Source organism: Chitinophaga flava (assembly GCF_003308995.1).
In the GTDB taxonomy this organism is placed as follows: Bacteria; Bacteroidota; Bacteroidia; order Chitinophagales; family Chitinophagaceae; genus Chitinophaga; species Chitinophaga flava.
Genome location: NZ_QFFJ01000001.1, coordinates 2,825,904 through 2,883,574, shown reverse-complemented (window position 1 = coordinate 2,883,574; position 57,671 = coordinate 2,825,904). Strand labels below are relative to the sequence as shown.

At 45.9% G+C, this 57,671-nt stretch carries 46 protein-coding genes (2 of these 46 cut by a window edge); 25 read left to right on the top strand and 21 right to left on the bottom strand.

Annotated features, from left to right (window positions below; translation table 11 throughout):
• The 4 genes from DF182_RS11520 to rsgA form a co-directional block, all read left to right on the top strand.
• On the top strand, positions 1-582 hold the 3' portion of the coding sequence (locus DF182_RS11520; protein WP_245957411.1) for a DUF58 domain-containing protein. 291 nt of this gene lie to the left of the window's left edge; 582 of the gene's 873 nt are visible here — the last part of the coding sequence; its start codon lies beyond the left edge, outside the window; it ends in the stop codon at positions 580-582.
• 70 nt (positions 583-652) lie between these two features.
• Entirely contained in the window at positions 653-1,618 is a 966-nt protein-coding gene (locus DF182_RS11515; protein WP_113615765.1) for a hypothetical protein, read from the top strand.
• Between the two features lie 27 nt (positions 1,619-1,645).
• A complete protein-coding gene (locus DF182_RS11510) occupies positions 1,646-2,656 on the top strand; it encodes a vWA domain-containing protein (RefSeq protein ID WP_211327097.1) in 1,011 nt (336 codons plus the stop codon).
• Positions 2,657-2,801: 145 nt separating this feature from the next.
• Positions 2,802-3,737 (top strand): ribosome small subunit-dependent GTPase A, encoded by a 936-nt coding sequence (gene rsgA / locus DF182_RS11505; protein WP_113615764.1) that lies wholly within the window; start codon positions 2,802-2,804, stop codon positions 3,735-3,737.
• Here the strand turns inward: rsgA and DF182_RS32310 are convergent, their stop codons facing one another.
• From DF182_RS32310 to DF182_RS11500, 3 genes are read right to left on the bottom strand one after another with little or no spacing between them, the layout of a single operon-like run.
• A complete protein-coding gene (locus DF182_RS32310) occupies positions 3,738-3,878 on the bottom strand; it encodes a hypothetical protein (protein WP_153260002.1) in 141 nt (46 codons plus the stop codon).
• A gap of 12 nt (positions 3,879-3,890) precedes the next feature.
• Positions 3,891-4,040, bottom strand: a complete 150-nt coding sequence (locus tag DF182_RS32305) for a hypothetical protein (RefSeq protein WP_153260001.1) — start codon at positions 4,038-4,040, stop codon at positions 3,891-3,893.
• A gap of 42 nt (positions 4,041-4,082) precedes the next feature.
• Entirely contained in the window at positions 4,083-4,613 is a 531-nt protein-coding gene (locus DF182_RS11500) for a gamma carbonic anhydrase family protein (RefSeq protein ID WP_113615763.1), read from the bottom strand.
• Positions 4,614-4,698: 85 nt separating this feature from the next.
• Between DF182_RS11500 and DF182_RS11495 the strand changes: the two genes are divergently transcribed.
• On the top strand, positions 4,699-5,880 hold the full coding sequence (locus DF182_RS11495; RefSeq protein ID WP_113616855.1) for an aspartate aminotransferase family protein: 1,182 nt from the start codon (positions 4,699-4,701) through the stop codon (positions 5,878-5,880).
• A gap of 37 nt (positions 5,881-5,917) precedes the next feature.
• On the opposite strand, the gene DF182_RS11490 is transcribed toward DF182_RS11495, so the two are convergent.
• The 6 genes from DF182_RS11490 to DF182_RS11460 all read right to left on the bottom strand — a co-directional run bounded on the left by DF182_RS11490 (position 5,918) and on the right by DF182_RS11460 (position 15,152).
• Positions 5,918-6,385, bottom strand: a complete 468-nt coding sequence (locus DF182_RS11490; RefSeq protein WP_147243416.1) for a hypothetical protein — start codon at positions 6,383-6,385, stop codon at positions 5,918-5,920.
• Between the two features lie 569 nt (positions 6,386-6,954).
• Positions 6,955-7,572 carry a hypothetical protein gene (locus DF182_RS11485; RefSeq protein ID WP_147243415.1) on the bottom strand — a complete coding sequence of 206 codons (618 nt, stop codon included), beginning with the start codon at positions 7,570-7,572 and terminating at the stop codon, positions 6,955-6,957.
• A 7-nt stretch (positions 7,573-7,579) separates the two neighbouring features.
• The gene (locus DF182_RS32580) at positions 7,580-11,299 is read right to left on the bottom strand and encodes an RHS repeat-associated core domain-containing protein (RefSeq protein WP_211327096.1); all 3,720 of its coding nucleotides are present in this window, start codon (positions 11,297-11,299) and stop codon (positions 7,580-7,582) included.
• A gap of 187 nt (positions 11,300-11,486) precedes the next feature.
• Positions 11,487-11,930, bottom strand: coding sequence for a hypothetical protein (locus tag DF182_RS11475; RefSeq protein ID WP_113615760.1), 444 nt, complete (start codon positions 11,928-11,930; stop codon positions 11,487-11,489).
• A gap of 319 nt (positions 11,931-12,249) precedes the next feature.
• Positions 12,250-12,645 carry a hypothetical protein gene (locus DF182_RS11465; RefSeq protein WP_113615758.1) on the bottom strand — a complete coding sequence of 132 codons (396 nt, stop codon included), beginning with the start codon at positions 12,643-12,645 and terminating at the stop codon, positions 12,250-12,252.
• Entirely contained in the window at positions 12,645-15,152 is a 2,508-nt protein-coding gene (locus DF182_RS11460; RefSeq protein ID WP_113615757.1) for a DUF5686 family protein, read from the bottom strand. The genes DF182_RS11465 and DF182_RS11460 overlap by 1 nt, the downstream gene beginning before the upstream one ends.
• A gap of 134 nt (positions 15,153-15,286) precedes the next feature.
• On the opposite strand from DF182_RS11460, the gene DF182_RS11455 reads away from it, so the two are divergent.
• Genes DF182_RS11455 through DF182_RS11435 form a run of 5 tightly spaced genes read left to right on the top strand, consistent with a single transcriptional unit; the run spans position 15,287 to position 18,713 of the window.
• Complete coding sequence (locus DF182_RS11455) at positions 15,287-15,937, top strand: hypothetical protein (RefSeq protein ID WP_113615756.1); 651 nt, start codon at positions 15,287-15,289, stop codon at positions 15,935-15,937.
• 1 nt (position 15,938) lies between these two features.
• Entirely contained in the window at positions 15,939-16,235 is a 297-nt protein-coding gene (locus DF182_RS11450; protein ID WP_113615755.1) for a winged helix-turn-helix domain-containing protein, read from the top strand.
• Positions 16,236-16,287: 52 nt separating this feature from the next.
• Complete coding sequence (gene creD, locus DF182_RS11445) at positions 16,288-17,616, top strand: cell envelope integrity protein CreD (protein ID WP_113615754.1); 1,329 nt, start codon at positions 16,288-16,290, stop codon at positions 17,614-17,616.
• 5 nt (positions 17,617-17,621) lie between these two features.
• Complete coding sequence (locus DF182_RS11440; protein WP_113615753.1) at positions 17,622-17,984, top strand: diacylglycerol kinase family protein; 363 nt, start codon at positions 17,622-17,624, stop codon at positions 17,982-17,984.
• Between the two features lie 48 nt (positions 17,985-18,032).
• On the top strand, positions 18,033-18,713 hold the full coding sequence (locus tag DF182_RS11435) for a DUF1361 domain-containing protein (protein WP_113615752.1): 681 nt from the start codon (positions 18,033-18,035) through the stop codon (positions 18,711-18,713).
• Positions 18,714-18,839: 126 nt separating this feature from the next.
• Here DF182_RS11435 and DF182_RS11430 read toward each other — a convergent pair whose 3' ends face one another.
• Positions 18,840-22,241, bottom strand: a complete 3,402-nt coding sequence (locus DF182_RS11430; protein WP_245957410.1) for a hypothetical protein — start codon at positions 22,239-22,241, stop codon at positions 18,840-18,842.
• Positions 22,242-22,298: 57 nt separating this feature from the next.
• Between DF182_RS11430 and DF182_RS11425 the strand changes: the two genes are divergently transcribed.
• Positions 22,299-22,940: an MBL fold metallo-hydrolase gene (locus tag DF182_RS11425; RefSeq protein ID WP_113615751.1), complete on the top strand. Its 642-nt coding sequence runs from the start codon at positions 22,299-22,301 to the stop codon at positions 22,938-22,940.
• Between the two features lie 47 nt (positions 22,941-22,987).
• Here DF182_RS11425 and DF182_RS11420 read toward each other — a convergent pair whose 3' ends face one another.
• From DF182_RS11420 to DF182_RS11410, 3 genes are all read right to left on the bottom strand, one after another.
• Positions 22,988-24,523: an oligosaccharide flippase family protein gene (locus tag DF182_RS11420; protein ID WP_113615750.1), complete on the bottom strand. Its 1,536-nt coding sequence runs from the start codon at positions 24,521-24,523 to the stop codon at positions 22,988-22,990.
• A 42-nt stretch (positions 24,524-24,565) separates the two neighbouring features.
• Positions 24,566-24,964, bottom strand: coding sequence for an alternative ribosome rescue aminoacyl-tRNA hydrolase ArfB (gene arfB, locus DF182_RS11415; protein ID WP_113615749.1), 399 nt, complete (start codon positions 24,962-24,964; stop codon positions 24,566-24,568).
• Between the two features lie 107 nt (positions 24,965-25,071).
• Positions 25,072-25,527, bottom strand: coding sequence for a hypothetical protein (locus DF182_RS11410; RefSeq protein WP_113615748.1), 456 nt, complete (start codon positions 25,525-25,527; stop codon positions 25,072-25,074).
• A gap of 92 nt (positions 25,528-25,619) precedes the next feature.
• Here DF182_RS11410 and dtd point away from each other — a divergent pair, with 92 nt between their 5' ends.
• From dtd to DF182_RS11385, 5 genes are all read left to right on the top strand, one after another.
• On the top strand, positions 25,620-26,072 hold the full coding sequence (gene dtd / locus DF182_RS11405; protein WP_113615747.1) for a D-aminoacyl-tRNA deacylase: 453 nt from the start codon (positions 25,620-25,622) through the stop codon (positions 26,070-26,072).
• Positions 26,073-26,125: 53 nt separating this feature from the next.
• Positions 26,126-26,452, top strand: a complete 327-nt coding sequence (locus DF182_RS11400) for a nucleotide pyrophosphohydrolase (protein ID WP_113615746.1) — start codon at positions 26,126-26,128, stop codon at positions 26,450-26,452.
• A gap of 36 nt (positions 26,453-26,488) precedes the next feature.
• Complete coding sequence (locus DF182_RS11395) at positions 26,489-27,445, top strand: YihY/virulence factor BrkB family protein (protein WP_113615745.1); 957 nt, start codon at positions 26,489-26,491, stop codon at positions 27,443-27,445.
• A gap of 81 nt (positions 27,446-27,526) precedes the next feature.
• On the top strand, positions 27,527-28,954 hold the full coding sequence (locus DF182_RS11390) for a glycine--tRNA ligase (RefSeq protein ID WP_113615744.1): 1,428 nt from the start codon (positions 27,527-27,529) through the stop codon (positions 28,952-28,954).
• Positions 28,955-29,010: 56 nt separating this feature from the next.
• On the top strand, positions 29,011-29,610 hold the full coding sequence (locus DF182_RS11385) for a hypothetical protein (RefSeq protein WP_147243413.1): 600 nt from the start codon (positions 29,011-29,013) through the stop codon (positions 29,608-29,610).
• Between the two features lie 5 nt (positions 29,611-29,615).
• Here DF182_RS11385 and DF182_RS11380 read toward each other — a convergent pair whose 3' ends face one another.
• The gene (locus DF182_RS11380) at positions 29,616-30,338 is read right to left on the bottom strand and encodes a ferredoxin--NADP reductase (RefSeq protein WP_113615742.1); all 723 of its coding nucleotides are present in this window, start codon (positions 30,336-30,338) and stop codon (positions 29,616-29,618) included.
• A gap of 153 nt (positions 30,339-30,491) precedes the next feature.
• Here DF182_RS11380 and mfd point away from each other — a divergent pair, with 153 nt between their 5' ends.
• Both mfd and DF182_RS11370 read left to right on the top strand, forming a co-directional pair.
• A complete protein-coding gene (mfd, locus tag DF182_RS11375; protein ID WP_113615741.1) occupies positions 30,492-33,863 on the top strand; it encodes a transcription-repair coupling factor in 3,372 nt (1,123 codons plus the stop codon).
• A gap of 184 nt (positions 33,864-34,047) precedes the next feature.
• Entirely contained in the window at positions 34,048-34,761 is a 714-nt protein-coding gene (locus DF182_RS11370; RefSeq protein WP_113615740.1) for an SIMPL domain-containing protein, read from the top strand.
• A 70-nt stretch (positions 34,762-34,831) separates the two neighbouring features.
• On the opposite strand, the gene DF182_RS11365 is transcribed toward DF182_RS11370, so the two are convergent.
• Positions 34,832-38,059 (bottom strand): TonB-dependent receptor, encoded by a 3,228-nt coding sequence (locus DF182_RS11365; RefSeq protein ID WP_113615739.1) that lies wholly within the window; start codon positions 38,057-38,059, stop codon positions 34,832-34,834.
• Positions 38,060-38,408: 349 nt separating this feature from the next.
• The gene (locus tag DF182_RS11360) at positions 38,409-38,867 is read right to left on the bottom strand and encodes a hypothetical protein (protein ID WP_113615738.1); all 459 of its coding nucleotides are present in this window, start codon (positions 38,865-38,867) and stop codon (positions 38,409-38,411) included.
• Positions 38,868-39,156: 289 nt separating this feature from the next.
• Here DF182_RS11360 and DF182_RS11355 point away from each other — a divergent pair, with 289 nt between their 5' ends.
• A complete protein-coding gene (locus DF182_RS11355) occupies positions 39,157-40,482 on the top strand; it encodes an ATP-binding protein (protein WP_113615737.1) in 1,326 nt (441 codons plus the stop codon).
• Positions 40,483-40,487: 5 nt separating this feature from the next.
• Positions 40,488-41,705: a tetratricopeptide repeat protein gene (locus DF182_RS11350; RefSeq protein ID WP_113615736.1), complete on the top strand. Its 1,218-nt coding sequence runs from the start codon at positions 40,488-40,490 to the stop codon at positions 41,703-41,705.
• A 158-nt stretch (positions 41,706-41,863) separates the two neighbouring features.
• On the opposite strand, the gene gyrB is transcribed toward DF182_RS11350, so the two are convergent.
• Together gyrB and DF182_RS11340 are read right to left on the bottom strand one after the other, a co-directional pair.
• Positions 41,864-43,843 carry a DNA topoisomerase (ATP-hydrolyzing) subunit B gene (gene gyrB / locus DF182_RS11345; RefSeq protein WP_113615735.1) on the bottom strand — a complete coding sequence of 660 codons (1,980 nt, stop codon included), beginning with the start codon at positions 43,841-43,843 and terminating at the stop codon, positions 41,864-41,866.
• A 118-nt stretch (positions 43,844-43,961) separates the two neighbouring features.
• Positions 43,962-45,644 carry an AsmA family protein gene (locus tag DF182_RS11340; RefSeq protein WP_113615734.1) on the bottom strand — a complete coding sequence of 561 codons (1,683 nt, stop codon included), beginning with the start codon at positions 45,642-45,644 and terminating at the stop codon, positions 43,962-43,964.
• 165 nt (positions 45,645-45,809) lie between these two features.
• Between DF182_RS11340 and DF182_RS11335 the strand changes: the two genes are divergently transcribed.
• Positions 45,810-46,733: a helix-turn-helix domain-containing protein gene (locus DF182_RS11335; RefSeq protein ID WP_113615733.1), complete on the top strand. Its 924-nt coding sequence runs from the start codon at positions 45,810-45,812 to the stop codon at positions 46,731-46,733.
• 674 nt (positions 46,734-47,407) lie between these two features.
• Here DF182_RS11335 and DF182_RS11330 read toward each other — a convergent pair.
• Positions 47,408-47,872 carry a PepSY-like domain-containing protein gene (locus DF182_RS11330; RefSeq protein WP_113615732.1) on the bottom strand — a complete coding sequence of 155 codons (465 nt, stop codon included), beginning with the start codon at positions 47,870-47,872 and terminating at the stop codon, positions 47,408-47,410.
• A 260-nt stretch (positions 47,873-48,132) separates the two neighbouring features.
• On the opposite strand from DF182_RS11330, the gene ileS reads away from it, so the two are divergent.
• Both ileS and DF182_RS11320 read left to right on the top strand, forming a co-directional pair.
• Positions 48,133-51,459 (top strand): isoleucine--tRNA ligase, encoded by a 3,327-nt coding sequence (gene ileS, locus DF182_RS11325; protein WP_113615731.1) that lies wholly within the window; start codon positions 48,133-48,135, stop codon positions 51,457-51,459.
• 6 nt (positions 51,460-51,465) lie between these two features.
• Positions 51,466-52,503 carry a TraR/DksA C4-type zinc finger protein gene (locus DF182_RS11320; RefSeq protein WP_113615730.1) on the top strand — a complete coding sequence of 346 codons (1,038 nt, stop codon included), beginning with the start codon at positions 51,466-51,468 and terminating at the stop codon, positions 52,501-52,503.
• Positions 52,504-52,572: 69 nt separating this feature from the next.
• Here the strand turns inward: DF182_RS11320 and DF182_RS11315 are convergent, their stop codons facing one another.
• Together DF182_RS11315 and DF182_RS11310 are read right to left on the bottom strand one after the other, a co-directional pair.
• Complete coding sequence (locus DF182_RS11315; RefSeq protein WP_113615729.1) at positions 52,573-54,087, bottom strand: glycosyltransferase; 1,515 nt, start codon at positions 54,085-54,087, stop codon at positions 52,573-52,575.
• A gap of 238 nt (positions 54,088-54,325) precedes the next feature.
• Entirely contained in the window at positions 54,326-56,158 is a 1,833-nt protein-coding gene (locus tag DF182_RS11310; protein WP_113615728.1) for an ABC transporter ATP-binding protein, read from the bottom strand.
• Between the two features lie 210 nt (positions 56,159-56,368).
• On the opposite strand from DF182_RS11310, the gene rbfA reads away from it, so the two are divergent.
• Positions 56,369-56,749, top strand: coding sequence for a 30S ribosome-binding factor RbfA (rbfA, locus tag DF182_RS11305; protein ID WP_113615727.1), 381 nt, complete (start codon positions 56,369-56,371; stop codon positions 56,747-56,749).
• Positions 56,750-56,754: 5 nt separating this feature from the next.
• A protein-coding gene (locus tag DF182_RS11300) for an FtsX-like permease family protein (RefSeq protein ID WP_113615726.1) crosses the window boundary here: on the top strand, positions 56,755-57,671 show its 5' portion. The gene runs 307 nt beyond the window's last position; 917 of the gene's 1,224 nt are visible here — the first part of the coding sequence; the start codon lies at positions 56,755-56,757; its stop codon lies beyond the right edge, outside the window.

Here is a 57,671-nt window from a genome sequence, read left to right as displayed (position 1 = left end):
CGGGACAAACGGGAGCTGATCACAGAACTATGTGCTGTGCTGGCTTTTTCCGCCATCAAAAACAATGATAAGGTAGGCGTTATTTTCTTCAGCGACGGCATGGAGAGATATATACCTCCGAAAAAAGGTAAATCACATATCCTGTTCATTATCCGTGAGCTACTATCGTTCACGCCTAAACGAAAAGGTACCAATATCAAGGAAACACTGCGTTTTTTCAATAACGCAACCAAAAAACGCAGTATCGTGTTTCTGCTGAGCGACTTCCTGTCCGGCAACTACCAGGATGCCCTGAACATTGCTGCCAAAAGGCATGATGTGGTAGGGATACAGGTATATGACCAGCGTGACAGGGAACTGCCGCCGGTAGGGCTTATCCAGGTAGCAGATGCCGAAACAGGCGCCACACAATGGATAGACACCGCCGACCGCCGGGTTAGACAGTACTATGAGTACCAGTTTGCACAGCACGCACAATATTGCAAAAATGCCTTTATGAAAAGTGGTGCTGAGCTGATGAGTATCCGTACAGATGAAGACTACGTAAAAGCGTTGCAAACATTTTTCCTGAACAGGGCATAAGTTAATAAGGAGAGCAATTTCAGACATGTATAAACAGCAAGTTATAAGGCGTATATTTTTATGTTTCTTTATGGGATTGTTGTATCCGTTAAGCCTGCTGGCGCAAAACACCCTGGAGGTGACAGCGAAGGCGGATACGGGCAGCATCCGGATAGGAGAACAGATAAAGTTGCACCTGAGCGCCACCGTACCGGCGGCGACTTTCAGCAAATCCGACTTCAAGCTGCTGTTTCCCGTAGTGCCGGACTCCCTGGACCACTTCGAGGTGGTGTCCCGTACTTCTCTGGACACCGTGTCCCGGCAGGACATGAAAGTGTTGCAGCAAACCCTTACCCTTACCAGCTTCGACTCCGGACATTGGGAATTTCCCCCTTTAAAATTTGAAGTGTATGGCGCTACTGCTGCCAACAGCGTAGATACCTTGTTCAGCCAGCCGCTGAGCTTTGATGTCAATACCGTGGCGGTAGATACTACCAAAGCCTTTAAACCGATCAAGACGGTGCAAGCAGTGCCCTGGAATATCTGGGACTATTGGCTGTATATCGTGATCGGAGCTGCCGTAGTGTTGATAGCACTGGGGCTGTGGCTGTACTTCCGCAAACGTCCGGAAAAGAAAGTGGTAGAAACACTGCCGCTGGTGACACCTTATGAGCTGGCTACACAACAGCTGAAAACCCTTAAGGATGAAAAGCTGTGGCAGCAGGGTGATATAAAACAATACTATACCAGGCTGACAGATATTTTGCGTAGCTATTTCGAACACCAGTTTGGTATCGCTGCGCTGGAACAGACCAGCGAGGAGCTGTTAAATAACATCAAACCTGTCACCAAGCTGAATCAGCAGCGCGATAAATTGCGCTCCCTGCTGGCGATAGCGGACCTTGCCAAGTTTGCCAAACTGCAGCCTACTGACGATGAGCATGAGGACTGTATGCGCAAAACCGAAGAAATACTGGAGTGGACACGGCCCAAAGAAGAGCCGGTAACCACAACCGCAGTACAAGGTGAAAAACCGCAGGCACAAAAGGAGCTGTAATTAGTAATTTGTAACCGTATTTAAGTAATGGATTTTTCAGCGTGGAAAAATATTGAATTTGCCCATCCGGTTTTCTTCTGGCTCTTACTGCTGATACCGGTGATGATATACTGGCGCACTGTCCGGCGGCAAAAGGCGCAGGGCGTGATGATGGTATCATCCGTGGAAGGCCTTAAAGGGCTGCCGGTATCCTGGAAAGTGCGTTTCCGGCCGGTATTGCTGGCCCTGCGGGTATTGGCATATGCAGCACTGGTGACAGCGCTGGCGCGGCCGCAGACCTCCAATACATCCGAGAATATTGATAGTGAAGGGATTGATATTGTAATGGCTGTGGACATCTCCGGCAGTATGCTGGCAGAAGACCTGCAGCCCAACAGGATGGAGGCCGCCAAAAAAGTGGCCATGGACTTCGTTGACAAACGTATCAGTGATCGTATCGGTCTGGTGGTGTTTTCCGGAGAAAGTTTTACGCAGTGTCCTATTACCACAGATCATACCGTATTGAAGAACCAGATCATACAGGTGAAAAGCGGTATGTTGCAGGATGGTACTGCCATCGGTATGGGATTGGCCACTTCAGTGGACCGTCTGCGTAACAGTCATGCTAAAAGCAAGGTGATCATCCTGCTGACAGATGGTGTTAATAACACCGGTCTTGTAGATCCGCTGACGGCCCTGGAAATAGCCAAAGCATTCAAAATCCGTGTATATACCATCGGGGTGGGCACTATCGGTAAAGCCCCCTTCCCCATGCCTATGGCGGATGGCAGTGTACAGATGGTGATGCAGGACGTACAGATTGATGAGCCGCTGATGAAAAAAATCTCCAAAGAAACAGGTGGTAAGTATTTCCGTGCTACCAATACATCAGATCTGAAAAGCATCTATAGTGAAATTGACCAGCTGGAGAAAACAAAAGTAGAGATCACTTCCTACAAACGTTATGCAGAGCATTTCTTCCCACTGGCAATGCTGGCCCTGGCCTGCATCCTGTTGGAAATTGTCCTGCGTTATTCTGTATTCAGAAGTTTACCATAAGACTTTTATATTACAAGTATATTACAAGCCACAAAGGCGCTAAGGCATCTTCCGGATCCCTGGCGCCTTTGCTGTTTTGGTGTCCTGGTTCCGCTTGGCCGCTTTGTGTGAAAAAATTACCTTTGGGGAACAATAAAATTTTCTATTGCAAGCAACAGTATATAAATCGACAGGCAGCTGGTATGTGGTGAAAACTGCCACAGGAGAAACATTTCAGGCCAGGATGAAAGGGATATTCAAAAAAAATGATGATATCACTTCCACCAATCCTATTGCGGTAGGCGATATTGTGGAGATTGAGCCCGATGACAGCGATGCCAATGCGAAAAACGCCATGATCACTGCGATCGGGGAACGGCGCAACTATATCGTGCGCAGCTCTCCCCATGGGCGTAATAAAAAACATATCGTGGCCGCCAATCTGGACCAGGCCATGCTGATCTGCACTATTAAAGAGCCACGTACCTCTCTGGGGTTCATTGACCGTTTTCTGGTAACGGCCGCAGCCTATCATATTCCGGCCATCCTGGTGTTCAACAAAAAAGACATCTACAAGGCGAGGGAAATGGAGCTGTTTGAGGCTATTGAGGCTTTATACACCGAAATAGGCTATCAGGTGAAGCTGATATCTGCTACCGGCAAAGAGGGTATTGAAGAGATTCAGGCCATCCTGAAAGACAAAACCACTTTGATGTCGGGTCACTCCGGCGTGGGTAAGTCATCGCTGATCAATGACCTGATGCCCGGGCTGGACCTGCGCACCACTGCTGTCAGCGGCTGGAGCGGTAAAGGGCTGCATACCACTACGTTTGCGGAAATGTACGACCTGCCGGGAGGTGGTTGTCTGATAGATACCCCCGGAGTACGTGAATTCGGTATTGCGGAGATTGAGAAGACGGAGCTGTCTCACTATTTCCTGGAGATGGTGCCCTTTCTACCGCAGTGTCAGTTCAACAACTGTCTGCATCTCAACGAGCCCGGGTGCGCTGTAAAAGCAGCCGTAGAAGCCGGAGACATTGACCCTGAGCGATATGTGAGCTATGCTACCATCCTGGAGAGCATCCAGGAAGAACAATACTGATTACTTTTTCGGTTTGTTGAGTTCATCGAGGACTTTTTCTGCGCCCCAGTTGCGGCGGGGCAGCGGGCAGCCTTTTTTACGGGTACGGCAGGCGGTAAGAGTCATGATGGCCAGCAGGGCAAGGACGATTATTCTACGCATAACAAGGTTTTATTAGAATAAACGCATTTGTTTGCCAGCTTTGCGGTTGGAACGCTGTAAATCTTTTTTATTGTAACCGGTGGCGGGACACCCGTATTTCTGCGAAGAGCAGCCTGGCAGTAGGATAGCTGCCAAAAGGAGCAGGCAAATAAACGTTTTCATAGAGGGATATTTGCCTGCAATATAATATTTTTACCTAAAGTGTTATTTTTTCTCCTCCCCTTCTGAGTACCAGGAAGCGTACATGTTGTAGTTGTTGGAGATACGATTGATTTCTCCCTTGATCAGTGCCATATCAATGTCTTTCACTTTTTTGGCAGGAACGCCTGCCCAGATAGTACCGGGTTCTACATGGGTACCTGCGAGGATCACAGCACCGGCAGCGATGATGCTGTTGCTGCTGATATGGGCGTTGTCCATTATGATAGCACCCATGCCGATCAGTACATCGTTATCTATCGTACAGCCGTGCAGGATGGCGTTATGACCGACAGATACATTGTTTCCCACAATGGTTTTGGACTTCTCATAGGTACAGTGGATCACGGCGCCATCCTGTATATTAACATTCTCCCCCAGCCGGATGCTGTTCACATCACCACGAACAACAGCATTGAACCATATGGTACAACCTTTACCCATTACTACATCGCCTACGATAGTGGCATTGGGCGCGATAAAGCAGCCTTCAGCAATCTGTGGTGTAAATCCTCTTACTGGTATAATATGAGACATAACTGATTGTTTTAATGCTTATGTTACAAAGATAACAATTACTAATTAGCGGTTGTTTTCTACCTTCGCAGAGAATGTAAGAGATATGAACAACAGGCAACTTTTTTTGCAGCACGTAGCGCAAACATCAGATGCACCGCTGGCCCTGGAGATCGTGAAAGCGGAAGGCATGTACATGTGGGATGTCAACGGGAAGAAATTTCTGGACCTGATTGCAGGCATCAGCGTATGTAACGTGGGACATTGTCATCCTGCCGTGGTGAAAGCCATCCAGGACCAGGCACAACAATATATGCACCTGCTGGTATATGGAGAGTTTGTACAATCGCCCCAGGTAGCTTATGCCCAGGCACTAACAAAACATCTTCCTGAAAACCTCGACTGCGTATACTTCACCAACTCCGGCGCGGAAGCCGTAGAAGGTGCTATGAAACTGGCCAAACGTTTCACCGGCAGAACAGAGATCGCAGCCTTCAATCGCAGCTATCACGGTTCCACACAGGGCGCCCTCAGCATCCTTGGTGATGAATACTGGCGTAATGCCTATCGCCCGCTGCTTCCCGGCATACAACACCTGGAATACAATAACTACGCCTCTCTGGAACTCATCACTACCAATACTGCAGCTGTATTCGCAGAAAGTGTACAGGCAGAAGGTGGTGTGATAGTGCCCCAACTGGAATGGCTACACGCACTTCGTGCTAAATGTAACGCTACCGGCACCCTGCTGGTACTGGACGAAATACAGTGCGGTCTTGGTAGAAACGGTACGCTCTGGGCTTTTGAACAACTGGGTATTACTCCTGATATTTTATTGCTGGGCAAAGCTCTCGGTGGTGGCATGCCACTCGGTGCTTTTATCTCTTCCCACAACATCATGTGGAGCCTTACCAACAGCCCGGTACTCGGACATATCACTACCTTTGGCGGTCACCCTGTAAACTGCGCTGCCGGTCTCGCTGGTTTCAACGCATTACTGGAAGCAGACCTGATCAAAGATGTGAAAAGAAAAGGTGAGCTTTTCCATCAGCACCTGCAGCATCCGGCCATCAAAGCGGTGCGTTCTCTCGGGTTGATGATGGCGGTAGAACTGGAGAATTTTGCAGTCAACAAAAAAACAATTGATTACTGTATTGAAAATGGGGTGTTAACCGACTGGTTCCTTTTTGCACCGGAATGTATGCGGATAGCACCACCACTGATTATTACAGATGAAGAGATCATACATGCGTGTAAGGTGATCTGTGAAGGATTGGATAAATTATAAAAAAAAGCGGCAGAGAGATCTGCCGCTTTTTATCTTATCAGCTTTTGATTTTTGAAGCCGACTTCTCTCGTTCAATTCGTTTTTTCTTTAGCTCTTCAGGCGTATAGAAAATGACTTTACTGATTTTAGTGGCATCATCAGAAAAGAAGAAGATGTCAGCCTGATATTGTTCAGGGAATTGAAGTTCCTTATTGTAATAGCAGTAGCTATAACGTGTACCTTCCTTCTCTTTTACAGGAATAATACCCGGATCTGCTTTTTTTATGGCGATAGCAATTTGCTTGGTGGCCTCTTTCAGCTTGTCTTTAAACGTTTTGTTTACGATGGTTTTGTGCCCATCTATCATAGAGATGGCGTTGTCCTGCATATCCTGTTCCAGGAAATACATGAATTGAATAGCGGTTGTTTTTTGTTCCGGAGTCCCGATTTGTTGGGATTGGGCTTGAGTTACAGCCCACAGACAGGTGAAAAACAAAGTTGTAAAAAGTCTTAACTTTTTTTGCATAGGTCTAAGGAAATAATGTTGTCTCTTTTAATGATGGTTACTGCTCAAGTAGCAGTTTTGTAACAGCGGTGCAATGATAAATAATAAAATGGCAATAATCAATCGGGTTTGGGATTACTTTCACTAAACTGGCTAAGAGAATAGCGTCTTTCATTACCGTCTTCTGTGTATTTATTAAAATTAGAAAATCGAGGTCGTGAAACCCCGATTTTTATGTTACACAGTTCGTGAAATAGTGTCGAATACTACCCAGATATGCTGATACTGTTGCTTATATGCTTTGTTAAAGCCAGGCATTTTCCTTTTTCTTCCGGGTTGGTGAATTTGCATATTACATCAACTACAGCGAGCCCTTGGGTAGTAAAAAAGACTCTTCTCTCAACAATATATCCAGATAATGTCCGGACGATTGGTGTTTCATATACTATGGATAACATCTCTTTGCCTTCACATTTTACCATTCCTTTATCCAGGATGATTATACTTGGATCGAAATGCAGTAGTTCCTTGATATAATTAGTTCCTCTTCCGGTTCGGCGTTCACGCGGCGGTAAGTATGAACGGCGATATTATCTCTTTCGTTTTAACTCCTCATCATTAATGATTGGAAATGAAATCAATCTCCCAACATCTGTAAGTGGAATAGATAGGCTATAATCAATTTCCACTCGATTGCCTTTTTTAAAAGTCAAAACGGGATATAGCAATACACCATATTTCCTTAGCTCAATTGGGATAGTATCCTCAAACATACTTTTCTTAATAATAGTATCAAGAATGTATTTATCGTTTAGCTCTATTTTTAAAGAAGATTCAAAGTTGTGCGTTACAAATTCTTTAATCCCGTAGACCTCAATATACTTTTCTGGTAAGGTTAGGGAGCTATCATGCGTACAATAATATTGGAAATCTACTTTCACTTTACTATCTCTAAAAATAAATGTTGTATCAATTTTTATAGAGTCGTTATATCTTTGTAAGTATGAATTATAAATATTACTAAGTTCCAATGAATCCTCATCGAACCCACTATTAATTTTACCTTTAAGTTTATTTAACTCCGGATTATCCTTTTGGGGATTGATGATTTCCTGACCTCCTTTTTTACTATTTACATTCTTGCAACCAACATAAAGATGCGCTGAAATTAAAATACTAATAAGTAGTGTAATGTAATATTTCATCATTTTTAATTTAATGACTATAAATCTTTTTCTCATAGACATCCTGAGCCGCGGACCTCCACATGTTATATACATTATTGAATCCCTGTGCTTTAGCATCAGCAGCCATTTTTAAATACCTTCCCATTTCTTGTCTTGCTTCAACCTTAGAATTAAGTTTGGAGAAGTTGGATAAGGGGTTGCCACTTTGTGGTGAAATAGAAACAGGATCGGGCTTTGTGTCCCATTTATAATATCCAAATACTCCATTACCCAGTTTCCCTTCACCAATAGTTACCGTTTGCTCATTAGGACCAACTCCACTTGAAGATTGGATCATAGTAAAACTTATTATATTCCCATCTTTATCTTTATTGACAGTAACTACCAATCCCGTATGATAAGGATATCCTTTATCAAAATGAAAAGTTACAATATTGCCGGAAGTAACATCTTTTTGCCCCAATTGTTGGGTGTTATTCTCAATGTTAAGTACACCTGATGACTCACTTCCATTATTGGGATCTGCTTCTCCTCCTGCCACAACGGAGTTCGAAACTAAACCAGAACAGTCACAAGTACCACCGGGCCCATGTTTGGCCCCCATCTCATATTGATTACCGGATTTTTTTTTCTCCACATATTCCTTCGCACGATCAATAGCATTCTTCCTTTGTGTAGAATCTCTACCATCTGGATCAATCAAATTTACAGGGTCGTTGTATACATATGCATATGGTGTGTAATTAAAATGATTCTTTTCAATTAAAGGGTCCATAACATGCCATCTTCCTATCTGTTGGTCATACATTCTTGCTCCATAGTCATACCATTCAAGTCCACTTCCATCTCCAAACTCTTTCGTCTGTAACTCCTTCCCATTATATTTCAATCTATTCTCCGAATAGTTAGTGCTCTTCAACGCATTCGAACTGATCCCTGCCATCGTCAACCCAAACGGATAATAATGCGTCTCCTCCAGTACTGACCCTGTTGTATGGGTTACCACCACATTATCAAAGAACACGTCCTGCGGACTTTCATTACTGGTATAAACATAAAGGAACCCGCTTTGAGTGATCGGCATTTTATCCTGGGCTAATGTCTGCAACTGGTCTGGTTCTGCTTTGACCTGTTTCACACCACTGTTTGTTTCTACTAATTTAAACTGATCATCGAACAGTACAAAATTAAGATAGGCTTTGGGTTTGTCTGTCTTGTTCTGATCAGGATTTTTTTCTTTTAGTTTACGGTAATCATTATTAAAGAAATTGCTATTGAAAGGTGTCTGGCTGGCCAGTGCATCGCCACCATGATTACCAGCGTCAGCTGGTGTGCCTCCAAAAGCGTGTATAAGATCAGCCAGCATGTTTTCAGCCGGTAACTCGGGAGATTTTCGTTCTTGTGGGCCGGTGGATTTATAGAATGCCTGGGCGCCGATCTGAATGGTGTCTCCGGCCATTACCCGCAATACTAATGATGGACCTATTTTTTTGCCTCCATTTTTAGCATTGAGTTTGGCAACGAATTCATTCTTCCCGGCATTTTGATCCGTAGGGTAACCTACTGGCTTGCTGGCCCTGGTATCGTCGATATTGCTGAAAAGAGTTATTTCTTTGGCAGCAGCTGCTGTTTCCATGGTAGCAACATAGGTATTGACATCATTGACATGAGTCAGTACCAGCCTGGTATTACCAAGGTGGTCCTTTACAAAATAGTCAAAGACATATGCAGGGGCCTGACCTGCTTTATAGGCAAGGCGGATGCGGCCTTCTTCCTGTGGTGCGAATTGAAGTGTATCATTCTGATACACAAAACCACCGATGTAGTCTGTAATGGTGGTTTTAGGAGAGGGGCCTGTTATATCCACTACTTGCTTCCGGATTTTATTGCCAGTAGCATCATATTGGTAGCTAATTGATCCTTTGTTGTCTATCTGGATCAGGGAAGGCAGATTCAGATGATTATAAGTAATCGAACTGATGGATTTGTTCAGGTCTTTGATAAGATTACCGTTGGGGTCATAATCATAATCGTCGCCTGTATTAGTACCATTTTTGAAATCTCCCAATAAATCGTTGACAGTACTACTGTCGCTAACAGCAGATAATTTATTACTATTATCACGATAGTCATATTTTAAACGGTCCAGTTCTACCGGAGCTGTTCCTGACATGCCATATTGTTTCATGCTCCGGATGTTCCCGTTGGCGTCATAGGTAACCCAATCGGTGGAGAAGTTCATTACACTTTTTTCCCAGCTGCTTCCAGGGTTGTCCTGTTGCGTGAAGTTAGCTCCTGTAAGACGATTGGCCTGGTCATACTGATATCCGTAGGCACGAGGCTTTTTATCGTTCCATCCTTTCCAGCGGATACCGGCGATGTTACCGTTGAACTGCGGATCTTTAAAGCCCTGATCATAATTCAGTTCCTGCCCGAAATGTGAAGGACTGTTGTTGGTATTATTGAGATAGTCTTTGTTGATACTTTTTAACCAGCCTCTTATATTGTATTCATAAGATAACAGCTCTATCGGATCAGAACCGGCTTTTATCCCTAATGATTTGCTCCTCAATTGCCCCAGTTCATCATACTCATTGCTGGCAACGGTTTGCTCTTTTGAGATATCATTATTGACTCTTTTCCTTACTGTAATAACACGCCCGGCAGCATCATATTCTGTCATCGTTAGCACAGTAATTTGTGGAGTGAGTCCACTGCGTGGATTTTTATGATTGAGGTAATTGGAAAGCAACTTACCGCTGAAATCGTACATGTTAGTGGCAATATCCTGTCCTCCAGATGCGTTATCGCTGATAAGTTGTACTACTCTGCCTTTGTTGTTGTAATAAGTGGTGGTAGTAAGCCATTGATCGGTGTCCAGTACCCGCACTTTCGTACCGGTAACTAAACCTGTCGTCATATTGCTGACAGCAAATGGTTCTGAGTAGGGATTATTGCCGGCATTCAGTTTCTGTGCTTCAGTTGTTATCGGGTCCTGTTTGCCTGGGAAGCTGTAACCATCGTAGAATGTAAAAGTCAGCGGTGTTAATGAAGCGGCAGGTATGCCCGGTAAAGGATTGCTGATATTGAGATTCAGGTTATCGCCTTGAAGGGTAGGATCAATGAATGCGTCTACATTTCCATTTTCCCCGGAATCAAATCCTGGTTCAAGGTTCACGCTTTTTCTCGCCTTGTAAATATTTCGATCGTGTACAGCTACTACCAGGTCTTCAATGGCAGGGAACTGGTACGGTAATGAGCCATTGGTGCCTGTTGCAGTGTTCATAGCAGTCTGGAGGTCCTGCCGGGAAGTTGCGGAACGATAGATAGCAGTTTCTATGGGACGGTTAAGTACATCGTAAAAGGTAACGAGCCATTTTTCCTGACCAGGTTTCCTCATATTGCCATCACGGGTGAAAACGAGTCTGTCCCTTATATCATATACCATCTCCACAGCCGCTGCTCCCGGTATCTTTTTAATGATCATCCGGTTGCGTTGATCATAGGTATATTGAAAACAAAGTTCATCTGCTAACGCAGCTACATTGCCACCCGCATTGATTTTTTCCACTGCCAGCGGGGGCAGAACAAAACGAAGATTATTGAGATCATCATATACATAATAGGTGGATAACCAGCCAGTATGGCCTTTCCCCGGATTAGTGGAGGCTTGTACCCTTTTCAATACGACACGACCATCTTTGTCTTTAAATTCAGCAACCTGGTTGGTGGCTTCATCGGTTATCAAATTTTTGTATAGCTGAACAGGAGGAAATCGGCATGCTACACTGTCAAAATGGAAAGGTATCGCGGTATAGGAACAGGATAACAAATATTTCGAACAGCTACATGATAAATGTACGTATTAATCCTGATAATAAAACTGTTACCTAAAACTGCAGTTTGTAGCTTCGAAACCGTTGCCATGCAATCTTTCACTTAAACATTGTATGCCGGTTCACAAACATTATGTTGTCGCTTTCAAAGCTAACATTAACACCTGACGTGCTTATATTTTTCTCATGATCATAAATTTCTAATATTCTCTTGTCCGAGTCAAGCAATATATCATATCCTGTTTTTGTTGTAACAGGTACATAACCGTAAAACTCGGCATAGCCTTCTTTTATCTTGTATGGGAATACTGCTGAATGTATAGAGTCGGTAAACGCATTAGTATTTGTTTTTTCAACTTTTATTCTAATAATCCCATAGGCATGATTACCCGATACATTTAAAGAAACTATCTTTCCCGAAAACCTTATGTGGTTCTTGAATAACGAGTTGTATTTATCATCATTCCGGATGATTGACCTGCACCAGGCACAAAAAAATATGATAAAGATGGTCGTTAATATAATTAGTTTTCGTGTGCTCATCTAGGTTAGTTAGATATTTTTCCTCTGTCCCCATTCTGGCTTCTTTTTCATGCATTCGTAGAGGAAGGTATACTTCAAATAGATTAAAAATCCGGAGAATAATTCATTGTCTGCGTTGCTATTATTGCTTCTGACTTTCGAATTGAATGCTAAGATATATTCCGGGTTATCAAAGGAGGGGTATTTCCATGCTGGAGTTTTGGGATTCAGGATACTATCTGCAGCGCGGGCTATATTGCGCCACCGGATGGAATCGTTACAGCAGACCACCAAAGCCACATCAACAGATAGAAGTAAATATATAAAAAATTGAATTGTATCAGGCGTTCAGCCGGCTTAATTCCAGTAAAACCTGTTTAGAGAATATCTCCAGGGAATCTCCTTCAAGAAAAGATAAATAGAAATAATATTCACCTGCTGTGGTCATCTCGTGCAGATTGTTGTTCATTTCAAAACGTCCACGATAGAAGAGATCCATATCATTGCCTTTCCCCGGTTTGGTAGGGTTGAAGTTGCAGTAACCTAATCGGGCGTCGTGAAAGGAAATGATGAGTTTATAGTCATCGTTGATGAATCTTAATTCCAGTTTTTTCTCTGCCAGGCTATAAGTGATGCGGATGCATTCAAAATCATTGTGCAGATCGTAATACTGATCTCCTATTTCGCCGGAAAGCAGCGTTTCAAACAGGTCGATATGTGTTACATCTTTGATCATCAGAACTGCAGTTTAAAGCTTCCAAACACACCAAACTTCTTATTAGCTGGTTCTTCAGGCAGCACATCCGGAGCTACGCGCCAGATAAAGTCTACCCGTAGGAATTTGAAAATGTTTTCGATGCCGGTGCCAACTTCAAGGTAGGGATTACCTGCCAGGGTACGGAAAGGATAGCCGTTGTTGAGGTTCAGCTGTTTATTAGCATTGGAGAGGGAGCCAACGATACCTTTTGCGGTCCAGAACTGGCGCCATTTCAGCTTTTTGATCAGCGGGATATAACCGAAGATACCATTGCCGATGGTGTGTTCGACGTTGAAACCTACATATTGATCGCTGATGAACTCGAAGCGGTTCATCATGTTGAATGCGTATTTGTTGTAGTAGTAGATTTCGTTGCCGGGATGTACTTCGAGGGAAGTATAAGGTACGGTGCCGAAGATCTTACCACCGAAGACGTTGTAGTAGAGTGAGCCGAAGGGCGGTAGCTTAACGTAATCGGATACACTGAGTGATACCCGTTGATATTGCTGGCCACTGTTGGCGATGCCCGGAATGCCTACGGCGTATTTCATTTCGGTGATGGGATATTTACTTCCTAAGCTGATGCGGTAGTAGTTGCCTTCGAGGAACTGCTCATGGAAGGCCCAGCGTAATTTTAACTCCACTTCTGTTGTGGTGAGCGGATCACGGTTATTGGGTTCTTTGGGATAGAAGGCGGCGGTTGGCAATGGTTCATAAGGTCTGGCCTGTTTGTGCAACAGGGTGATCTGATGGGAGAAACCGCTGTAATATTCCTTGAAGAATTCCAGTCTTTGTTCCTGAATCATCAGGAACTTCTGCGGGATACCGTTTTTCCGTATGGCGAGGGTGAAGATGTTATCGGTGCCTACTTCATCGTAGTAGTGGGAACCGTTGTCAAGATCTTTCGTATAGGCGCCATAGAGATACATGCGCGGATGTCTTTTCAGCAGCCATAACGCAGACATCTTTCCTTTGTAAACGTTATCACCGAAACCGTAGGCCAGGTAACCGTAGAGGTATATATCCTTATTGAATTTAGGCGTAGTACCGAGGTCGAGTCGGAGGCGGAATCCTTCCAGCCTGTTTTGAGAGAAGAGGTAATAGTAAGGTCCCCATTCAATTGGTCCCAGTGGCTTGTAGCCGGTGGCCAGAAAACGGATGGTGTTGGAATACTTCTGGAACAGCGGCATACGTTGCAGGGTATCGATCATCTTGTAGATGCCGACCTCGTTTTTGCTCAGGTTCTCGGGGCGGTTGTCGTCCCAGAATGATTCTTTGCGTATGCGGGCACTATCAAGCACTACTACAGCTTCCGGATATTTTCTGTTGCTGAAGATGTTGGTAGCGGCAGTATCATTGGTGATGACGTTATCGTAGGTGGTGCTTTTGCGTCCGATGAAGTCGAAGGTTTTGCCTGGCTTGGGACTGGGCGCCCAGAAGTCGGCTACAAATTTATCCTTGTAAAGGAACCAGGTGCTGTCGTGCAGCTGTCTGAATTCCTGTACCATGCTAACACGGTGTACAAAGTTGATGTTGGCATCTTTGGGAACAGACAGCGTCGCTTTCATGACGGCATAGGTGGTGTCATGTACCCAGATATCACCGATAAAAGTGTTTTCTCCTTTGCGTTTAGGAGAGAAATTCAGTTTGATGAACCGTTGACTGCTGATGTATTGTGTGTCAGCGATTTTATAATCGTAGTAGAAGGCGCCGTTGTGATGTATAGGGCTTACAAACTGTTTGTCGAATACCGGAATGAAATTATCATAGATATTGACATTCTGATACATGCCGCCGAGAAACTTGGTAACGCTTTCATTGTCTATGCCGGAAGTACGGGCAGCTTTAATGATTTCCTTTGTTTTGCGGGGGCTCGACTGGTAGTAGAAGTCTGACAGGGATTCTGTCAGGAATATGGGTAGAAAAGGTTTGTCTTCCGAAGTACTGTCGATGTTATTGAGAATAAAAGCAAACGGTTTGGTAAACCTGTTTCTGGACAGTTTTTCCTTGTTAAGGTTTTTCATGTCCAGTTCAAGTTTGTTGTATACTTCGTATTTATAGTTATCCAGCCGGTTATAATTGTTCTCCGGTTTATGGCGGACGATCTGTTTGAGGAGGATCAGTGCCCAGTTAACGTTAGCTTTGATTTCGTATGTTTTGAGAGACAGATCGGAGCGGGTAAGGTCGAAGTTGACAGTTTGTTCTTTCAGGCTGCGGTTAACGGGCATTTTAAGAATGGTATATCCCATTACCCTTACCAGTAGCGAATCTGCAGGGATAACATTTAACTCGAATACATATTTTCCTTCAGCGTTACAAACCATACCGGTCTGTGTATGGTCAAACTGAAGAGTAGCGAAGGGAATGATTTCCTGGGAATGCGCATCTCTCACTGTTCCACTGATCTTATATTGCTGCGCCTTCAATGCTGTACAACAAACACTTACGCCTATTAGGACTGCTATAATTCTTTTCCAACCGAACATATCAACAACAATATTAAAATATTTAGCGCGAATCTGTATATCTGCTTTCCTGTAGGTAACGCAGTTATAACAAAAAATTATATTTTGATATGAATGAATTTTTTATAACTTTGTAGTGCAAAGTACTTTTTAGTATGACAGACCAACAACACCTGCAAACATTAACAGACATCAAGCGTATTATGGAGCGTAGCAGCCGCTTTATTTCTCTCAGTGGACTGAGTGGGGTATCTGCCGGCATCTGCGCACTGGTAGGGGCCTGGCTGGCGCGTACATGGCTGACAGCCTATTATGATCGCTGGGATGCTTCCGGCATTTATGATATGGCGGATTTTGCGGAGCTGAAGCTCAGGTTGATTGCGCTGGCACTGGCTGTAATGGTGGCGGCGGTAGGCGGTGGAATATTTTTCACCTGGCGCCGGGCGAGGCGGAATAATCTGCCGGTATGGGATGTTACCAGCCGGAAGGTGCTGATGAATGTTTGTATTCCGTTGGCGGCTGGTGGCGCTTTTGCAGCCGGTTTGCTGTACAACCATTTCGAAACACTGGTGGCTCCCACCTGTCTTGTCTTCTATGGTCTGGCATTGATCAACGGTAGTAAGTACACTTTGCCGGATGTACGTTACCTTGGTCTTCTGGAAACCATTCTGGGTATCGCCAATCTTTTCTTTTTGCGCAAAGGGCTTTATTTTTGGGCCGTAGGATTTGGTGTACTGCATATAGTCTACGGGATATTGATGTGGTGGAAATACGAAAGAAAAGAAAGGGAAGCATTCAACATATAGCATGAATCCGATCGGAAACTTAAATAAGATTTTTGAAAGCCGGATACGCCTCGGCGTGATGAGCGTATTGATGGTGAATGATGAGGTCAATTTTAATGACCTTAAACAGATGCTGGAAGTAACAGACGGTAATCTGGCCTCTCACCTCAATACGCTGGAAGAAAACGGCTATATCAAGGTATATAAGGGGTTTATAGGTCGTAAGACCAATACCACCTATAGTATTACCGCTACCGGAGAAAAAGCCTTTAAAGGACATCTGGCAGCCCTCGAACATATGATCAAATTCACGAAATAATTTTTTTTGTCCTTTCACTTTGAAATACAAAGTACTTTTAAAAAAATAAACCATGGAAATTCCCGCTAACAACGACACCCCGTCTTTTTTTGCCCGTTATGCTTACGCCCTGAAAGCACTGTTCATCGTGATCATGGTCCTCGTACTGCTGATACCTGCAAGCATGATCCAGAACCTGATCTTCGAACGGCAAGACCGGCAAACATCGGCCACTGAAGAAGTCAGCCACCGCTGGGGATACGAACAACAAATTACCGGCCCTTTACTGGCCATTCCCTATACCGTGGCATCTTCCGGCGCCATATCCTATGTATATCTGTTGCCGGAACAATTAAAAGTCAATGGTGAATTGTTACCCCAAAAACTCAGAAGAGGCATCTTCAACGTAGCCGTTTATGATGCCAAACTACAGCTGAGCGGTACCTTCAGCCCCACTGCCCTCCTCAAATCAGGCATTCCGCCATCTGCCCTGAAATGGGACCAGGCAGCCATCATCCTGGGTATCAACGACCTGCGTGGCATAGGCAACCAGGTAAACATGACATGGAACGGTAAAACCTTTCCATTCAGCCCCGGCGTGGTCAACACAGACCTGTTCAAAAGTGGCATTCAATCACCGGTATCGCTGACTCCCGGCGATACCGGCGCCCTCGCCGGCTCCTTCGTAATGGAACTGAGTGTAAAAGGCTCCGGCAAAATCAGCTTCTCCCCTATCGGTAAAACCACGACCGTCAACATCAGCTCCGCCTGGCCCGACCCCAGCTTCGACGGCGCTTTCCCGCCCAAAGACCGCCGTGTAGACGCTAAAGGTTTCAGCGCCCTCTGGGTGGTGCAGGACCTGAACCGCCAGTTTCCCCAAAGCTGGACAGGCAACAGGTACAATATCCACAGCGATGATTTTGGTATCAAACTCTTTATGCCGGCAGAAAGTTATCAACAGTCCAGCCGCGCTGTTAAATATGCCATCCTGGTGATCGGCCTTACCTTCATCATCTTTTATTTCATCGAGCTCTCTCAACGCCGCGCCATTCATCCATTACAGTATGCCCTCATCGGCCTGGCCCTTTGTATTTTCTATACTTTGCTGATATCCATTTCAGAACAGCTTAACTTTACACTCGCCTATCTGATTTCCAGTGGGCTCACCATCGGCCTGATAGCCCTGTATACAGCCAGCGCCTATAAAAGCAGTCGTATTGCTGCAGGCATCGGAGCTACCTTGCTGGTCCTGTACGGCTTCATTTATGTGATCATCAGCGCGGAAGACCAGGCTCTCCTGATGGGTAGCATCGGTCTCTTCCTCGTGCTGGCTGTCATTATGTACTTCAGCAGGAATATCCGGTGGGATAAACTGTCTCAAAAATCATCAACAGCAGCATAGATATTATGAAAAATTCTTATTTCAGCAGACGGATAGCCAGTTTCGGATATGCATTCAATGGGATAGCCGCCTTCCTGTGCAGTGAACCCCATGCCCGCATACATGCGGTGGCCACCATCGTAGTAACTGCGGCCGGCTGCTGGTATAAGTTGACAAGGATGGAATGGATCTTGCTGATCATCGCCATCGCGATGGTATGGGTCACAGAAATGCTGAATACCGTCATCGAAAAAATAATGGACCACCTGTCGCCCGACTACCACCTCAAAGTGAAGTGGATCAAGGATGTGGCGGCAGGTGCCGTGCTGGTGGCCGCTATCGCTGCTGCTGCCATCGGAGCCCTGATATTTATTCCGCATATTCTGTAAAAACAGCTATTCGTCCCGTACCATTAACACATTAAAAACAAATGAAACATGCGTTTGAAAAGTGCCATCCGTTTGATGCAACAGCGAATTGCCCGTAACCAGCAGGTATACACCCTGTATTTCTCTATCCTCTTCAGCTTGGCATTACTCTGTTTTCGTATATACCATTCCGGTAGTTACCTGCGTATCTCGCTGATATGGAATCTGTTCCTGGCTTATATTCCTTTTGCCATCACCCGGTGGATGGAAAAACATCCGGCAGAAGTCAGCAACCGCTATGCCTGGTACGGATATTTTGCAGTGTGGCTGCTGTTCATCCCCAATTCACCTTATATTCTGACAGACCTGTTTCATCTCTTTGATGGTGGCGTGCCGCTTTGGTTCGACCTCTTTGTTATCTTTTCCTTTGCCTGGAACGGCATGATGCTGGGCTATATCTCTATCCGCAGTATGGAGCAGTTGTGGCAGGCAAGGCACACCCGTTGGCCGGCATGGCTGTTTACTTTCCCGGTGATGTTCCTCTGTGGTATGGGCGTATATATCGGCCGCTACCTGCGTTACAACAGCTGGGACGTGGTAAAAGACCCGCTGACGCTCCTGTGCGACATCCGCGATATTATATTGCATCCCGTGGAAAACCGCACCGCCTGGGCCTTCACCATCTGTATGGGTGTTTTCCTAAGTCTGATGTATCCCCTGGTAAAAAAACAAAGTGGTGAATCTGCTTAATATATCTTCCTAAAAACAAAAATCCCGTTTGATCATCATCAAACGGGATTTTTTTATATAAATCGCTTCAATCTTCTCTTTAATCTTCTTCCATCAGGAGCATCAGCCCCATCACATCCATCACCGTTAGAAATCCACTCCCATACCAAAGTACCAGATCGGGCTGCCGCGGAAGAATGCAACCATCGGCCAGCCGGCGTCTACACGAAGGAAGTATCCGGCGATGGTAGTACGTGAACCGAAACCATAACCACCGATGAATGGTCCGAGGAAGCCTTCTTTGATACGGGTGGTCACCAGGCCGTTGTTATCATTGTAGTTGGTGTAATTGGCATCTTTAAAGCTCAGCTTCTCATTCCAGGCAGTACCGATATCCATAAAGGTGGTCACCTGGAAGTTACGCAGGAATGCGGAGTTGATAGGTTTGTTGATGAACGTGGCGAATACCGGTAACCTTAATTCGGTGTTCAGCAACATCACGTTGTTACCATTTTTCGCATTCTGTTTGTAACCGCGCAGGTTTTCTGCCAGTGTCTGGAAGGCGTAGTTGGTATTGGGATTAACCGGTGTATTGGTGTTGATCTGCGGATTCAGCCAGTTGTCGATACCACCCAGGTAGTACAACAGCTTACGGGTACCCCAGGAGAGGTCAGCTGAGAAACGGGTTGCCCAGATGAAGTTGCGGTAAATCTTCTCATAATGCCTTACATCGATACCCATGTTGTAGGTAAAGCGACCGTTAGCGGCCGGTGAGTTAGGATTGAAGATCTCGTTCAGTCCGCCGTTGGTCAGTTGGGAATTCAGCTCTCCATATATTTTGTAACGGGTACCATTCCATATGTTGATAGCTGGGTTGATGGTATTGTCGTACACATATTCCAGGCGACCGATCGCGTAGTTTTCGCTGTAGTTTTTGCTCAGCAGGGAAGGTTTTTCCACAGCCTGGGTAATGAGCTTATCAGTACGAAGACCAACAGACAGACGGATGCTCCTTACCTGGTCAAACGGATAACGTACTTCCGCCTGATACAGGTTGGTGATGAACTTAGCCGGTGCACGGAACTGGCCCAGCTCCGGATCGCTCACGACCACATCGCTGTTCTTATCTACCTTACGATAATAGGTGAACTTATAATCGAAGCGTTTCTTCAGGTACGAAGTCGTGAAGAAATATTCAGAGCCCTGCAGCGATGATGGAATACGGAAACCACCGCTGAATTTCAGATCTTCAAACAGATCGCTGACGCCTATACGAATTAATCCGTTTACCGGATCTGTCAGGCGGATAGGACCGGAAGGAGGACCGGTAAATGGCTGGTATTTATTGATTAATACAGAGTTGTCCAGCTGCAGGATCAGGTAATCAGAAGCAAACTTGAACTTGTAAGGGAACAGTTTAGACTTTTTCAGTACCGGTTCTTCTTTTTTCTTTTCGAACAGTCCTGGCACGGTAGGTACGGAAACCACATGGTTGGTGGTGTCAACCGGTTCGTTACCAAATTCGTTCTGGAAGAAGTTGGGATGTGAGGTGGTATCTTTGGCCGGGGCTGTATAGGTAGGCAGTCCCAGGCGCAGACTATCTGCATGCATTTCTGCTTTGCGGTAATTAGTTGGTCGGGCCGTTACATTCCTTTTCTTCAGTACGTTGGTATCTACCTTCAGCTTCATCAGCCTTTTGATATCACCATAACCAACTACTTCAGATACTTCTCCCTGTTCGCCGGTAATACGTGATTCCTGGATACCGTATGGATAATTGGATATCGGGAAAGTGTAGGTGGAATCGTTGGTGATGGCTACAGCCTGGATGGAATCAGGGGCTGTGGCGCCATAACTGGCGAGGGCAGAGTCCAGTTCTTCCTTGTCCGGATTGTGCAGTATTTCAGAGCCTACGAAAAACAGGGAGTCCACACCGGCGGCCTGTGATCTGAAGAAACCGGCATAACGGTTACGGATACCGTTGGCGTCAGATACAAAGGTGAAGTGATGGGTGTTGTACTGCATAGGCAGACGTGCATCGCCATACTTCAGGTCGGTGAGCTGAGTGATTTGTTTTTCGCTGCTTTTGTTCCAGTTGTCCACCATAAAGATGTTGTACGGTCTGCTGGGCAGGGAGGTGTCGCTACCTCTGCCTTTAGGACCGGGTCTGTTGGACGCGTAGATGATGCCGCTTTTGCCCGGGAAGGCTGCAAAAGACGGATCGAGGTCATCGTACACGTCGTTGGTGATCTGGTCTGTTTTGGAATTGCTGATGTTATAGGTAAAGATGTCGGTATGACCATTTTTGATGGCAGACAGCAGCAGGGTATTCTCCATTACAGGCATGTATTTGAAATCCACTACCCTGTCGAACTGCGGCAGATCCTGACGTATAGTCGTTTTAGTTACCAGGTCATAGATCATCAGTTTGGTTTTGCCTTCATGTTCGTATATCACTGCGATGCGGTTGCCTTTGGTGTTCCAGGCCATCAGCGGATAGTTGGGATCTACCTGGTTGGCCAGCTGCATAACACCGCTGCGCAGCAACACTTTAGGTTTGTTCCATCCCAGCTGTATCTGTACGCGGTAGACGCCTTTTTTGAACTCTACCACGGCATATGAGTTGTTTTTAGGATTGGGGTTGAAGCGGTAGTAGTCGGATTTGCCGATTTCCTGTGCTACAATCACACGACCTTTGGCAGATGTTTTTCTGCGGCGGTTGTCTTCTGCAAAACGTTTCTGATAAAAAACGAAGAAGTCCTGAGTAGCTTTTTTGGGTGTCTGGTTGAGCACCTGTTCAAAACCTTTCTTCAGTCCGCGGTTGATGCGGGTGATATACATGAGGTAAGGTACTGCGTCCTTGCCATATTTGCTTTCCACATAGTACCAGAAGGCTTGTCCGGCCAGCAGTGGCTTGTCGTAGGCCAGCTGGTTGAAGTTGGAGTATTTTCCGGACAACAGGATTGCTTTCAGCTCTTCATCCAGTTTGGCGCTCCAGTTTTCGGCTGCATAAGCAATGAAGCCGTCGGTAAACCATTTTGGGAAATCTATCAGGGCGGCGTTACCGGCAAATTCTCCGATATCTTCACCGAAGAGGAGTGTTTCCAGTAATATACGGGCTATCCCCTGGCGTATCTGGCGGCGAAGGTTATCGTGATTGCCATCAAAATACACAATCATCTTATTACCTACCAGCTTAGTGACGCCTCCGGTATTCTGCCAGTCGATGCCAATACCGATATTGGACTGTTTCATCTCACCGAAGCTGTTGTACACCACGATATTGATACGCTGGCGGGGATTGGATTCCATAAACTGCTCTATGGAAGGCAGTTCCTTTTCGGCTATCTGAACAACATATTTCCCCAGTTCCAGCCCACCCTGGCTGAAATAGGTGTTAAAGTGCCGGCTTTGGTAATACCTCCACTTGAAATTTTTAAACTGAACACGATTTTGGCCGAATTCTACTGTATTTGTCTGGGCTTTTGTAACTATCGTTCCAAGTAATAGGGTACCTAGGACTAATAACCGGGTAATAAATCTGTTCATACAGAAAGTATTGATAATATTGTGATCAGTTTAAAATTAGCTAAAAATCAGGTAACAATGATCGAAATCCAACAATTCACCTTTGGTCCTCTTCAGGAAAACACCTACCTGCTTATTAACGGAAAAAGGGAATGTATAATTATAGACCCGGGTTGTTATTTTCAGGACGAAAGAAAAGAATTATTACAATATATACAAACGGAGCGCTTAAATGTTACGAGATTGCTGAATACACACTGCCACTTTGATCATATATTCGGCAACAAGCTGGTAGCGGATACGTTTGGGGTAAAGCCTGAAATACACAAAGACGATCAGGTAGTGCTGGACAACTCTCAGGCAGTGGGAGCGATGTACAATATCCCATTTGAGCCCTCTCCCATGCCGGGTCGTTACCTGGTAGAAGGAGAAAAGATCCCGTTTGGCGGCCACGAGCTGGAAGTACTGCTGACGCCTGGTCACTCTCCTGGCAGCGTGTCTTTTTATTGTCCTACCCAGCAGTTTGTGATCGGAGGCGATGTGCTCTTTTATCAAAGCATCGGCCGCACTGACCTGCCGGGAGGCAATCATGCTACCCTGCTGCGCAGCATACGGGAAAAGCTCTTCGTATTGCCGGATGAGGTAAGGGTATTCCCCGGGCACGGTCCCGCCACTACGATCGGCTTCGAAAAGAAATATAACCCTTTTTTACAAGAGTAGCGCCATCATGATCAGGTTATATGTTCGCATATAACCTGATCACTGCATTACCGGATATATTTTCCGATAAACGGCATCCTGGCAAATTCTTTCTTCTCCATCCGGAAGATAAACCACGTATAGGCGCCAAAGAAAGCGGTGGCTACCAGCAGCGACAGCGGCTTCAGTGCATAAATGTCGCGTGGGGAAAGTACTTTGGCATTCAGCCAGCTATATACGTAATAGGTGAGCACTGCCACAACAATGTAGGTGACCAGTTTGGGAAGATGATATGGGATGGGATAATATTTTTGTCCGAGTACATAACAGATCACCATCTGGATAAAATAACATACCATGGTAGCCAGTGCGGCGCCATAGTAGCCCATTACCGGTATCCACCAGTAGTTGAACAGGAAAGCCAGTACAGCCGTGATCAGTGTGATCACTGCGCCCGTTTTGGTCCTGTCCGTCAGTTTGAACCAGATGGTCAGGTTATAATAGATGCCCAGGAACATATTGGCCAGCAGTAACACCGGTACTATGCGCATACCCTGATAATAGAAGGAAGTACGCAGGAATGCTTTCCAGACATTAAGATAAAGGCTTACAAAGAGGAACATGAGGCATAACATCACTACAAACAGCTTCATGATACGGGCATATATCCGTTGCGGGTTTTCGCTTTCAGCCTGTTTGAAGAAAAAGGGCTCTGCTCCTAACCGGAACGCCTGTATGAACATGGTGATCAGAATGGCCAGTTTATAGTTGGCACTATACAGGGCGATAATTTCCTTTTTGGCCTCCATATTGTTGCCGGGCAGGAACTGAGGCAGAAACCAGGCCCGGTCAAAGGTTTCATTGACCATGCCGGCCATGCCCACAATGATCAGGGGCAGGGCGTAATGAAGCATCTGCTTCCAGAGGCCCAGATCAAATTTCCATTCTATTTTTCGGATCTGTGGCAGGAACAGCACCAGTGTGAGGGCGCTGCCCAGCATATTGCTCAGATAGATATAACCGGTCATGTCACTTCCACTGTGCGGGTTGGGTACCCACTGATACCCGGCTGCAGCCAGCTTGGGACAGATGACCAGGAAAAAGATGTTAAAGAAGATGGTGGTCAGTATACCGGCCAGCCTGATGGCGGCGTATCGCACCGGCCTGCCCTCCAGCCGCAGCTGGGCAAAGGGAATGGCCGTCAGCGCATCAAAAGCCATCAGTAATACCACATAGGTATAAAAGGCCGGATGCCCGGTAAGTCCCGCCAGCTCTCCTGTATAGGAGTTAATTACCGTCCCCTTCAGCAACAACAGCAACACGGTGATAGACAACGTCGATATCAGCAGTGAAATGGTGGACGTACCCAGCACATGCGCCTGGTTCTCCTTTTTGGCAAACCGGAAAAAGGCCGTCTCCATGCCGTAGGTGAGCACAATATTGGCAAAAGGAATATAGGCATATACGTTAGACATCTCCCCAAAGGAGGCCTTTGTTAAAATGCTGAGGTAAAAAGGAGTAAGGAAATAATTGAGCAGTTTGCTCATTATGTTACTCAAACCGTAATAAACCGTCTGTCCTGCCAGTTTCTTGATACTGCTCAAACCCTGAAAATTTTATGCAAATTACGAATTAGTGCCGCGCTGTCACTCAAAATTTCCTCTACGCTGCTGTTTTTTCTCCGATAGGCGCTTCTTAAACTGGATCCGTTTTTCAATGACGGCTTTGGAAGGCTTGGTGGCTACTCTTTTCTTTCGTGGTATCAATGCTTTGTTAATTAAGTCATTGATTTTGAAGATAACCTCATGTTTGTTGCCCAGCTGGGTACGTGCTGTCTGTGATTTTACCAGCAGCATTCCTTCTGAATTGATACGGTTGGCCAGTTTCTCGCGCAGTGCCTGCTTCTGTTCAGGGGTTAACAGGGCGGAGGCTTCTATGTTGAAATAAGCTTCCACCATGGTTTCCACCTTGTTCACATTTTGCCCGCCCGAACCGCCGCTGCGGGCCGTACGGAATGTGAGCTCAGGTGTAACGTCAATGTTCATTGTATGATTGTTTTTTATAATGCAAATTTACGCAAATAGGGGGGCAATTTATTAAATCTCTCTGAAATCCGCCCGGGAATGGTGTTGCGCTTTTGCAGTTTATAGCCTTACAGGGAGTAAGGGATCAGGTAAACACCTGCCGAGTCTTTTTTGAGCGGGACCGGATTCTCTCCCAGGGTAACTGCGTTGATAGCGGTCACGCAACAATTAATCTCTTTTGGGGTGATGGTCAGCTTTTCCCTTGTCGCTTTGCCGGGTCTGCCCACTTCCAGTTGTAAATTTGGCCAGGATTCAGGACCATAAAGCACATTTTTATCCCATGGTGCCTGGTGGCTCTCCAGTACTTGTTTGCCATTGTGAATAAATCGGATGCTGTCAACAGGTATCGTGGCATGAGCCCCGAATACCAGGTCGTCCCCGTTTCTGGCATCCACTATCCGGAATCTTAATGTTTCGCTGCTAAAACAGCAATTAGCACAAGGACTTTCATCTTTTTTGCTGTTATTACTACAGGCACTTATCAACAGGACAATTAACAAAACACAGGGTAAAAGGCGGGTCATATTATTTTGATTTTGGTAAATGTTAAGCGTGCAAAACCGGTAAATGTTACGCCTGATTGTATTAATTTCCCGCTTTCTTAAACAGGATAAATATGAGAGTAGTCATACAGCGTGTGTCGCAGGCATCGGTTACTGTAGATGGAGTAGTCACCGGTCAGATAGGCCAGGGACTGGTGGTATTGCTGGGCATCGAAGATGCCGACGGGCAGGAGGATATCAATTGGTTAAGCAGCAAGATCGTTAACCTGCGCATCTTCAACGACGATGACGGTGTCATGAACGTTTCCGTGAAAGATATGCATGCCGACATTCTGCTGATAAGCCAGTTTACGCTGCATGCCTCCACCAAAAAAGGCAACAGACCTTCGTATATCCGTGCCAGTAAACCAGATGTGGCTATCCCGTTATATGAGAAAATGTTCCTGCAGCTGGAACAGGACCTGGGTACCACCATCCAGCGTGGTATCTTCGGAGCCGATATGAAGGTGGCGCTGATCAACGACGGGCCGGTCACCATCATCATCGATAGCCATAACCGTGAGTAGATTAAACCATTGTTCATACAATCCGTTATCTTTAAAACTTTAATTCATTATCCATGACTATACAGGAAGCGCAGGAAAAGATCGACAACTGGATCAACACAACCGGTGTACGGTATTTCAGTGAACTGACCAACATGGCCATTCTTACAGAAGAAGTGGGAGAAGTAGCCCGTGTAATGGCCCGGCAGTATGGCGATCAGTCTGCTAAAGAGAGTGATAAAAAAAGAGAACTCGCCGATGAGCTGGCCGATGTGATGTGGGTATTACTCTGTATTGCCAATCAAACCGGTATAGATATGACAGTGGCCCTGGAGAAAAACTTCGAAAAGAAAAATATCAGGGATGCTACCAGACATACCAGCAACCCGAAATTAAAATAATCAACACTACCCCACCCCGCCTATAAAACCTATTGAATGAACGGAACAACAGGAAAAATACAACTGTACTGGAAAGTGCTGAAAGAGTCGGCTAGCGCTTTTGTAGATGGTAAAGTGCTGAAACTCAGTGCTGCACTGGCTTACTACACTATTTTCTCCGTAGCGCCTATGCTTATCATTATCATCTTTTTCTGTGATCTGTTTCTGGGCAAGGAGGCGGTGGAAGGCAGTATCTATGGCCAGATACAGGGTCTGGTAGGCAGTGAGGCCGCCATACAGATACAGTCAATGATCCGCAATGCTACCCTGTCAAACGATATGAACTGGGCTACCATGGTGGGTTTCGTGACCCTGATCATCGGTGCTACCGGTGTATTCGCTGAGATCCAGGATTCTATTAACTTTATTTGGGGGCTGAAGTCGAAGCCCAAGAAAAACGGCCTGCTACGTATGTTGCTCAACCGGCTGTTGTCTTTTTCGCTGGTAGTGAGCATGGGCTTCATTTTGCTGGTATCGCTGGCTATTAATGGTCTGGTGGAGCTCTTTCAGAATGTGCTCTACCGGCTCATACCTACCAAACTGACCACCACCGTGATCGTATACGTGGCCAATCTGGTAGTGCCTTTCATAGTTATTACCATCTTGTTTTCTATCATCTTTAAAGTATTGCCGGATGCTCGTATCAGGTGGAAAGATGTGGTAGTAGGCGCTATTGCGACCGCAGTACTGTTTATGATCGGTAAATTCGGCATCGGGTATTACCTTGGGGCCAGCAAGGTCAGCTCCACTTACGGAGCAGCCGGTTCGGTGGTCATCATACTGCTGTGGGTGTATTATTCCGCAGCTATCCTGTATTTTGGGGCTGTCTTCACCCGTGTCTATATCCGGCATTTCGGAAGGGAAATCTATCCCAACGATTATGCTGTATGGGTAAAACAGGTGGAAGTGCCGTATGAGCGGCCTACCCAGGAAAATGAAGTAGAAGAAGGTTGAATTTGCTGCCAGTAATGGCATTACATATTATATAATAATTACAAACATATTTTCAAATTTGGCATTTATCTTTGCGCCACTATGTCTACAGATCAGAATAAATTCCAGGCGATTATATCGCATTGTAAAGAATACGGTTTTGTTTTTCCATCCAGCGAGATATATGATGGATTAAGCGCGGTTTATGATTACGGTCAGTACGGCGCTGAGCTGAAGAAAAATATTAAGGACTACTGGTGGAAGAGCATGACCCAGCTGCACGAAAATATCGTGGGGCTCGATGCTGCCATCTTTATGCATCCTACCATCTGGAAAGCATCCGGACACGTGGACAACTTCAGCGATCCAATGATCGACAACAAGGACAGCAACAAACGTTACCGGGTAGACCACCTGCTGGAGGCTTTTGCCGAAACACTGCCGGAAGCGGAAGGCAATGCCCTGCTGGCCAAAATGGACGAACTCCTGAAAGAAAACGACTTCGCAGGCCTTAAAACCCTGATCGAAGACAATAAAATTAAATGCACTGTCAGCGGTACCTGCAACTGGACAGAAGTACGTCAGTTTAACCTGATGTTCTCCACCCAGCTGGGCAGCGTAACCGATGAAGCCAATGAAATATACCTGCGTCCCGAGACAGCACAGGGTATCTTTGTAAACTTCCTCAACGTGCAGAAAACCGGTAGGATGAAAGTTCCTTTCGGTATCGCACAGATAGGTAAAGCTTTCCGTAACGAGATCGTAGCCCGTCAGTTCATTTTCCGTATGCGCGAATTTGAACAGATGGAAATGCAGTTCTTTGTACGCCCTGGCACGCAGAAGGAATGGTATGAGAAATGGAAGGAAGAGCGTATGCAGTGGCACCTGAGCCTCGGCACCGATCCTGCTAAATACCGTTTCAAAGACCACGCTAAACTGGCTCACTACGCTGATGCCGCTGTGGACATCGAATTCGAATTCCCATTTGGCTTCAAGGAGCTGGAAGGTATCCACTCTCGTACTGACTTCGACCTGAAACAACATCAGGAATACAGCAGGAAGAAAATCCAGTATTTTGATACAGAGATCAACCAGAACTATGTGCCTTACGTGATAGAAACTTCTATCGGTCTGGACCGTATGTTCCTGCAGGTGATCTGCAATGCTTACGAAGAGCAGGATCTGAGCACTCCGGAAAAAGAAGACAGCCGTGTACTGCTGAAATTACCAGCTAAACTGGCGCCGATTAAACTGGCGATCTTCCCGCTGACCAAAAAAGATGGTCTGCCTGAACTGGCCCGTGAGCTGATGACCAGTTGCATGCCGTTCTTCCACTGCTTTTACGAAGAGAAAGATGCAATCGGTAAACGCTACCGTCGTCAGGACGCTATCGGTACGCCTTTCTGCGTAACCATAGACCACCAGACCAAAGAAGATGGTACCGTTACCATCCGTCACCGCGACAGCATGGAACAGGAACGCGTTCCGCTGACCGAGGTAAGGAATATTGTTATGAATAAGATAATGTAATTCATGTAACATATCCGGGCTACAGTCGTTAAACTTCGTATATACCCCTTACCCCGATGCATATACGAATATTAATGGCTGTAGCCTTTGTTTTTTGTTGTACTACCCTCTTTGCCCAGCGCAAAAAAACACCACAACCCGACTCCCTTGTAGCAGCTGCTGACGCCAGAATATGGCCACAGGTACTGTATGGCAGCTTTTTCGGCCCTGCCTGCGGTTTTGGGCTCAACTATGATGTACGTTTTACCAGGCGCCGTACGGGTCTGGGTGCACGTGTGGGCATCGGTTTTGCCCCTGAGTACCGGGACAGCTGGTCTGACAAGCCCAGTCCTCCCCGCTGGAGTGGCAGTCCGGAGGATACTGGTCGGCACTATCTCTCTGTTCCCAACCGTCCCAGTATTTTCGGGGGCCTCAATTATGTAGTGGGGCAGCCAAATAAGAATTGTGCTGAGCTGGGTGCCGGCATGACCTATCTGTTTGGCGATTCATTATGGTTTGAAGAAGGAGCCAGCGACCGCACCCTACTGGGATGGACTGCCGCAGCATGGCGCCGGCATTTCAAGCGGCATTTTATGATGAAGATCGGGGGAATGCTGATGTTTTCGTCTAACCGGGTAACACCCAATCTGGACCTGGGTTTCGGCTACTGCTGGTAAAGCTACTACCCGTACAGTTCCTGGTGAATATCTTTCCGGTCATAGCCCATGGCTGTGATGCGTTGTTTGGCTTCATCTATCATAGCCTTCCAGCCGCAGAGGTAAAAGTTGGCGGGTTTTTTCTCTCCGGCCAGTATCTCTTCGTAGATGTTGTGTACATACCCTTTGTGGCCGCTCCAGTCTTGCTGACGGCTTAGCGTCGGGAGGTAATGAAAACCGGGTAATTGAGCTTCCAGCTGCCGCATTTCTTCAGCATATAGCAGGTCCTCTTCATAACGGCAACCGAAAATAAGATGTATTTCAGGATGTGGCAGCTGGTGCAGGTGAATGTGCTGAACCATAGACCGGAAAGGGGCTATACCCGTGCCTGTACAGATGAGGAACAGGTCTTTCTCCATGTTTTCCGGCAATGTGAATACACCCAGTGGCCCACGTAGCTGCAGGGTACTTCCTTCCTTGATCTCATTGAAAAGATAGGTGCTGCCTACCCCGCCTTCCAGTAATACGATTACCAGCTCAAATTCATTGGTGCCATCCGGATGCGAAGCAATGGAATAACTACGCCATCGTTTGTTCTTTTTTTCGTGGATGGGGAGGTCGAGGGTAACAAACTGTCCCGGCTTGAAATTAAAGCTTTCCAGCTCGGGCACACGGATCCAGAACCGCCGTGTATTGGGTGTTTCATCTACCAGCCGGGTAACAATGCCTGTATGCCATATCTCCTGCATGGAAAAATGATTTTGGTGTCATTGAATATAACAAAACATTTTGGCATTTTATCATTGAATATTTTTCCATTTGGGCAGCTACAAGGTTCCCAAAACAAATAATTAAATCTCTAAATAACCAAATAAACAAATGTTCGTATCTTTGCCACCTTCATGAATTTACAGGCTGTATTACAATTATATCAACGTGATGCTCGCCTGCAGTCGCTGGTGAAAGGCATTCAATCGCCCACCCCACAATACTTTCAGCTTTCTTCCCTCAGTGGGAGTGCAATAAATTTTGTGGCAGTTACCGCCTGGGCTAATGCAGATGCGAACCATCTCTTTATTTTGAATGATAAAGAGGAGGCAGCCTATTTCCAGAACGATCTGGAAAGTCTCAGCCAGGCACTGGACATCTTCTACTTTCCCGACTCTTTCAAAAAAACCGGACAGTTCCAGGAGCTCAACAGCAGCCACAGCATGCTGCGCACGGAAGCACTCATGAAGTTTTCCGGTGATACCGTACGGAAGAAAATATTGGTCACCTATCCTGAAGCACTCTGGGAGAAAGTGGCCGGCAGCAAGGCTTTCAGCACCAACATGGTTCAGCTGAAAGTAGGTGATGTACTGAAAGTAGATCCCCTGCTGGAAAAGATGGTAGCATGGGGCTTTGAACATACCGATTTTGTGTATGAACCCGGCCAGTACGCACTAAGAGGTGGTATCCTCGATATCTACTCTTTTGGTAATGAAAAACCTTACCGTATCGAACTCTTCGGGGAAGATATCGACTCCATCCGCCTGTTCGATCCGGAAACACAGCTGAGTGAGCGTAAACTTACACAGGTGACGCTCATCGCCAATATGGACACCCATACGGTTGACCATATGAAAACATCACTGGTGGAGTTTCTGCCCGCCAATACCATCGTATGGATGAAAGACCCGGCCTATATCCGGGATGTGGTGCAACAGATGGAACAACGACTGGACGACTGGTTACTAACCGGCCAGAAGGTAAAGGTGAACGATGATGAAGATATGACGCTTAACAGCGACGACTTCGAAAAAGCAGCCCCCCTGATGGATCAGCTGCTGCAAAAGACCACCATCGTTTTCGGCAATAAAGAATATCTCCCGGAAAATGGTATCCAACCGGAAACCATTACGTTTGATACCCAGGAACAACCGGTGTTTAACCGGCAATTCGACCTGCTCCTCAAAGACCTCGGACAACACAACAATAACAAATACTCTCTCTTCATATTCGCAGATAACCCGCGCCAGCTCGAACGCCTGCGCAGTATCTTCGAAGATCTGAAAGCTGACTTCGTCTTCTTCCCTATCCCCGTAGCTATCAGCAACGGGTATATCGATCATTCCCTGAAACTGGCATGTTATACAGACCACCAGATATTCCAGCGTTTCCACAAGTCAAGGGTAAAACAGGCCTACAACAAAAACAAGGCTATTACCATGAAGACCTTGAGGGAACTGCAGCCTGGCGATTATGTAACACATATTGATCATGGCGTGGGCGTATACAGCGGATTACAGAAGATTGAATCGGGCGGGAAGATGCAGGAAGCCATCCGTATTATTTACAAAAACAACGACCTGTTGTATGTAAATATCAACTCCCTGCACAAGATCAGCAAATACACCGGCAAGGAAGGCGTGGAGCCCCGTGTCAACAAACTGGGCAGCGATGCCTGGGACAAGCTGAAGGAAAAAGCCAAAACACAGGTAAAAGATATTGCCAAAGACCTGATACAGCTGTACGCCGTGCGTAAAGCCCAGCAGGGATTTGCACACAGTCCGGATACCTACCTGCAAACAGAGCTGGAAGCCTCCTTCATCTATGAGGATACTCCCGATCAGAGCAAGGCTACGGCCGACGTGAAAAGGGATATGGAAGGCCCCGCTCCTATGGACCGCCTCGTTTGCGGTGATGTGGGCTTCGGTAAAACGGAAGTAGCTATCCGCGCTGCCTTCAAATCCATTGTAGATGGAAAACAGGCTGCTATACTGGTGCCTACCACCATCCTGGCCTTCCAGCACTACAAAACGTTTTCAGATCGTCTCAAGGATTTCCCCTGTACAGTAGATTATCTCAACAGGTTTAAATCTTCCAAGGAAAAGAAGGAAACACTCCAACGTCTGCAGGAAGGAAAAATCGATATTATCATCGGTACCCATGCCCTGCTGAGCAAAGATGTGAAATTCAAAGACCTGGGCGTACTGATTGTCGATGAAGAACAGAAATTCGGTGTTTCTGCCAAAGAAAAACTCAAACAGTTTAAACATAACGTAGATACCCTCACGCTAACGGCAACGCCTATACCACGTACGCTGCAGTTTTCGTTGATGGGTGCCCGTGACCTTTCCATTATCAATACGCCGCCGCCTAACCGCCAGCCTATTGACACGGAAGTACAGGTCTTCAACCAGGACGCTATCCGTGAAGCGATCTACTACGAAACGGAAAGAGGTGGTCAGGTTTATTTTGTGCACAACCGCGTAAAAGGTCTCGCCGAAATGGCCGGCCTCATACAGGGCCTGTGCCCCGATCTGTCTATCGCTACGGCCCATGGCCAGCTCGAAGGACACCATCTGGAAGAAGTAGTACTGGATTTCATCGACCGTAAATATGATGTGCTGGTATGTACCAATATCGTGGAAAGCGGTGTGGATATTCCCAACGCCAATACCATCATCATTAACAATGCTCACCATTTCGGTCTGAGCGATCTGCACCAGCTCCGTGGGCGTGTAGGACGAAGCAACAAAAAAGCATTCTGCTATTTGCTCGCTCCGCCTATGAGCACCCTCACTGCCGACAGCCGTAAACGTCTGCAAACACTGGAGCAACACAGTGAACTGGGCAGCGGTTTCCAGATCGCTATGCGCGACCTCGATATCCGCGGCGCCGGTAACCTGCTGGGTGGAGAACAAAGCGGATTCATGGCGGAAATAGGTTTCGATATGTACCAGAAAATCCTGGACGAAGCCATCCGTGAACTGAAACAAAACGAATTCCGCGACCTCTTTAAGGAACAGCTGGAAGAGAAAAAAGATTTCGTCAACGACTGTACCATCGATACAGACCTCGAAATCCTTATCCCCGATACTTATATAGAAAGTATCCAGGAGCGTCTTAACCTGTACCAGGAACTGGATAATATCACAGAAGACAGCGTCCTGCAGAACTTCGAGAAAGCACTGGTAGACCGCTTTGGTCAGTTGCCCGAGCCGGTAAAGGACCTGCTCACCATGATCCGTTGCCGCTGGATGGCTATCCAACTGGGCTTCGAGAAAATGATGCTCAAAGAAGAAAACCTACGCTGCTATTTTATCAATAACCCGGATTCCCCTTATTTCGAATCTCCTACGTTCCACCATATATTAACGTATATACAAACCCGTGTGAACAACGCCAAACTCAAACAGGTAGGCAAAAACTTCATGCTGGTGGTAAACCGTATCCGTAATATGGACGATCTCTATGCTTTCCTCAAAGGCATAACTGACAGCCGTAAATAATTTTTTGTAACATTTTTTGTGTCTAACCGTTTCATTTACAAAATGAAACAGATTGTTTTTATTGCCATTTGATAAGGATGAAAAATTTTTTTCATCGCTTTTATGGAAACCTTTATTTCCTCCGCATCATGAGGGTGTTAAAAGCAACGAAAACAAATTTTTTAAATAGAAAAAACAAAGACACATGAAAAAGGTAATGTTATTAGCCGCTGGATTATTCTTCGCTCTGAGCACTTTCGCCCAACAAGCCGACAATAAACAAGTTAAAAAAATTGAGGTCAATGGTTCTGCCGAAATGGTCATCACTCCGGATGAAATCTATTTCGATATCACACTGAAAGAATATGTAAAAAGCAAAAACAAAGTAGACATCACTACGCTGGAGAAACAACTGGAAAAAGCGGTGGCTGATGCAGGTCTGCCAAAGGAAAGCCTGACCATTGAAAATATAAGCAGCTTTAACTATGAGATCATGCGTAAGAAAAAAGATCCATTGGAATTTATGGCCCGCAAACAATATCGTCTTAAACTCAACAAACTGGATAAAATTAACAGCATCCTCGGTGCAGTAGACGCAGAAGGTATTGAGAGCACCCGTATCGCTTCCTATACTTCCAGCAAAATGGAGCAATACCGTAAGGAAGTAAAGATCAAAGCTATGCAGGCTGCTAAAGCAAAAGCTGAATATATGCTGGCTGCTATCGGTAACACGATCGACGGTATCATCGAAGTACAGGAAATAAGCACCGACAACTACACTGATTTCCGCCCACAAATGCAGACTAACGTTATTATGTACAAATCTGCTGATGCTGCTGGTGAAAACTATTCTTCCGACCTCGAATTCAAAACCATCAAAATCCGCGCTGAAGTAAGAACTACTTTCGGTATCAAATAATCTAACCCCATAAAATAAAAAGAGCGCAAAGTATATACTTTGCGCTCTTTTTATTTTATGAAGCTTTATGTTAGAAGCTGTATCTCAGACCGATCTGCATCTGGTAACGGGATCCAAAGAAATCTTTGGAATAAGAAGAAGTCGGAGTATCGAATTTGTAAGTAGGATAGTTGTTTACAACTTTTCCGGTTGGTGTCAGACCTACGCTGGCAGAAGAGTTGAAGGTGTTTGGTGAGAAGTATTGAACACCCCAGTCTTTGTTCAGCAGGTTGGTAACGTTCACGATATCGTAAGTGAGTGTGAGCGTGTGCATGGTTTTACGAGGCTTGAAGTTGAAATCCTGGCTGAAGCGGAAGTCTGCCTGTGTGTTCCATGGTGTGCGACCACCGTTACGTTCAGTGAACTGACCTTTGCGGCCGTTCAGGTATTTGTCGCTGCTTACATAGTTCATGAAGTCATTAGCCTGTTGTGCAGCAGTTTTACCACCGGCGATGTCAGTGAAGAAGTTGGTAGCTTCAGCAACATCTTTCGGGATGTAAGCCAGGCTCACCTGCTGTGGTGTACCCTGGATAGTGGTGTTTACGAAACCGTAAGTATATGGTAAACCGGAAGAAGTGTTAAAGAAGGCAGAGAAGTTGGAAACCCATTTGCCTTTAGTACCCCAGTCTTGTTTGTAACCAACGGTAGCTACGATACGGTGACGGATGTCGAAGTTGGAGTAAGCCAGACCTGGATTGTTTGGATTCAGTGCCTGGTTCAGCTGCCAGTTAGACTCCATAGAGTTACGGATACCGTTGGTGAGATCTTTAGCCTGTCCGTAAGTATAGGCAGTCATGAAGTTCAGACCAAATGGGAAGGATTTGGAAATCTGACCGGTGATGCTGTAACGGTAACCTTTGTCGGTGTTAGACAGCAGGTAAGCGTTGGTGTACAGCGGATTGATTTTTTTACCGGAGAAGATTGGCTGTTGTTTGTTTACATCATATGCATAGTAGGTAGGATTGTCTACCAGGTTGATCTGTTGGAACATCAGGTCTTTCACCACTTTGGTGTAGATACCTTCGATGCTGAATTTCCATTGGTCACGGGTGTTGTATTCCAGTGCCAGGCTGCTTCTCCATACCTGAGGCATTTTGAAGTTGTTGTCGATCAGGTCTACCTGGGTAGCGCCTGCAGGATCGTTAACTTTTACACCGTTCTGAGCTGCGAAATCAGCGATACCATTGGGAGATGGTTTAGCAGCAGGCAGAGGGCCGTTAACAAACGGAGTAGAAGATTTCTGGTCGTAAGCACCGTAAGTAACACCGTTGTTGTAGTAAGCATAACCTAACCATGCGAAAGGAATACGGCCGGTGAAGAGACCTGTACCACCGCGGAGTACGAGGCTGTTGTCACCTTTGATATCATAGTTGAAGCCTAAGCGCGGAGATATCTGTACATTATTCAGGAAGTTGTTTTTGATATCCTGAGGTTTGGTGTAGGTGTAGGTAGTACCGTAGTTTGCGTCAACAGGAGCTTTAGTGGTTTTATCGCTCAGCGGTTGTTTGTTAGGAATACCGGTATAGTCTAAACGGATACCTGGAGTGATTTTGAAACGATCAGTGATTTGGATTTCATCTTGTCCGTACAGGCTCAGCAGGTTTACTTTGAACTGTGCAGGAGGATTGTTCCAGATAAAGTCGCGGGAGTTGTTGGCGTAGTTGTAGTTACCACGTACGCGGCTAGGATTATTAGCCAGGAAGTCTTCTACGCTGTTATAGTCCAGACGGCCGTTCCAGGAGTTTACAAAACCATAGGTGATGTTGTAGAACTCGTTGTGTGTACCTACAGTGATGGTATGGTTGCCTTTGAAGATGGTTACGTTGTCGGTAACTTCAAAGGTTTTTTGTTTCATGTTGAAGATACTGGCTTCGCGGTCAGTACCCAGGAAGATGGTAGAACCGGGAGTACGGCCTTTGATCTGGATCTGAGGAGTAGCAGGATCGGACAACGGATCTCTGTAATCGTGGATATTGGAATAACCCAGGATTAAGCTGTTGGAGAGGTTGTTGTTGAAATTGCTTTTCAGCTCAGCAACAGTAGAAGACTGGTTGTTCACCTGTTTGAAGTCGATACCTTTGAAACGGAAGTTCTGTTGGTCACGTTCCAGGTTGGTTGCTTCAGAAGTAATGGTGTTGTTACGAACAGACAGCTGATGTTTGCTGTTGATATGCCAGTCGATTCTGTTAAAGAATTTGTTGGAGTTGGAGTAGATGCTGGTGTTACCTGCAGTTCCTGGGTCAACGCCATAGGATTTCATCAGGGTAGTGATATCATTAGCATCTTTTTCTGTGAGAACGCCACCACCATCAGCAGAACCTGCAGCGAGGATCACCGGGTCTACACGGCGGGTAATTTCTTCGTTGGTGAAGAAGAACAGTTTGTTTTTGATGATAGGGAAACCTACGCGTACACCTGTCTGATATTCGTGGAAATCGCTGGGCAGTTTGGAACCGTCACCGATTTTGTTTTTACCGATCATGGAAGCGTTACGGCCATAACCGTATACGGAACCGTGTACTTCGTTGGTACCGCTGCGGGTTACAGCGTTTACGCTACCACCGAGGAAGTTACCTACTTTCACGTCGAATGGGGCGAGTAATACCTGTACGTCCTGGATCGCATCGAGAGATACGGGGTTAGTACGGGTGCTGCTGCCTGGCTGACCGCTGGTAGCGCTCTGTCCACCGAGGGAAGGGCTAAAGCCGATCGCGTCGTTGTTGATAGCACCGTCAACGGTTACGTTGTTATAACGGTAGTTGGTACCGAGGAATGAGTTGTTGTTGCTCTGAGGAGTTACTTTGGTAAGGTCCTGCAGGCTGCGGCTCAGTGTAGGCAGGGATTTGATCTGCTCCTGTCCTATTTTGGTGCCGCCGGTTTTGCTGCCGGTATTGCCGGTTACCACGATTTCGCTCAGCGCTGTGGATTCTTCCTGCAGTTTGAAGTTATAGCTGATAGAACCCAGTCCGAGGTTCACATTTTCTTTTACTTCTTTTTTATAGCCGATAAAAGATACAGTAATTGTGTAAGGCCCACCTGGATTCAGGTTCGGCACAATGTAACGACCATCGCTGTTGGTTTGAGTACCATTTTTGATGCCGGTGCTGGTATTTACTACCACTACGGTCACCCCGGGAATAGCCTGTCCACTTGGATCTGATACCTTACCGGTAACGATCGAGGTAGTAATCTGCGCCTGGGCGCTGTTACAAAATAGAACTACAAGAATGCTCGCTAATAGCGTGACAATTGATTTCATAAAGCCTGTAAGTATTTACAAGTGCAAAGCAACTACTCCAAAGCAACCAGAATGTTAACAGATCATTACCAAATTGTTAAGGAGTACTTAAAATGATCTTAAACTAACCATTTTGGCTTCAGAAAGGGTTTAAATAGTATTATGTTTAGCGTTTTATATGAAAAGTATGTTAAGAATCAGTCTGAAATGTACTAGCAAAGAATTGTTAAGCGAACGTAAACAATAACCTCATTTAATATAACTTTAACGTATATACGAAAATGAATAAAAGGCTGTGTTTGATAATGTTAAATTAAAAAACCCTGCCTTAAAAGACAGGGTTCGCGTTTTGCAAAAAAACGTTGATTACTTAAAAGTAGACTTTAAAAGTCCCGTCCGTTAAAGGTTTTTCTATTTCACCACTGGTTAAGGTGCCGGAGAGTGTCCCCTCCGCTTGTTTACTATTAATGCTTTCAAGTTTGATGGAGAGTGTTTTAGATATATAACCACCCTCTTTTTGCTGAATGTCCATCAGCGTCATTACCCCTGCCTGTTCATCATACGTTCCCGGCTGTACGTTGCCCGGAAAAGTGATCATCAGCTCCATATGTTTACCGAAATTATTGGTAACACCATCTATTATCAGCGTTCTTTTGCCGGCGATAACGGTATCTGTCATATAACCCTGGGTAGAATTGGACTGATAGGTGATATCTCCCAACTTAAAAGTGAAGTGGCCATCCGGTGTTGCATCTTTCTTTTTGGAACAACTGGCCATCCCTGCTCCTACGATTGCAATAACGGCCCATACGAAGACTTTTAAACGCATATTTCTGGTTTTAGTGTGCTGTCCTGCCGTACAGGTAATGGACCGGTGCTGGCAGGCAAAAGCCGTTGCCAGCTGACTTATAGGAACAAGTAGGTGTACCGGTTAGTATACGGGCATAGGGATAAATTCAGTTGCAATATATATAATATTATTTAAATTAAATAAAATAATAATAAATGATAAGGTAATATTGTACCGCGTACTAAATATGGACTGCGTCAATATTAACAATATTTTTGTGGCGTAATTCCGTATTATTACTGCTTGAGTTTAAAATATATAGCACATCATGTCATCGGAAGTTGTCAAACAATTACAGGAAGCCGTGCAGTTTTCTCCGGAAAATGTGCCTTTACGCTTACATCTCGCCCAGGTGCTGTTACAGGATTATGAATATGTGCAAGCTGAAGAACAATACCGCAAAGTATTGGAACTCTCACCCGAAAACACCGCTGCACAACTGGGACTAGCCCGTACTTTCTATCATCAGCAAAAATATTCTGCCGCCATAGTCGTACTCGAACAACTGGAACATCATGAACCAGACCACTTCGATGCGCTGTTGCTGCATTGCCGCATCCTGGTAAAGGAAAACTCCCTCCATGCAGCAAAAGATGTTTACCAGCACCTCCTGCTGCTGAATCCCGGCTTCCGTGATGAAGCGCTCGATGCGCAGTTCCGCTTACCACAACAGCAGCAAAACTTTACGCTTGATGATGAAGAGGAAGAAGATCCCGACAAGATCTTTACCATGGAGAAACCCGACATCAACTTCTCTGATGTGGGTGGTATGGAAAGAGAGAAACAGGAAATAGACCTGAAAATTATCAAGCCGCTGCAATTCCCCGACCTGTATAAGGCCTATGGCAAAAAGGCCGGTGGAGGCATCTTACTATATGGACCTCCGGGATGTGGTAAAACCTATCTGGCCAAAGCCACTGCCGGACAAATACAGGCAGAGTTTATCAACGTGGGCATCCACGATGTACTGGACATGTGGGTCGGCAACAGTGAAAAGAACCTCCATGGCCTGTTTGAACTGGCGCGTCAGCGCAAGCCCTGCGTGCTTTTCTTTGATGAAGTAGATGCACTGGGCGCCAATCGCACAGCTATGCGCAACAGCGGTGCCAGTCACCTCATCAACCAGTTCCTCGCCGAAATGGATGGTATCGCAGCCGATAACGAAAATGTGCTGATCATCGGTGCTACCAACGCTCCCTGGAGCCTCGATCCTGCCTTCAGACGCCCGGGCCGCTTCGACAGGATCATCTTCGTGGCGCCACCCGACACAGATGGCCGAGAAGCCATCCTTAAACTGCAGCTCCGCAACAAACCAGTGTCCGACGTGGATTACAAAGCACTGGCCAAAGCCACCGCCGGCTACTCCGGCGCTGATCTGAAAGCCATTGTCGATATTGCCATCGAAGATAAACTCATGGAAGCACTGGAGAAAGGTGTACCACAACCGATATCACAAAAAGAACTGGTGAAAGCCATCAAAACACACAAGCCTACCACCAGGGAATGGTTTAATACAGCCCGTAATTATGCCCTGTATTCCAACGAGGCCGGACTGTATGATGATGTGCTCAAATACCTGGATATTAAGAAATAAGATTTATGGCTGTACTCATTCAGCGTGCCCAGTTGTTGTTACAGCAAGGGCGTTATCAGGATGCACTTACCACATTAAGACAACACCTCAGTACCAGCGCCAATGATATTGATGCGCTTTTTCTGCTGGCCATTTGTTATATGGAGATGGACAAGCCTGAAGAGGCTGCCCAGGTGATCTCCAGCTCGCTCAGCTTCGCGCCGGACGACGACCGCTTTTTATATTTAAGGGCCCGGCTGGCACTCAATAAAAATCAACTCCCGGAGGCCTTACAGGCCATCAGTGAAGCGGTGGCTATTAATCCCCATCATGCCGACTACTTCGGTATGTGGAGCCAGATACTGCTGTTTAAAAAAGACTATGCACAAGCGCTGCAGAAAGCAGAAGAAGGATTGGCCGTCGACCCGGAAAACCTGATCTGTCTTAATCTGCGCTCCAATGCCCTGTTTAACCTGGGCAGAAAGGACGAAGCTTTTTCCAATTTGAATGCAGCGCTGGAACATAATCCGGAAAATGCCTATACCCACGCCAATCTGGGCTGGAAATGGCTGGAGGCCGGTGATCATGGTAAGTCGCTGGAACATTTCAGGGAATCACTGAAAATAGATCCCAGCCAGCAATGGGCTAAAGATGGGATGGTACAGGCCATGAAGGCTCACTACTGGCTGTATCGGCAATTCCTGAACTACGCATTTTTTATGGGTAGGCTGAAGGCGGGCACTCAGTGGCTGGTTATTATCGGTCTGCTGGTGCTGACACAGATCGCCAGTCAGGTGTTTTTTCCTCTATATGTGTTGTTGGCGCTGGTGGCCCTGTCCACCTGGCTGATAGTACCGGTTAGTAACCTGTTTCTGCGGCTGAATCCCTATGGCCGTTATGCACTCACGAGCGAACAAACGAAAGTATCCAACAGGGTGGGCTGTCTCCTGCTCACCGCTTTACTGGCTGCAGGCGCCTACTGGCTCACCTCCATTCCCGGACTGCTGGCGATTGCCATCTGTACCGGTGTGCTGATGCTGCCCGTAGCCAGCATGTATACACCGCAATCACCCAAAAGCAGGAAGATATTTCTCATATACACCCTGGCGCTGGCGTTTATTGGTTTGCTTGGTATTGGCTTTACCTTCCTCACCAACAATGTGGAAAATATATTCGTGGTCGTTATGCTGATTGGAATCTTCTTGTATCAGTTCCTGGCCAATTATCTTATAACAAGAGAATAACAACTGTGATTTATGTGATACTACTGATGCTCCTGATGGAGCGAAGATGAACAAAATAACAAAATAAAAGAGCCCACTGATAATGAATACCAGTGGGCTCTTTTATTTTATCTTCGCTCCATCAGGAGCATCAGTAGTATCACATCAATCAGCGGTTGTTATGCGTCGATTTTCGCATACTTAGCGTGAGACTCGATGAAGGCTCTGCGGGGAGGTACTTCATCACCCATCAGCATGCTGAATACGCGGTCTGCTTCAGCAGCGCTTTCGATGGTCACCTGTTTGAGGGTACGTCTTTCAGGGTCCATGGTAGTATCCCACAGCTGCTCTGCGTTCATCTCACCAAGACCTTTATAACGCTGTATGGTTACGCTGTCTTCTTTACCGCCGCCGGCCAGCTGGAGAGTAGCGGCTTTACGCTGTTCTTCTGTCCAGGCATACACGTGATCTTTACCTTTTTTAACGAGGTACAGTGGTGGCTGGGCGATGTAAACGTAACCCTGCTCTACCATGGCTTTCATATAACGGAAAATGAAGGTCAGGATCAGGGTGGCGATGTGGCTACCATCCACGTCCGCATCCGTCATGATAACCAGTTTGTGGTAACGGAGTTTGGTGAGGTTGAGTGCTTTATCGTCTTCTTCGGTACCGATGGTTACGCCCAGTGCGGTGAAGATGTTTTTGATCTCGTTATCTTCATAGATCTTGTGTTCCATGGCTTTTTCCACGTTGAGGATCTTACCACGGAGCGGAAGGATGGCCTGGAAGTTACGGTTACGGCCTTGTTTGGCAGTACCACCCGCTGAGTCACCTTCGACCAGGAACAGCTCACATTTTTCAGGATCGTTGTCGGAGCAGTCAGCCAGTTTACCGGGCAGGCCGCTACCGGTCATTACACTCTTGCGTTGTACCAGCTGACGGGCTTTACGGGCCGCTTCACGGGCCTGGGCTGCCAGTACTACCTTATTGATAACGGTTTTGGCTTCGCGTGGATTTTCTTCCAGGAAGGCATCCAGTACGGCAGCTACGGAACTGTCTACTACCCCCATTACATCGGAGTTACCGAGTTTGGTTTTAGTCTGGCCTTCAAACTGAGGTTCAGGCACTTTCACGCTGATGATAGCGCTCAGACCTTCGCGGAAGTCATCGCCGGTTACTTCTACCTTTGATTTCTCAAACAGTTTATTTTTATCACCATAGGCTTTGAACACACGGGTAATAGCACGGCGGAAACCGGCCACATGGGTACCTCCTTCAATGGTGTTGATATTATTAACGTAAGAGAAGATATTCTCACTGAATGCATCGTTATATACCAGGGCTACTTCCACAGCTACATTGGAGGCTGCGTCGTGGGTTTCCACATAGATAGGTGCTGGCAGCAGCGCGTTACGACGGCCATTTTTGTCGAGCATCTGGATAAACTCACGAATACCGCCTTCGCTGTAGAAGGTTTCTGTGAAGATATTACCTGCCTCATCTTTTTCGCGCTCATCAGACAGCGTGATGCGGATTTTACGGTTCAGGTAAGCCAGTTCTCTCAGACGGCCTGCCAGAATTTCTTTGTTGTAGGTCGTTTCCTTGAATATTTCATCATCTGGTTTGAAGTGAACGGTGGTACCGGTAGTTTCGCTCACCCCGATTTCCCGTACTGAATACTGAGGGATACCGCGGTGGTATTCCTGTTCAAACAGTTTGCCTTCAGTTTGCACGGTCACATGCAGCACGCTACTCAGTGCGTTTACGCAGCTGACACCCACCCCGTGCAGACCACCGGATACTTTATAGGTGTTTTTGTCAAATTTACCGCCGGCATGGAGCACGGTCATTACTACCTCCAGGGCGGAGCGTCCTTCTTTAGGATGGATGCCGGTGGGGATACCACGACCGTCATCTTTTACCCGGATAGAGTTATCCTCGCAGATCGTTACATCGATATTTTTGCAATAGCCAGCCAGGGCTTCGTCGATGGAGTTGTCCACGACTTCATATACCAGGTGGTGAAGCCCTTTGATGCCAATGTCGCCAATATACATGGCCGGACGCTTACGCACTGCTTCCAATCCTTCCAATACCTGAATACTTCCCGCATCATAACTGTTGCTGGGGCTGGGTGCTTGCACTAATTCTTCGCTCATATGTTGGTGTAAAATCTTTTAGAAATAAAATCGGTAGACAATCACGCAAAAATACGAAAAATAAGCCTTATTTCCATAAAAGAATAGCTGTTTTTGGGTGGGGAGGATGCTGCCTTTTTTATCCCAGTTTTCGCGCTCCCACGGTTTCTTTTACACCGGTAAACAATGTTTTCCACACCAGGTTGAAAAAAGACTTCTGTATATCCCTGACTTGAACAGGATAAGATACCCTTACTTTTTCCCCTTTCAGGGGATTCCTGTCCCTGATGACCATCACATTGGCGACAAGACTCATCAATCCTTTACGGGTAAAGACTTTGTGCTCTTTGTCCTGCTTCAGGATGGCTATCCGGAGGTTGTCATACAGTAAGGTGACAGTGCCGGCGGCCTTCTTTTCATCACCATGGATGTCAAAACTAAGGTCCCGGATGTTGAACGAACGGATCTCCACTTTACCCAGTGGCCGGGTGGCCACATTCAGGTCCCGGCCATTCATGTTTTTTAGCTGCCCGCTTACCTCAAATTTGCCGGAAGGGCTGTTGAGCATAAAATCAAAGCGGGCTTTTAGTTTGCCGCTTTGCATGAAAATAGCGTCCACATCGGCCACACAGTGGTTGTCACGGGCTATCACGGAATCAATATTGGTGATGTTGGTAAACCGGCCATGAACATGGCTGAAAGTCACAGTCCCTGTTTGTTCCGATACAGGGCTCAGTTCAGCATACTGAACGTTCACATTGTTACCGATCAAAGTATCAATTTTCAGGGGGAATTTCAGCTTTTGCAGTACCTGGTTGGGAAACTGACCCAGTTTATCACCGGTGGGCATGGGCAGCATCCGGTCACGGAAAACATGCAGCCTGCCGCTGCCGATATCGACCCGGCGGGCCCATACCTGTTGTTCCTGTAACAACAGCCTGGGATCGATATCGTATACGTGGATATCGTTAAACAACAGCTCATAACGGTCCTGTTGTACGCCCGTTTGCTGCTGGAAAGCCACTGGGTCATACCTGGGCTGTATTTCAAACTGCCCGATATTAAAAGTCCTTTCGGCCGCATCATAGGAAATACCCCGTACATGCATCCAGTAAAGGCTGTCCCGCGTAGGACGCATATAATCCTTCATCCCTATTTCGTAATTCCTCGCGTATAAAAAACGGGTAGGGTCGTTTAATGCTAACGAATCAATCAGGAAATCGTTGACGTTTACCCGTAGGTGACGGAATTGGTGAACAACCCGGGAAGAGTCTTTCCGGGTAAATACATATTTGAAATCGGTATTGTCCAGCTGGAGATGCCCGATGAAGATAGATTTCATCTTGGCGGATATATTTTCGTAGGCGGTGCGGGGACGGGTGGTATCTGTGACGGTGCTGTCCTGCTCCATTACGATACTGGGACCTGTCACGATCAGGGCGCCGGCATTCAGTTCTTTACCGGTGAAATACCGCCATGGCTTGAAGTGCCTGAGCCGGAGCTTTTCCACATGGATGAGGTAGATGGTTGCCGGGGCGCGATGCTCCGCCTTCATACGTTGGTAAACGGCTGTGTCCAGCGTCATGGTGGCCTGTTCCAGGGTGAGGCTGTTGGATAGTACGTTGAGCCGGAGGTCTTTAAAATGAACAGTATACAGGCTATCAGACAAATCGATCACATAGTCAGATAATTCCTTACGTAAGCGCTTGCTCCAGTGTTGGTTAAGATACCAACCGGTGCCTGATACCAGTAAGACTAATAAGGCTGCTGCAGTGAATATGATCCTCAGTACCTTGGAGCGTTTCGATTTGCTATGTTCCATCTGTGAAGAATAAACGAAAATTCACACCATTTGATTGTGACTAACCGCCTCAAATATGTTGAAATTATTCCTTATGTTAGGAATGCTTTGTAAGTGTATTGTCAAAATACATTTGATTTAAAATTGAAGTGTTAAATTTGTCCCGGTTTTAAAACATCAGGTAAAGTGAAAGAAATTCAGGAAATACTGGCATTAGCCATTCCGCAGCCCGCCATGAGCGACCAGCTTCAGCTGGCGGAGGAGGATAGCGTGACGGTTCCGGATTGCCTGGACTTTACATTGCAGCGCTTTGTGTACGACAAGCCGCTCCCGGTGGAAGACGTAGCCATGGTAGTATACCAGCCGGCTAAAAGAGGGCAGTCCGCCGCAATAGAACTACGCTATTGTGTTGCCGGCAGCAAATATTGTAAAAATCCTGCCTGCACCGACCAATTGTGTGCAGAGGGCAACAAGGAAGCCTGTAAAGACAAGGTCCCTTCTGTAGACCTTATCACCGTCAGGTTTCAACCAGCATTTATTCAGTCACTTCAGAAAAATACGACTTCTTTCTCTCTTTTTGAGAATCAGTCCCGTAAGCCATTTGTGAAAACCATCCAGCCCTGCACCAAATCCAAGTCAGTACTGGAAACTATGGTACATCACAACTATGATGGCATCCTGAAGAATATCTTTTTGCAGAGCCGGGCACTTGACCTGTTGTTGTACAGCTCAGACCAGTTCATGCAGAACGATCCTGACGAACGTTACGGTTGCCGCTTCCTGACACATCTGGAAGACCGGGAAAAAATTGAAAAAGCCAGAAGTATCTTACTGGAGCAACTGGACTCCCCTATCACCATCCGTGATCTGGCCCGCAAAGTAGCCATGAATGAATGTTACCTGAAAAAGGGCTTTAAAGCCATGTATGGTACCACCATTTACGACTATTTCCAGAAAGAAAGGATGGAAAAGGCCAAGGGGCTGCTGTATGAAAAAGGCATGTCAGTTTCCGAAGTGGCTATGCTGATGGGATACTCCTGCATCTCCCACTTCTCTACTGCTTTCAAAAAGCATACAGGGCTTAAACCTTGTGAGTTGTTACTTCGTTGATTATCAAAGTATTAAGAGTTTTAAAATGCTGACAGGACTTTTCCCTGTCAGCATTTTTTTTGCAATTTCCCGCTTTGATCATTTCTTTTCCCGAATTGAAAAGCCAGGGCGGAATTATCGTTGTTATTTTGTGTCAACGAAACGATAGCAGATATCTATCAGCTGTTCCTCACAAGCTTCCTTATTAGATTTGACCATGGGAAGGAACTTGGCTGGCAGTTAAAAAATGTAAAGCCATAAATTTTAGACTTGCGTTATCAAACACCAAGGGAACACAAGTACAATTGCCAGCGAAGTTTTTTACCAGATTTTATAAAGTCGCCTTGCTTTTGCGGGGCGACTTTTTAATTTGTGCGGATAGTTATCGAATATCCGTTGAAGATAGACTTTCTGCAACCAGGTGGGCCGGAAGTAATACACTACAAAAAATCCGTTTAATTACAGCCATAACGACAGGAGTCCTGCCAGCCAGCTTGGCTGGTATACTGTTATTATGCCGCAGTGAAAAAAGGGAAATGATGTAAAAAACGAAATCAGTGGATTCCGGAGCTTATTACCTGGTTACCATTAGGACAGCAGTGTATGCCAGGAGGGGTATATAAAATGAAAAAACCCCGCCCAAAAGAGCAGGGTCTGTCCTATTTATCCCTATACCTATGAAATACGAGTTTGAATTATTCAGTGACGGTGCCGGCTTCGTTCAACAACACTGCTTTCTCTGCACCATTGTCCTGAATGTTTACTTTATAATAAGCAGCCACATCTGCTCTTTCAATTTTCCAGCCATCTTTTATGGTGGCAGCCGGATATTTAGCTTTCAGTGTACCAGCCACTGATCCCGGCAGTGTTTGTGCGTCGTATGTGCTTCTGGTGGCTATCCATTTTCCATCTGCATCATACTCTGCTGTGGTTTGTATATTGTCTTTGAGGAAACTGACGCTCCAGTGACCAGCACTGGTTTTGGTCCATTTCGCATCTGTAGTTCCGGCAAAGGCCTGATCAAAAGAACTTTTAACGGTTGCAGGTGCTTCCACCTTTTTCGCAACTGTTTTTGTTTTTTTAACTGATTTTTTTTGCTGTGCAAAAGTTATGCCGGAAGTAATCAATACTGCACAAAAAATTAACGTCAACTTTTTCATAATCAGATATGGTTTTTATCCGCGTTGGGTTAAAATTAAAACTTAGGTTTTTCCTTTTTCTTCCCGGCAAAGAGCTAAAACAATGCCAAAAACGTAAAACAAATACTGATTATTGTAAATTACCAGAAAATTTACGAAAAATATTTTAAAAGCTCCGTTTTTGGGTAAGTTGCCCCTTTAGGTGCCGCCGTATTTTCTTAACTTCGCACAATTTTAATCAATTATTGTCTTATTAACATCAAAGGGCGGGGAATTGTTTTATGTCCAGCAAATATCAGGAATATAACCAGCTGAATTTACCTCAGATAGAGAAAGATATACTGCAGCAATGGGAGCTTGACCAGGCTTTTGAAAAAAGCGTGGAAGTGCGGGAAGGCGCTGCTCCATTTGTGTTTTATGAAGGACCACCCAGCGCCAATGGCCTGCCGGGCATTCACCACGTTATTTCACGTACCCTGAAAGACCTGGTATGCCGCTATAAAACCATGCAGGGTTTCCAGGTAAAACGCAAGGGCGGATGGGACACTCACGGCCTGCCGGTAGAGCTGGGCGTGGAAAAAAGCCTGGGTATTACCAAGGAAGATATCGGAAAGAAAATCTCTATTGCGGAATATAACGAGACCTGCCGTAAAGAAGTACTGAAATATAAAGACAAATGGGATGACCTTACCCGTAAAATGGGGTATTGGGTAGATCTGAAAGATCCATACATCACTTTTGATAATAAATATATCGAATCCCTCTGGTGGAGCCTGCAGACGCTGTATAAGAAAGGATTGCTGTATAAAAGTGTCAGCATTCAGCCTTATTCACCAGCAGCAGGAACCGGCCTCAGTTCACACGAACTGAACCAGCCCGGTACCTATAAAGATGTGAAAGATACTACTGTGGTGGCTATGTTTAAGGCAAAACAAGCTGAAAATTCACAGTTTTTGTTTGATGCAGCTGATTCTCCGGAAGTTTTCTTCCTGGCCTGGACCACTACTCCCTGGACATTACCTTCCAACCTGGGTCTCACCGTTGGCGCTAATATAGAATACGTGCTGGTAAGCACATTCAACCAATATACCCATCTCCCGGTAAACGTGGTGATGGCAAAGGTGCTGCTCGGCAAATATTTCAAGGCGGAAGGAGAAAATGCTGATTTCGCTGCTTATAAGGAAGGTGACAAGGTGATCCCCTGGAAAATCCTGACCAGCTTCCAGGGTAACAAACTGGAAAATATCCGTTATGAGCAACTGCTGCCATATACTCAGCCGGAAGAAGGCGATCCGTTCCGTGTAATCCTGGGTGACTTTGTTACCACAGAAGACGGTACCGGTATCGTACATACCGCTCCTGCTTTTGGTGCAGATGATAACCGTGTTGGTAAAAAATATGGTATCGGCATTCTGACCCTGGTTGATCGTGAAGGTAAATTCACTGACAACGTAGGAGAATTTTCCGGCAGATATGTTAAAAATTACAAAGATGATCCCGACTATAAAGATGTAGACGTAGACATCGCTGTAAAACTGAAGAAAGAAAACAGAGCCTTTAAGGTAGAAAAATACGAACACACCTACCCTCACTGCTGGCGTACAGACAAGCCGGTATTATACTATCCGCTGGATGCCTGGTTCATCAGAACTACTGCACTGAAAGACCGGATGGTGGAACTGAACAAAACCATCAACTGGAAACCAGCATTTACTGGAACCGGTCGTTTTGGCAACTGGTTGGAAAACATGGTGGACTGGAACCTGAGCCGCAGCCGCTATTGGGGTACTCCTTTGCCAATCTGGCGTACAGAAGATGGCACTGAGGAAGTATGCATCGGTGGCATTGAGGAACTGAATACGGAAATCCGCAAAGCCAATGAAGTTTTGGGTGGCGACGTCAACAAATCCTATCTGCACGAAGGTATCCTGGACCTGCATAAACCTTATGTGGATGAGATCATTCTGGTGAGCCCATCCGGTAAACCTATGCGCCGTGAGCCTGACCTGATAGACGTATGGTTTGATAGTGGAGCCATGCCTTTTGCTCAGTGGCACTACCCATTTGAGAACAAGGAATTGCTCGAGAAGGGAGAAGCTTTCCCGGCTGATTTTATTGCGGAAGGTGTGGACCAGACCCGTGGCTGGTTCTATACGCTGCATGCGCTCGGTGTAATGCTTTTTGATAGTGTTGCCTATAAAACAGTTGTTTCCAATGGTCTGGTGCTGGATAAAAACGGCCAGAAGATGAGTAAACGCCTCGGCAACGTGGTGAATCCATTTGAAACAATTGAACAGTTTGGTGCTGATGCCACTCGTTGGTATCTGATCACCAACGCTTCCCCATGGGACAGCCTGAAGTTTGATGTGAAAGGTATTGGCGAAGCCCAGCGCAAGCTCTTCGGCACGCTGTACAATACATATAATTTCTTCGCTATGTATGCTAATCTTGATAAGTTTACATTCAGCGAAGCATATATTCCACTGGAAGAGCGTCCGGAAATAGACCGTTGGATTATTTCTGTGCTTAACACGCTGATAAAGGATGTGACCAGCAGTTTTGATGATTACGAACCTACCCAGGCGGGCAGGGCTATTGAAACTTTTGTGGATGAGCACCTGAGCAACTGGTACGTGCGTTTATGCCGTCGCCGGTTCTGGAAAGGGGAATATGGCCAGGACAAAATCAGTGCCTACCAGACATTATACGAATGTTTGGAAAAAATTACACAATTGATGGCCCCGGTTTCCCCATTCTTCACAGACTGGTTGTTTAACAACCTCAACAAAGTTAGCGGACGTCATACGGCGGAATCCGTTCACCATACTGATTTCCCGGTGTCCAACCCTGCTGCGGTCGATACCGATCTGGAAGAGCGGATGCAGCTGGCGCAGGATATCTCATCACTGGTATTATCCTTGCGTAAGAAGGTGAATATCAAGGTTCGGCAGCCTTTACAGAAGGTGCTGATTCCTGTTTCCGGCAATCATATGCAGGTACAACTGGAAAAAGTAGAGGATCTGATAAAAAGTGAGGTAAATGTCAAAGGGATTGATTATCTTACCGAAACGGAAGGTTTTATCAAGAAAAAGATTAAACCTAACTTCAAGTCGCTCGGAGGCAAAATGGGAGCAAAAATGAAAGCAGTCGCTGCTGCTATCAGTGCGTTTACAGATGCAGATATCGCCTCTATTGAGCGCGATAGCCATTTCAACCTGGCAGTAGAAGGAGAACAGATACAGATACAACTCTCTGATGTTGAGATAATTTCCGAAGATATTCCTGGATGGACAGTTGCTAATAAGGGTGCTTTAACGGTAGCGCTTGATATTACCATTACAGAACAGCTGCTGGATGAAGGTAATGCCAGGGAGCTGGTAAACCGCATTCAGAAAATCAGAAAGGATAGCGGCTTCGAACTGACTGACAGAATTAAAGTGGCTGTGGAGAGCGTAGACTCGCTCAAATCGGCGATTATAAACTATAATAACTATATTTGCACGGAAATTTTGGCAGATAGCTTGGATTTAGTGGAGCAATTACAGGGCGGAACAGAAATAGAGGTGAATGACCTTAAATTTAATGTATTAGTTAACAAAAAAAGCTAATCCCCCATGGCAACAAAAAAGAAAGTTGCTGGTAAATCGACCCAAAAGGTAGCTCAGTCTGTTAAAGCTGTAGCCCAGAAGGTGACGACTGCGAAAAAGGCTCAACCTGCCCCAGCCAAAAAGGCTGCGCCCGCTGCTTCTAAAAAAGCAGCCGCCAAAAAAGCAGTAGAGAAGCCAGCAGCTAGCAAAGCCGTTGCCCAGGCCGCAGCCAAAAAAACTGCAGCTACCCCCAAAAAGGCTCCTGTAAACAGTAAAACATCGTCCGTCCCGAAAGTTGCTGTACCTGCAAAAACGACCGTTAAAAAAGAGCCTGCTGTAAAGCAGCAAGTGGTCACTAAAAGTGTTGCCGCAGAAAAAGAGAAACCATTAATTTCTAAGTCAGAAGAAAAAGAACTTAAAACAATGGCAGTAAAGAAAGCAGATACTAAGGAACAAGTTGCTAAGGAGAAAGAATCCACTAAAAAAGCAGCCGAAAAACCTGCGGTAAAAGCAGAAAAATCAGCTAAATCCGAGAAGTCCGAGAAACCCGAGAAAACAGAAAAACCGGAAAAAGCTGAAAAAGCTGAGAAAACCGAAAAAACAGAGAAAAAAGGTGGAAAACCTGCTCAGGTAGCTTACCAGCCTGAATTTACCAAATCAGTACTGGACCAGCCGGAACCTGCTGCGGGCCCCCTCTACAGATATAGTGATACAGATTTACAAGAGTTCAGGGAACTGATCCAGAAAAAACTGGAGTTCGCTAAAAAAGAACTGGTGTATCTGCAAGGACTTATCACCCGCAGAGATGAAGCGGGCACTGATGATACCGAAAACAAATACATGAGCATGGAAGATGGTAGTGGCTCTCAGGAAAGAGAACAACTCAATCAGATGGCCAGCCGTCAGATCCAGTTCATCGATCACCTGGAAAAAGCCATGGTTCGCATCGAAAACAAAACTTATGGTATTTGCCGTGTAACCGGTAAACTGATCGATAAAGCACGTCTCAGAGCCGTTCCGCACGCTACTTTAAGTATTGAAGCCAAACTGGCAAAAAGTAAATAAAAAAGATTACTATAAACGAAAAAGGGATTTGAATATTCAAATCCCTTTTTCGTTTATAGACTACTGTTATTAACAACGTTCTTTTTGTTTACTGCGCATCTGACGCATGGCAAAATATACTAACCCCGCTCCTGCCAATCCTACTAGACTGCCTATACCAATGTTTCTCGCCTGCTTCTTGCTGATGGCCGGCAGACTGATACCAAACTTTTTCTTCGGACTTGCAGGCGCAATATCCAGCAGTGGCTCCAATGACAGACCAGTAATGATTTTGTCGGCAACCTTTTCTACATATGCACGCTGATACTGTGGACAAAACGCAACACCAATACCGGCTTCCATTAATAGTTGGGTGTCCTGTTTACCGTCACCTACGTAAATAATGTTTTGCGTGTGGATCTTGTATTGTGATGCAACATAAGGCAGGATGGCACTTTTACGGTATTCACCGTCCTGCAGGAAATAATCCGGTATTGTTAGTTCACCGGTAGCAACACTGTTGACGAGGTGTAACTTGTTCGCCAGTACGAAATCCATCCCAAGCTTGTTTTTGATATGACGGGCCACCATGCCGAATCCATCAGTGATCAGTCCACAGGCATACCCTCTTTTCTTCAGTTCCTGCACTACCTCGCGGATGCCCGGCACCAGCGGGATAGCGTCTGCTACTTCCAGTAGTTCCGCAATATTGCGGCCTTCAAAAAGCGCAGCTATCTGATGTAATCGTGTAGCCGTCTCCGTTTCCTCTGCTAAAATTCTCTGTAGTGCTTCCTCCTGATCAAATGCAATGGCTGCCCACTGGAAATAGTTTTGTGTGAATACAGCGTGGTCAAGGTTGAGGATAACCATCTTCTGCATTTTGTCGATAGACTCCAGGATGGAGTACTCCATTTGTTCCCTGATCAGGTTGATATTACCCAGTGTTTCCAGGTTTTCCTGCGGGATATTTTCTGCTTTACGCAGGATGGTGCGGGATACTTCCCGCGACATTTTGCTGAGTTGTTCCCAGGTCTGCATTGCGTTTTCCACTTTGCCGATATTGGCTTCCACAATGCGCGCACCCAGATGGTGCATGTCAATCAGCAAACCAATGTCTACTCCATAATCATTTTCGAATTGTACGCTGGAAAGAAGTGATTTTCGGCCGGCAATCATTCCGCTGAGTGGCTGCTGAAAATGCGCGAGATCCGGATACAGAATGCTCAACAGTGGTTTGGCCACCAATTGTGTGACCCTGCCCGCTTGTCTTTCAAAGTAGGATTTGACAAAGTCTGCTTCATCGCGCTCGATCGGACCGGTCAACAGCTCTACAATATTGTCCGGATAGGTTAGAATATCACCGTCTACATAAGCGATAATTTCATGTTTGGCGGCCATCATGCCTTCCCTCATGGAGATGCCTTTGCCGCGCTGGCTACTGGTAATGACTCTTACATCCTCCTTCATGGCCTCTTCTACCGTGTTGTCAGTAGAATTATCGTCCACCACAATAATCTCAATTTTGCGGCTTGTTTTTTTAACGGTTTTTATTACCTGGCGTATGGTTGCGCCTTCGTTTAATACAGGAATTACGATAGAAATCATAGGAGTTCGCTATGTTAAAAGGTTAAAGAATACAAGAGCTGCAAAGAGCTGGTTGGCATTATCAAAGAAGGGTATAACAAAAACGATACCAAAACGGGGATGGAGATGTAGGCCAGATGGGGATTTCGAGGCAATTACGAATTACGAATTACAATGAATCAGAAAGAATTCTATTGATTATTGTAATTCGTAATTCGTAATTCGTAATTCGTAATTCGTAATTCGTAATTCGTAATTTTTATTTAAACTCCTGCATTTCCACCAGTTTGTGGTAAATGCCTTCGCGGCTAAGCAGATCTTCGTGGGTACCTCTTTCTTTTATTTCACCCTGGTCCATCACGATGATTTCGTTGGCATGCTGGATAGTGCTCAAACGGTGTGCAATCACAATAGTGGTGCGGTTTTGCATCAGTTGGTCGAGAGCGGACTGCACCAGTTTTTCTGATTCAGTATCGAGTGCAGAAGTTGCTTCGTCCAGTATCAGGATGGGAGGGTTTTTAAAGATGGCCCTGGCGATGGTAAGGCGCTGACGCTGGCCACCGCTCAGTTTGAGGCCGCGGTCTCCTATTGGAGTATCGTATCCGCTTTCCAGCTGTTCAATAAATTCATGTGCATTGGCAATCTTGGCAGCACGGATTACAGCTTCCCGGTCTGCTTCCGGATGTCCGAAAGCGATGTTGTTAAATACAGTATCGTTGAATAATACAGCTTCCTGTGATACGATTCCTATCAGTGAACGCAGATCATTCAGCCGGAGGTCACGTATATCGGTACCGTCTATACGAATAGCTCCTTCATTGACATCATAGAAACGAGGCAGGACGTCGGCCATCGTTGATTTACCGGCACCGCTGCGGCCTACCAACGCAATCATCTGGCCTTTGGGAATGGTTAGTTTCACATTTTTCAGCACATAATGCTGGTCATATTTAAAGGAGATATGATCATATTCAATTTTATCATCGAAAGCATGAATGGCTTTGGCATTAGGTTTTTCCTGGATAGCCACTGGTGCATCGACAATATTAAAGATGCGCTCGCTAGCCACCATGCCACGTTGCATGGTAGTGATGGCGGTAGAAATGTTTTTCGCCGGTTGCATGATCTGGGAATAAAAAACCAGATAGGTCATGAAAGTGGCGCCGGTGAGCAGATCGCTGCCATGCAGTACCAGGGTACCACCATAGATCACCAGTACGATCACTACCATCACACCCAGGATCTCAGATACCGGAGAAGCCAGTTCCCGCTGATTGAACATGGATTTGCTGACGGTAACAAAACGATGGTTTACGTCACCAAATTTTTTCTGCATAAAAACGGCGGCAGTGAAGGATTGGATGATGCGTATACCTCCCAGTGTTTCTTCTGATACATTCAGGATCTTGCCCAGCAGCTCCTGGCTGAACCATCCTTTCTGTTTCAGTTTCTTGGAAATGTAGGAAATCAGTGCGCCGGATATAGGGAAAAATATGATGGTGAACAGGGTTAGTTTAACGGACAGGTAAAAGAGTGCCGCGAAGTAACCGATAATGATAAAAGGATCGCGTAACAACACCTGAATGGAGTTTACCACGGAGCCTTCTACTTCCTGTACATCGTTGGTCATAACGGAGAGGAGATCACCTTTCTGTTTTTCGCTGTAATAGCCCAGCGACTGTTCAGTATATTTTTTATAGATGTCGGTTCTGAGCCGGGAGAGCATGGTCATTTTCATCCGGGTCACCACGCGGCCGCTCATGTAGCGTCCGAGATTGGCGATGGTGATACATACACCAATGACAGCACAAACGAAGTACAGTGCACTTTCTTTAGAGCCGCTACTGCGGATGAAATAATTGAAATAGTAATTAAAAAGATCGATAAAGTAGGTGATGGTAAAGGAAAAAGACGGGTGGGGCAATATTTCCGGCGTACTGGACACCTGGTTGAAAATAACGTTTAGCAGGGGGATCAGCATGGCGAAATTGACCATGCCAAAAACGATACCGATGATGGTATAAATTACATATTCCGGAATATAGTGGTGCAGAGGGGTGGCATATCCCAGTAATCGCTTGAAAGTCTTCATTCCTGATGCTTTTACACTTGCTTTTTGTTAGCATGCAAAAATAGTATAATTAAGCGACCCCCTGCCGGCAATTCGCCCAATCTTTCCAGGAAATGGTTAATTTCGCATATAACAGAGCTGTTGGGAGCAGCAGCCTGATTGGGCGCTGTGCGGTAAATATATTATTATTGTGCATATGGGCTGTATTACTAATGATTAAAACTGAATGCGATGCAGGAAACTAAAAGGCAAAAGCAAATTGGACAATTAATACAGGAGGAACTGAGCGATGTGTTTCAGCGGATGGGGTTTAACGTGGTAGAGGGTGGAATGATTTCCATTGCTGCTGTGAAAATGACGCCTGACCTGCTGGAGGCTAAGGTTTACCTGAGCATGTTCCAGATAAAGTCTCCCGAAGAGATGCTGGAACGTATAAAAGAGAGAATGGGCGAGATTAAAAAAGCCCTTGGGTTAAGAGTAGGCAAACAACTTCGTCGTATGCCTGAGCTGGCCTTTTTCCTTGATGATACACTGGATTATGTATTCAAGATGGAAGAGCTCTTTAAGAAAATCAAGGAAGACGATTCCCATATCAAAGGGGATAATAAGTAAAATGTATGGTCTGGCAGTTTGCTTCCCGTTACTTCAGGGCTAAAAAATCGACCAATGCCATCAATATCATTGCCTGGGTAAGTGTGGCTGCCATTGCGATAGGAACAGGCGCGCTGATTGTTATTTTAAGCGTGTTCAACGGATTTGAGGGCCTGGTTAAATCCCTGTATTCTTCTTTTTATCCTGCTATTAAGGTGGCCCCGGCCACGGGCAAAACGATTTTGTTATCGCCTGCACAACTGCAGGCTATCGGTCGTGTGCCCGGCGTGGCTGGTTATTCTGAAGTAGTGGAGGAAAAAGCGGTGTTGCGTTACGGAGATGAGCCCACCATTGCGATCCTGAAGGGGGTGGACAGCAATTACAACGTAGTAACGGATGTTAAAAGCAATATTGTCCGGGGGCGTTTTGATATTGGAGATGAAACGGCTTACCGGGCAGTAATGGGACTGGAGCTGGAAGGTGCGTTGGGGGTGGATGTAGTACATAGCCTGGTGCCGGTGACTGTTTATGTGCCCCGCAGAAAGGTGAATGCTTTTGTTACCCCGGAAGATGCCCTGAATAATGGGGTGCTTTACCCTGTGGGTACTTTTGCCATCCAGCAGGAATTCAACAGCAAGTATGTTATAACCCATATCGATTTTCTGCGGAAGTTGCTGGAGATGGCACCTAACGAGATGTCGGCACTGGAAGTGGCTGCGGCCCAGGGTACCGACCAAAACGTACTGAAAAACCGGCTGCAGCAGCTGCTGGGTGGGCAGTATAAGGTGCAAACCCGGTATGAACAGAATCAGTCGCTCTATGCGATTATGCAGACCGAAAAATGGGCGGTATATGTGATCCTCAGTTTTATTATGATCATTGCTGCTTTTAACATGATCGGGTCTTTGTATATGCTGGTGATAGAGAAGGAAAAGGATATCAC

Bases quoted from the DNA above. Each gene is read 5' to 3' on its own strand.
- DF182_RS11515 (WP_113615765.1), top strand. From the start codon at position 653: ATGGGATTGTTGTATCCGTTAAGCCTGCTGGCGCAAAACACCCTGGAG.
- DF182_RS11510 (WP_211327097.1), top strand. From the start codon at position 1,646: ATGGATTTTTCAGCGTGGAAAAATATTGAATTTGCCCATCCGGTTTTC.
- DF182_RS32310 (WP_153260002.1), bottom strand. From the start codon at position 3,878: ATGCGTAGAATAATCGTCCTTGCCCTGCTGGCCATCATGACTCTTACC.
- DF182_RS32305 (WP_153260001.1), bottom strand. From the start codon at position 4,040: ATGAAAACGTTTATTTGCCTGCTCCTTTTGGCAGCTATCCTACTGCCA.
- DF182_RS11500 (WP_113615763.1), bottom strand. From the start codon at position 4,613: ATGTCTCATATTATACCAGTAAGAGGATTTACACCACAGATTGCTGAA.
- DF182_RS11495 (WP_113616855.1), top strand. From the start codon at position 4,699: ATGAACAACAGGCAACTTTTTTTGCAGCACGTAGCGCAAACATCAGAT.
- DF182_RS11490 (WP_147243416.1), bottom strand. From the start codon at position 6,385: ATGCAAAAAAAGTTAAGACTTTTTACAACTTTGTTTTTCACCTGTCTG.
- DF182_RS11485 (WP_147243415.1), bottom strand. From the start codon at position 7,572: ATGATGAAATATTACATTACACTACTTATTAGTATTTTAATTTCAGCG.
- DF182_RS11475 (WP_113615760.1), bottom strand. From the start codon at position 11,930: ATGAGCACACGAAAACTAATTATATTAACGACCATCTTTATCATATTT.
- DF182_RS11465 (WP_113615758.1), bottom strand. From the start codon at position 12,645: ATGATCAAAGATGTAACACATATCGACCTGTTTGAAACGCTGCTTTCC.
- DF182_RS11460 (WP_113615757.1), bottom strand. From the start codon at position 15,152: ATGTTCGGTTGGAAAAGAATTATAGCAGTCCTAATAGGCGTAAGTGTT.
- DF182_RS11455 (WP_113615756.1), top strand. From the start codon at position 15,287: ATGACAGACCAACAACACCTGCAAACATTAACAGACATCAAGCGTATT.
- DF182_RS11450 (WP_113615755.1), top strand. From the start codon at position 15,939: ATGAATCCGATCGGAAACTTAAATAAGATTTTTGAAAGCCGGATACGC.
- creD (WP_113615754.1), top strand. From the start codon at position 16,288: ATGGAAATTCCCGCTAACAACGACACCCCGTCTTTTTTTGCCCGTTAT.
- DF182_RS11440 (WP_113615753.1), top strand. From the start codon at position 17,622: ATGAAAAATTCTTATTTCAGCAGACGGATAGCCAGTTTCGGATATGCA.
- DF182_RS11435 (WP_113615752.1), top strand. From the start codon at position 18,033: ATGCGTTTGAAAAGTGCCATCCGTTTGATGCAACAGCGAATTGCCCGT.
- DF182_RS11430 (WP_245957410.1), bottom strand. From the start codon at position 22,241: ATGAACAGATTTATTACCCGGTTATTAGTCCTAGGTACCCTATTACTT.
- DF182_RS11425 (WP_113615751.1), top strand. From the start codon at position 22,299: ATGATCGAAATCCAACAATTCACCTTTGGTCCTCTTCAGGAAAACACC.
- arfB (WP_113615749.1), bottom strand. From the start codon at position 24,964: ATGAACATTGACGTTACACCTGAGCTCACATTCCGTACGGCCCGCAGC.
- DF182_RS11410 (WP_113615748.1), bottom strand. From the start codon at position 25,527: ATGACCCGCCTTTTACCCTGTGTTTTGTTAATTGTCCTGTTGATAAGT.
- dtd (WP_113615747.1), top strand. From the start codon at position 25,620: ATGAGAGTAGTCATACAGCGTGTGTCGCAGGCATCGGTTACTGTAGAT.
- DF182_RS11400 (WP_113615746.1), top strand. From the start codon at position 26,126: ATGACTATACAGGAAGCGCAGGAAAAGATCGACAACTGGATCAACACA.
- DF182_RS11395 (WP_113615745.1), top strand. From the start codon at position 26,489: ATGAACGGAACAACAGGAAAAATACAACTGTACTGGAAAGTGCTGAAA.
- DF182_RS11390 (WP_113615744.1), top strand. From the start codon at position 27,527: ATGTCTACAGATCAGAATAAATTCCAGGCGATTATATCGCATTGTAAA.
- DF182_RS11385 (WP_147243413.1), top strand. From the start codon at position 29,011: ATGCATATACGAATATTAATGGCTGTAGCCTTTGTTTTTTGTTGTACT.
- DF182_RS11380 (WP_113615742.1), bottom strand. From the start codon at position 30,338: ATGCAGGAGATATGGCATACAGGCATTGTTACCCGGCTGGTAGATGAA.
- mfd (WP_113615741.1), top strand. From the start codon at position 30,492: ATGAATTTACAGGCTGTATTACAATTATATCAACGTGATGCTCGCCTG.
- DF182_RS11370 (WP_113615740.1), top strand. From the start codon at position 34,048: ATGAAAAAGGTAATGTTATTAGCCGCTGGATTATTCTTCGCTCTGAGC.
- DF182_RS11365 (WP_113615739.1), bottom strand. From the start codon at position 38,059: ATGAAATCAATTGTCACGCTATTAGCGAGCATTCTTGTAGTTCTATTT.
- DF182_RS11360 (WP_113615738.1), bottom strand. From the start codon at position 38,867: ATGCGTTTAAAAGTCTTCGTATGGGCCGTTATTGCAATCGTAGGAGCA.
- DF182_RS11355 (WP_113615737.1), top strand. From the start codon at position 39,157: ATGTCATCGGAAGTTGTCAAACAATTACAGGAAGCCGTGCAGTTTTCT.
- DF182_RS11350 (WP_113615736.1), top strand. From the start codon at position 40,488: ATGGCTGTACTCATTCAGCGTGCCCAGTTGTTGTTACAGCAAGGGCGT.
- gyrB (WP_113615735.1), bottom strand. From the start codon at position 43,843: ATGAGCGAAGAATTAGTGCAAGCACCCAGCCCCAGCAACAGTTATGAT.
- DF182_RS11340 (WP_113615734.1), bottom strand. From the start codon at position 45,644: ATGGAACATAGCAAATCGAAACGCTCCAAGGTACTGAGGATCATATTC.
- DF182_RS11330 (WP_113615732.1), bottom strand. From the start codon at position 47,872: ATGAAAAAGTTGACGTTAATTTTTTGTGCAGTATTGATTACTTCCGGC.
- ileS (WP_113615731.1), top strand. From the start codon at position 48,133: ATGTCCAGCAAATATCAGGAATATAACCAGCTGAATTTACCTCAGATA.
- DF182_RS11320 (WP_113615730.1), top strand. From the start codon at position 51,466: ATGGCAACAAAAAAGAAAGTTGCTGGTAAATCGACCCAAAAGGTAGCT.
- DF182_RS11315 (WP_113615729.1), bottom strand. From the start codon at position 54,087: ATGATTTCTATCGTAATTCCTGTATTAAACGAAGGCGCAACCATACGC.
- DF182_RS11310 (WP_113615728.1), bottom strand. From the start codon at position 56,158: ATGAAGACTTTCAAGCGATTACTGGGATATGCCACCCCTCTGCACCAC.
- rbfA (WP_113615727.1), top strand. From the start codon at position 56,369: ATGCAGGAAACTAAAAGGCAAAAGCAAATTGGACAATTAATACAGGAG.